The 57,671-nt window shown below is 49.0% G+C and carries 47 protein-coding genes, 3 tRNA genes and 1 other RNA gene (1 of these 51 running past the window's edge); 5 read left to right on the top strand and 46 right to left on the bottom strand.

The window, feature by feature from the left end:
* The 3 genes from ACTNEN_RS11015 to gdhA form a co-directional block, all read right to left on the bottom strand.
* On the bottom strand, nt 1-3,180 hold the 5' portion of the coding sequence (locus ACTNEN_RS11015) for a SpaA isopeptide-forming pilin-related protein (protein WP_441206486.1). 1,914 nt of this gene lie to the left of the window's left edge; 3,180 of the gene's 5,094 nt are visible here — the first part of the coding sequence; it begins with the start codon at nt 3,178-3,180; the stop codon falls past the left edge of the window.
* A gap of 29 nt (nt 3,181-3,209) precedes the next feature.
* Nucleotides 3,210-3,413, bottom strand: coding sequence for a hypothetical protein (locus tag ACTNEN_RS11010; RefSeq protein WP_441206485.1), 204 nt, complete (start codon nt 3,411-3,413; stop codon nt 3,210-3,212).
* Nucleotides 3,414-3,856: 443 nt separating this feature from the next.
* Nucleotides 3,857-5,191: an NADP-specific glutamate dehydrogenase gene (gdhA, locus tag ACTNEN_RS11005; RefSeq protein WP_441206484.1), complete on the bottom strand. Its 1,335-nt coding sequence runs from the start codon at nt 5,189-5,191 to the stop codon at nt 3,857-3,859.
* Nucleotides 5,192-5,863: 672 nt separating this feature from the next.
* On the opposite strand from gdhA, the gene ACTNEN_RS11000 reads away from it, so the two are divergent.
* Nucleotides 5,864-6,454 (top strand): biotin transporter BioY, encoded by a 591-nt coding sequence (locus tag ACTNEN_RS11000; RefSeq protein ID WP_441206483.1) that lies wholly within the window; start codon nt 5,864-5,866, stop codon nt 6,452-6,454.
* Nucleotides 6,455-6,561: 107 nt separating this feature from the next.
* On the opposite strand, the gene ACTNEN_RS10995 is transcribed toward ACTNEN_RS11000, so the two are convergent.
* From ACTNEN_RS10995 to ACTNEN_RS10965, 7 genes are all read right to left on the bottom strand, one after another.
* Nucleotides 6,562-7,761 carry a Spy0128 family protein gene (locus tag ACTNEN_RS10995; protein ID WP_441206482.1) on the bottom strand — a complete coding sequence of 400 codons (1,200 nt, stop codon included), beginning with the start codon at nt 7,759-7,761 and terminating at the stop codon, nt 6,562-6,564.
* Between the two features lie 185 nt (nt 7,762-7,946).
* Nucleotides 7,947-9,575, bottom strand: coding sequence for a SpaH/EbpB family LPXTG-anchored major pilin (locus ACTNEN_RS10990; RefSeq protein ID WP_441206481.1), 1,629 nt, complete (start codon nt 9,573-9,575; stop codon nt 7,947-7,949).
* Nucleotides 9,576-9,632: 57 nt separating this feature from the next.
* A complete protein-coding gene (locus ACTNEN_RS10985; RefSeq protein WP_441206480.1) occupies nt 9,633-15,071 on the bottom strand; it encodes a VWA domain-containing protein in 5,439 nt (1,812 codons plus the stop codon).
* Between the two features lie 274 nt (nt 15,072-15,345).
* Nucleotides 15,346-16,503, bottom strand: coding sequence for an AfsR/SARP family transcriptional regulator (locus tag ACTNEN_RS10980; RefSeq protein ID WP_441206479.1), 1,158 nt, complete (start codon nt 16,501-16,503; stop codon nt 15,346-15,348).
* 403 nt (nt 16,504-16,906) lie between these two features.
* Nucleotides 16,907-18,202 (bottom strand): UDP-N-acetylglucosamine 1-carboxyvinyltransferase, encoded by a 1,296-nt coding sequence (locus ACTNEN_RS10975; RefSeq protein WP_441206478.1) that lies wholly within the window; start codon nt 18,200-18,202, stop codon nt 16,907-16,909.
* A 269-nt stretch (nt 18,203-18,471) separates the two neighbouring features.
* Nucleotides 18,472-19,995, bottom strand: coding sequence for a DHHW family protein (locus tag ACTNEN_RS10970; protein WP_441206476.1), 1,524 nt, complete (start codon nt 19,993-19,995; stop codon nt 18,472-18,474).
* A 12-nt stretch (nt 19,996-20,007) separates the two neighbouring features.
* Nucleotides 20,008-21,834, bottom strand: a complete 1,827-nt coding sequence (locus ACTNEN_RS10965; RefSeq protein ID WP_441206475.1) for an MBOAT family O-acyltransferase — start codon at nt 21,832-21,834, stop codon at nt 20,008-20,010.
* Nucleotides 21,835-22,225: 391 nt separating this feature from the next.
* Here ACTNEN_RS10965 and ffs point away from each other — a divergent pair.
* Nucleotides 22,226-22,325, top strand: an RNA gene (gene ffs / locus ACTNEN_RS10960) — signal recognition particle sRNA small type.
* 37 nt (nt 22,326-22,362) lie between these two features.
* Here ffs and ACTNEN_RS10955 read toward each other — a convergent pair.
* From ACTNEN_RS10955 to ACTNEN_RS10930, 6 genes are all read right to left on the bottom strand, one after another.
* On the bottom strand, nt 22,363-23,271 hold the full coding sequence (locus tag ACTNEN_RS10955) for a TatD family hydrolase (RefSeq protein WP_441206473.1): 909 nt from the start codon (nt 23,269-23,271) through the stop codon (nt 22,363-22,365).
* Nucleotides 23,272-23,366: 95 nt separating this feature from the next.
* Nucleotides 23,367-24,146: a TraX family protein gene (locus tag ACTNEN_RS10950; RefSeq protein WP_441206471.1), complete on the bottom strand. Its 780-nt coding sequence runs from the start codon at nt 24,144-24,146 to the stop codon at nt 23,367-23,369.
* A gap of 5 nt (nt 24,147-24,151) precedes the next feature.
* Complete coding sequence (gene metG, locus ACTNEN_RS10945; protein WP_441206469.1) at nt 24,152-26,275, bottom strand: methionine--tRNA ligase; 2,124 nt, start codon at nt 26,273-26,275, stop codon at nt 24,152-24,154.
* 156 nt (nt 26,276-26,431) lie between these two features.
* Nucleotides 26,432-28,168, bottom strand: a complete 1,737-nt coding sequence (locus tag ACTNEN_RS10940; protein ID WP_441206468.1) for an ABC transporter ATP-binding protein — start codon at nt 28,166-28,168, stop codon at nt 26,432-26,434.
* Entirely contained in the window at nt 28,159-28,932 is a 774-nt protein-coding gene (locus ACTNEN_RS10935) for an energy-coupling factor transporter transmembrane component T family protein (protein WP_441206467.1), read from the bottom strand. The genes ACTNEN_RS10940 and ACTNEN_RS10935 overlap by 10 nt, the downstream gene beginning before the upstream one ends.
* A 128-nt stretch (nt 28,933-29,060) precedes the next feature.
* Nucleotides 29,061-29,663, bottom strand: coding sequence for an ECF transporter S component (locus ACTNEN_RS10930; protein ID WP_441206465.1), 603 nt, complete (start codon nt 29,661-29,663; stop codon nt 29,061-29,063).
* A gap of 318 nt (nt 29,664-29,981) precedes the next feature.
* Between ACTNEN_RS10930 and ACTNEN_RS10925 the strand changes: the two genes are divergently transcribed.
* The gene (locus ACTNEN_RS10925) at nt 29,982-30,686 is read left to right on the top strand and encodes a cysteine hydrolase family protein (protein WP_441206464.1); all 705 of its coding nucleotides are present in this window, start codon (nt 29,982-29,984) and stop codon (nt 30,684-30,686) included.
* 31 nt (nt 30,687-30,717) lie between these two features.
* On the opposite strand, the gene ACTNEN_RS10920 is transcribed toward ACTNEN_RS10925, so the two are convergent.
* The gene (locus tag ACTNEN_RS10920; RefSeq protein WP_441206463.1) at nt 30,718-31,257 is read right to left on the bottom strand and encodes a hypothetical protein; all 540 of its coding nucleotides are present in this window, start codon (nt 31,255-31,257) and stop codon (nt 30,718-30,720) included.
* Between the two features lie 346 nt (nt 31,258-31,603).
* Between ACTNEN_RS10920 and rsmI the strand changes: the two genes are divergently transcribed.
* Nucleotides 31,604-32,449: a 16S rRNA (cytidine(1402)-2'-O)-methyltransferase gene (gene rsmI, locus ACTNEN_RS10915; RefSeq protein ID WP_441206462.1), complete on the top strand. Its 846-nt coding sequence runs from the start codon at nt 31,604-31,606 to the stop codon at nt 32,447-32,449.
* A gap of 14 nt (nt 32,450-32,463) precedes the next feature.
* Here the strand turns inward: rsmI and ACTNEN_RS10910 are convergent, their stop codons facing one another.
* The 5 genes from ACTNEN_RS10910 to ACTNEN_RS10890 all read right to left on the bottom strand — a co-directional run bounded on the left by ACTNEN_RS10910 (nt 32,464) and on the right by ACTNEN_RS10890 (nt 40,047).
* Nucleotides 32,464-32,778, bottom strand: a complete 315-nt coding sequence (locus ACTNEN_RS10910) for an AzlD domain-containing protein (protein ID WP_441206461.1) — start codon at nt 32,776-32,778, stop codon at nt 32,464-32,466.
* Nucleotides 32,775-33,539 (bottom strand): AzlC family ABC transporter permease, encoded by a 765-nt coding sequence (locus ACTNEN_RS10905; RefSeq protein ID WP_441206460.1) that lies wholly within the window; start codon nt 33,537-33,539, stop codon nt 32,775-32,777. The genes ACTNEN_RS10910 and ACTNEN_RS10905 overlap by 4 nt, the downstream gene beginning before the upstream one ends.
* 384 nt (nt 33,540-33,923) lie before the next feature.
* Entirely contained in the window at nt 33,924-35,225 is a 1,302-nt protein-coding gene (locus ACTNEN_RS10900) for a hypothetical protein (RefSeq protein ID WP_441206459.1), read from the bottom strand.
* Nucleotides 35,226-35,242: 17 nt separating this feature from the next.
* Nucleotides 35,243-37,744, bottom strand: a complete 2,502-nt coding sequence (locus ACTNEN_RS10895) for a hypothetical protein (protein WP_441206458.1) — start codon at nt 37,742-37,744, stop codon at nt 35,243-35,245.
* Nucleotides 37,741-40,047 (bottom strand): efflux RND transporter permease subunit, encoded by a 2,307-nt coding sequence (locus tag ACTNEN_RS10890; RefSeq protein WP_441206456.1) that lies wholly within the window; start codon nt 40,045-40,047, stop codon nt 37,741-37,743. The genes ACTNEN_RS10895 and ACTNEN_RS10890 overlap by 4 nt, the downstream gene beginning before the upstream one ends.
* 344 nt (nt 40,048-40,391) lie before the next feature.
* Here ACTNEN_RS10890 and ACTNEN_RS10885 point away from each other — a divergent pair, with 344 nt between their 5' ends.
* Nucleotides 40,392-40,985: a TetR/AcrR family transcriptional regulator gene (locus tag ACTNEN_RS10885; RefSeq protein WP_441206455.1), complete on the top strand. Its 594-nt coding sequence runs from the start codon at nt 40,392-40,394 to the stop codon at nt 40,983-40,985.
* Between the two features lie 522 nt (nt 40,986-41,507).
* On the opposite strand, the gene ACTNEN_RS10880 is transcribed toward ACTNEN_RS10885, so the two are convergent.
* From ACTNEN_RS10880 to ACTNEN_RS10765, 24 genes are all read right to left on the bottom strand, one after another.
* On the bottom strand, nt 41,508-41,756 hold the full coding sequence (locus ACTNEN_RS10880; protein ID WP_441206453.1) for a DUF1858 domain-containing protein: 249 nt from the start codon (nt 41,754-41,756) through the stop codon (nt 41,508-41,510).
* 74 nt (nt 41,757-41,830) lie between these two features.
* Nucleotides 41,831-42,556, bottom strand: coding sequence for an adaptor protein MecA (locus ACTNEN_RS10875; protein ID WP_441206451.1), 726 nt, complete (start codon nt 42,554-42,556; stop codon nt 41,831-41,833).
* Nucleotides 42,557-42,670: 114 nt separating this feature from the next.
* Complete coding sequence (gene dnaB, locus ACTNEN_RS10870; RefSeq protein ID WP_441206558.1) at nt 42,671-44,011, bottom strand: replicative DNA helicase; 1,341 nt, start codon at nt 44,009-44,011, stop codon at nt 42,671-42,673.
* Nucleotides 44,012-44,163: 152 nt separating this feature from the next.
* Nucleotides 44,164-44,613, bottom strand: coding sequence for a 50S ribosomal protein L9 (gene rplI / locus ACTNEN_RS10865; RefSeq protein ID WP_441206450.1), 450 nt, complete (start codon nt 44,611-44,613; stop codon nt 44,164-44,166).
* Nucleotides 44,614-44,615: 2 nt separating this feature from the next.
* Nucleotides 44,616-46,661: a DHH family phosphoesterase gene (locus ACTNEN_RS10860; protein WP_441206448.1), complete on the bottom strand. Its 2,046-nt coding sequence runs from the start codon at nt 46,659-46,661 to the stop codon at nt 44,616-44,618.
* Between the two features lie 97 nt (nt 46,662-46,758).
* Nucleotides 46,759-47,025 (bottom strand): 30S ribosomal protein S18, encoded by a 267-nt coding sequence (rpsR, locus tag ACTNEN_RS10855; RefSeq protein ID WP_441206447.1) that lies wholly within the window; start codon nt 47,023-47,025, stop codon nt 46,759-46,761.
* Between the two features lie 44 nt (nt 47,026-47,069).
* Nucleotides 47,070-47,576, bottom strand: a complete 507-nt coding sequence (locus ACTNEN_RS10850) for a single-stranded DNA-binding protein (protein ID WP_441206445.1) — start codon at nt 47,574-47,576, stop codon at nt 47,070-47,072.
* A 25-nt stretch (nt 47,577-47,601) separates the two neighbouring features.
* Nucleotides 47,602-47,943, bottom strand: coding sequence for a 30S ribosomal protein S6 (gene rpsF / locus ACTNEN_RS10845; RefSeq protein ID WP_441206443.1), 342 nt, complete (start codon nt 47,941-47,943; stop codon nt 47,602-47,604).
* Between the two features lie 113 nt (nt 47,944-48,056).
* Complete coding sequence (locus ACTNEN_RS10840) at nt 48,057-48,251, bottom strand: DUF951 domain-containing protein (protein ID WP_441206442.1); 195 nt, start codon at nt 48,249-48,251, stop codon at nt 48,057-48,059.
* A 71-nt stretch (nt 48,252-48,322) separates the two neighbouring features.
* Nucleotides 48,323-49,000, bottom strand: a complete 678-nt coding sequence (locus ACTNEN_RS10835; protein ID WP_441206440.1) for a GNAT family N-acetyltransferase — start codon at nt 48,998-49,000, stop codon at nt 48,323-48,325.
* Complete coding sequence (locus ACTNEN_RS10830; RefSeq protein WP_441206439.1) at nt 48,957-49,973, bottom strand: DUF2156 domain-containing protein; 1,017 nt, start codon at nt 49,971-49,973, stop codon at nt 48,957-48,959. Before ACTNEN_RS10830 ends, ACTNEN_RS10835 begins: the two co-directional genes overlap by 44 nt.
* A 113-nt stretch (nt 49,974-50,086) precedes the next feature.
* Nucleotides 50,087-50,494: a signal peptidase I gene (locus ACTNEN_RS10825; RefSeq protein ID WP_441206437.1), complete on the bottom strand. Its 408-nt coding sequence runs from the start codon at nt 50,492-50,494 to the stop codon at nt 50,087-50,089.
* Nucleotides 50,495-50,505: 11 nt separating this feature from the next.
* A complete protein-coding gene (locus ACTNEN_RS10820; RefSeq protein ID WP_441206435.1) occupies nt 50,506-50,787 on the bottom strand; it encodes a hypothetical protein in 282 nt (93 codons plus the stop codon).
* 63 nt (nt 50,788-50,850) lie between these two features.
* A complete protein-coding gene (locus tag ACTNEN_RS10815; protein WP_441206434.1) occupies nt 50,851-51,285 on the bottom strand; it encodes a hypothetical protein in 435 nt (144 codons plus the stop codon).
* Between the two features lie 139 nt (nt 51,286-51,424).
* Nucleotides 51,425-52,168 (bottom strand): tRNA1(Val) (adenine(37)-N6)-methyltransferase, encoded by a 744-nt coding sequence (locus ACTNEN_RS10810; RefSeq protein ID WP_441206432.1) that lies wholly within the window; start codon nt 52,166-52,168, stop codon nt 51,425-51,427.
* A gap of 2 nt (nt 52,169-52,170) precedes the next feature.
* Nucleotides 52,171-53,100: a PSP1 domain-containing protein gene (locus ACTNEN_RS10805; RefSeq protein WP_441206431.1), complete on the bottom strand. Its 930-nt coding sequence runs from the start codon at nt 53,098-53,100 to the stop codon at nt 52,171-52,173.
* A gap of 41 nt (nt 53,101-53,141) precedes the next feature.
* On the bottom strand, nt 53,142-54,110 hold the full coding sequence (locus tag ACTNEN_RS10800; protein ID WP_441206430.1) for a DNA polymerase III subunit delta' C-terminal domain-containing protein: 969 nt from the start codon (nt 54,108-54,110) through the stop codon (nt 53,142-53,144).
* Nucleotides 54,073-54,657, bottom strand: a complete 585-nt coding sequence (locus tag ACTNEN_RS10795; RefSeq protein ID WP_441206428.1) for a guanylate kinase — start codon at nt 54,655-54,657, stop codon at nt 54,073-54,075. Before ACTNEN_RS10795 ends, ACTNEN_RS10800 begins: the two co-directional genes overlap by 38 nt.
* A gap of 27 nt (nt 54,658-54,684) precedes the next feature.
* Nucleotides 54,685-55,272 (bottom strand): hypothetical protein, encoded by a 588-nt coding sequence (locus ACTNEN_RS10790; RefSeq protein ID WP_441206426.1) that lies wholly within the window; start codon nt 55,270-55,272, stop codon nt 54,685-54,687.
* 21 nt (nt 55,273-55,293) lie between these two features.
* A complete protein-coding gene (locus ACTNEN_RS10785; protein ID WP_441206425.1) occupies nt 55,294-56,286 on the bottom strand; it encodes a biotin--[acetyl-CoA-carboxylase] ligase in 993 nt (330 codons plus the stop codon).
* Nucleotides 56,287-56,496: 210 nt separating this feature from the next.
* The gene (locus ACTNEN_RS10780) at nt 56,497-56,805 is read right to left on the bottom strand and encodes a hypothetical protein (protein ID WP_441206423.1); all 309 of its coding nucleotides are present in this window, start codon (nt 56,803-56,805) and stop codon (nt 56,497-56,499) included.
* Between the two features lie 432 nt (nt 56,806-57,237).
* Nucleotides 57,238-57,309: transfer RNA gene (locus tag ACTNEN_RS10775), tRNA-Glu, on the bottom strand.
* A gap of 6 nt (nt 57,310-57,315) precedes the next feature.
* A tRNA-Cys gene (locus tag ACTNEN_RS10770) sits at nt 57,316-57,386 on the bottom strand.
* Between the two features lie 50 nt (nt 57,387-57,436).
* Nucleotides 57,437-57,509 (bottom strand) — tRNA-Asn (locus tag ACTNEN_RS10765).
* Between the last annotated feature and the right edge of the window lie 162 nt (nt 57,510-57,671).

The following is a 57,671-nucleotide window of genomic DNA, read 5'->3' as shown; positions in this document are numbered from 1 at the left end:
GATACCACCCAGATCCAGGACAAGTACTCCGTCAATGTATACCACCATGTCATCGTCACCGGTAAATTCATAGATCATATCCTGACCATTCACCTGACCACCTACCGGCTGATAAAACTCTGCGGTAGCATACAAACCGAAGTAATAATTATTTTTCTCATTGAATCCATACAGAGCTTCCTTATATCTCGGATCCGTATGCTCTAATCGCTTGCCCTGATCATCATACAAATTGCGATTTAATACCAAACTTGTATTGAGCGTATTAAATGGCATGAAATTTCCACGCTGATAAAAATATGCCGGATTTTCACTATTTCCAATCTTTGTGTCTCCGCTCGGCGTCCCTAGTTGATGATATACTGTAAAGTCATCATCATTGTTGTCATTCAGAGTCGCAAAGTTATCTGCACTGTTATATTCAAAATAACCAGTCTTATCATAGGTTTCTTTGACAAAAAGATGATTTACTTCTCTGCTTTTTCCAAACCACTTCTCGATAGTTCCCTGCTTTCCAGTTAATCCAGGATACTCTTGACCATCTGGTATTAGATTGGAAAATAAATTCCGCGTAATAGAACCACTATTTTCATAATAGGAACCACCAATATTTACCTCACTCTCTTTGTTTATTTCAGAATGATCCTGTATGTATATATGGAAGCCCATACTTTTACTATCTACAGTCTGAACTGTTGTAAGCTCTTCCGTATAGATTACATAAATGATATCTCCGGATTTAACATTATCAGTCCTTTCACGCCCGGAATTGTTATCATAGCTGAATATCCAGCGAGTATGATTATAGTTCGTTCTCAACACGTTATTCTTTACAATATAATCATATCCATCCCTTCTTAACCGGACTTCACTGAACTTATACGTATGCTTACCTATCGTATATTCTTGCGGATAATCTTTTATAAAATTAATCTGCTTCCCCTCATTAATGTTGATATCCGATAATGGAATGTTCATATCAATTTCTTGATAATTAGGATAAACATCAGGAATAACAAATTTAACTGTCGCACTATAATTAACATACCAAGCACTCCACGTAATCGCAAACCCTGAGAAGCTATCTACAATAAAGGTGCTCTCGATGCCGACTGCATTGTCCGGAAGGATTTCCTTCACCTCCGCCGGTTCTGCATTCTCGACAGTGTCTTCTGCGGTGCCCTCTGCGGTGTTTTCCGTGGTATCCTCGATGCTGTCCGTCGTCTCACTGACCGGTGCCTCTGTAAGCTCTGTGGTCTTTCCATCTGCATCGACCGCCTGAATCTTGCCTGTATCGGATTCTGCATCCCTGCTATATTCCGCTACGGTGTCCACGCTGATCGTCTCGGTTTTCTCGTTGAGGTGCTTGATCTGCATGGTGCTGACATCAGCATCCTCCGGGAGGGCTTCCTTGTAAACCTTGATCCGGACCTTGACCCGGCTCGCAGGCTCAACCTCAACGCCGTCTGCATTCACAAAGCTTATGTCGATAGACTGGGAGTTTTCATAGGCGCCTTCCGCCTTGAGCGCGTTGACCTGCTGCTCGGTGAGGGTGTCTTTGCTGGTCTCAAGTGTGCCGTCCTCTGCTTCCGCCGGTTTTTCAAGCTCTTTAAGCTCGAGCTGTACGGGCTCTGCAAATGCACTATCTTCTGCAAACACGCTGACTTCGTATCTGCCCTCGATCTCTGCGGACCAGTAGGATTTGCTGAGGTCGTCCAGTGTGTACTGGAGAACCTTGGCACTTGCTACAGAGTCGTCCACAAGATCCGCCGCATGGGTATCTCTTAAGAGAGATTTCCGTTCCTTCTCAAGCTCGATCTCCATATCGGTCCTGGCGGTCTCGGCTTCCGCTGTTGTCTCTGCCTTAGAAGCTTCGGTGTTTTCCTCTGCTTCCGCTTCATCCGCTTCAGTTTCTGTCTCAGGAGCCTCGATGTCACTAGCCGATGCGATGCTGTTTTCCGACGCCTCGGACTTGATCACGCCGAGGGTTTCCTCTACGGCTTCTACGGTTTCCTGAATGCTGCTGCCGATGGTTTCTGTCGCGTCGGCGATGGTTTCCATAACCTGCTGCAGAGTTTCCTGCACGGCTTCTGTAAGCGATGTGCTCTCGCCTGCGGACTCGGTAACGGCTTCCTGATGACCTTCCTGCGGGAGGGTTGCCTGCGGCTCTGCCGTTTCGCCTGCCTGCGGGGCAGTTGTCTCCGCTGCATCAGCGTTTGCATCATCCGAAGTCCCGGCGTTCTCCGCTGCAGTATCCGAAGCTTCGTTGCTCTCAGCGGTGGCATCGGTAGCTTCCGCCGCCGGATCGATGGACTCCTGTGCATCTGCTATCGTAGTCTCAGCTTCCGTAGATGCGGCTTCGGTGCTTTCCTCTATCTTGGTCTCGGGGATACCGGTAACGTCGAGGGTCCCCATCACGCCTTTGATGGTGCTCTCTGCCTTTAATACCTTGATGCCCTTTTCCAGAGTCTTGCCGTTAAGGTCGATGTTAAAGACTCTGGACTCGTCGGCATGGTTAATAAAGAGGAATGTTACTTTTTCCTCGCCGTTAAGCTCGTATGTTGTCGGGTCCGCCGGAGTGATGTCGGTCTCGGCGGCGTTATGCATGAGCTTGTTGGAGAACTGGTCATAGAAATTGCCAAACAGCGAACCGGGGCGATAGAGGACGAGTTCCTTTTCGTTTTCCTTATCCGGATCGGAAAAGACAACCTGTGTGTCCTCCTTGTCCTGTTTTGTGATGTCGCTGTCTGTCGCGATTTCCAGATTGCCGTTTGCCTCTGCCTGCTCCTGATCCATCTGAATCAGCGCTTTGACCTCGACGCCTGCCTCTTCCAGGGCTGCGATCTCCCCATCCGAAAAAAGCGTAAGCTCATACAGCGGGTTACTGCCATCGGTCAGAGCTTCGTACGCTGCCTGTGTCCGCTCGTCCTTGCTGACTCCGATATACTGGTCGTCGTACAGTGTGGCATCTGCCAATGCAGCCTCCGCTGCGGCTCTCAATGCGGTTCCGCTTAAACTCAGGGTGATTTTCCTGCCGTTAACCTCTACGCCTCCAACCTCTGTGCGGCTGTCTGCAAAAGAGATTCCCTGTAAAGTGGACAGGCACATGCTGACGGTAAGCAAACCAACCAGACCTTTTTTGGCTCTTTCTTTTCTGCTTCTGCTTGTCTGTCTTTTCATTGTTTCTCCGACCTCATCTCTTGCTGTTTCTAGAGAGATTCTATCTCTATCGTATCTGTTTCCAATGCTGCATCGATCATTTTTATCAGTTCCAGGGTGCTGCGGAAATGCTGTTTCTGCTTTCCGTTAACCCAGGTAACGCGGCCCTGCCAGCTGGCATTTGCCTGATCCGTCACCTCGATGATAAACGTGCCTTTGGTTGTTCTGTTGTCTATGTGTATGCTCTCGTCCATGCCGCACGCCTTTCCAACTCCTTCTGATTTCTTATATCAACATGATAGCAAAGCCGACATCAAGACTTTCATCATAAACGCGGAAATTTTTTGCTTATTTCAGGGAATTTATGGGATTTTGATGTGGAGTTTTGATATAGATCGGGGGAATTTATGGGATTTTGATGTGGAATTTTAATATAGATGCAAGGGATTTCGGAGAGGAATTTGTGAGGTTTTATGGGACGGAATTTGGAAACGGGATTGAGGATTTTAGGAACGAGGGATTTTGGTGGGGAATACATCAGTTGTAACTGATAGGTTTGGTATAAATCAAACGAAGCCCCGCGCGGTTTTGATTTCCGTGCAGGGCTTCGTTATCTGTTGTGATCCTTTGCTACGAGCATGGAGCTAGCAGCTTTGGGCTTATAAACTTACACAAAACTTAAGCGAAACGCCGGTGCTTATACTACTCCCTGTCCAAGCATAGCGTTGGCAACCTTCTCAAATCCGGCGATGTTGGCGCCGACTACGAAGTTACCCTCATAGCCATACTTCTTGGCAGCAGTGGCAACGTTGTTATAGATGTTAACCATGATGTTATGCAGCATCTTGTCAACTTCCTCAAAGCTCCATGAGAGTCTCTCGGAGTTCTGGGACATCTCGAGAGCGGAAACCGCAACGCCACCTGCATTCGCAGCCTTAGCAGGCATATACAGGATCTTGGCAGCAAGGTATGCATCAATGGCATCTGCATCGGATGGCATATTCGCACCCTCTGCAACACACCAGCAGCCATTGTCCAGAAGCTTCCGGGCATCTGCGCCGTTGATCTCATTCTGCGTAGCACATGGCAGAGCGATGTCACACTTTACGCCCCATGGCTTCTCGCCGTCATGATATTCCGAACCGGGAACGCGCTTAGCGTACTCCTTGATCCGGCCTCTCTCCACCTGCTTAATCTGGCAGAGCACGTCAAAATTGATGCCATTCGGATCATAAACATAGCCGTTGGAGTCGGAGCAGGTTACAACCTTGGCACCAAGCTCGTGTGCCTTCTGGATTGCATACTGCGCAACGTTACCGGAGCCGGAAACTACAACGGTCTTGCCTGCAAGGTCCTTGCCTGCAGCCTTTACCATCTCGTTGGTGATATACACAAGTCCGTAGCCGGTTGCTTCTGTTCTTGCAAGAGAGCCGCCGAAGGTCAGACCCTTACCGGTGAGGACACCCTCATACAGGTTGGTGATTCTCTTGTACTGACCATAGAGGTAACCTACTTCACGTCCGCCAACGCCAATGTCTCCGGCTGGTACATCCACGTCCTTGCCTACATACTTATAGAGCTCAGTCATAAAGCTCTGGCAGAACCGCATCACCTCTGCATCAGACTTGCCGTGCGGATCAAAATCTGAGCCGCCCTTGCCGCCGCCGATCGGAAGACCTGTCAGCGAATTCTTAAGGGTCTGCTCCATTCCCAGGAACTTTAAGATGGACTGTGTTACAGATGGGTGGAAGCGAAGACCTCCCTTGTATGGTCCGATCGCAGAGTTAAACTGTACTCTGTATCCGAGATTAACATGATTTACGCCCTTGTCATCGGTCCAAGGTACGCGGAATGTGATAATTCTCTCTGGCTCTACAAATCTCTCAAGCAGAGCGTTCTTGCGGTATACTTCCTCGTTGGCACTTACAATCGGCTCGAGGGAGTCAAGGATTCTCTTTGCTGCTTCAAGAAATTCCGGCTCGTAAGGATGTTTCTTCTGTAAGTTATCATAAACTTCAGTTACGTAAGACATAGTAGGTTCCTCCTTTGGCTACGGCCTTTTGTTAAGAACGGAGACAATTTGGGCAGTCAGCGCCTATGGAGACTCCATAGATACTTCATAGAGACTCCATAAATACTTCATAGGGACTTCATGGAGACTCCATAAATACTTCATAGAGATTTCACCAAAGGCGTCGGCATTGGCTCCGAGCTTTATTGCTTTAACGCAGTTAAATATAGCACAGCGATATACGCACAGCAAGAAAAAATACCTGACATAAAAAGAAGTAATGGAAGATTTTAATATATTTTATTGATTAACTTATTGTTTGTCTCATTGACAATCCTATTCTTCATTTGATTGTTAACCTGGTAGATTTTTGCAGTTGACAGTAGGTGGAAATGCATGTATAAATGGTTGGTAAACTATTGAGCTTTGTGTAGTTAACAATTGTAATGTTGACATGAACGCCTTATGACGGTCTCTTGCAAAGATTTACCGGTAAAATTTCAGGACGAGGATCACCTGACAAAATCACCGGTCAAAAATTGCGGGCAAAGTTTTGCTGACTTATCGCCAGGCAATAATCTGAAATCAGGGTTCTGCTGACAATATTACAAAGCAAAGGTCGCAGGCAAATGTACCTATTAAAAGACATCGCTGTGCGGCACTTTAACAACCACTAGCGAAAGGATGTTACTTATGAAATTTTCCACTAAAGATCTGACTATGACTGCGTTATGCACTGCGGTGCTTTGTGTACTGGCTCCGATTTCCGTTCCGCTTCCGGGCGGGGTTCCGGTTTCCCTTGCAACCTTTGCCGTGGCACTCGCCGGTGGTCTGCTGGGTGCGAAGCTTGGTGGTCTGACGGTACTGCTCTATCTTTTGATAGGGGCACTCGGCGTGCCGGTATTCGCAGGATATACTGCCGGACCGTCCCACTTTGTGTCTCCCGCATCCGGCTACCTGTTTGGTTATATCTTCCTCAGCGTGATTACAGGTGCGATTTACTTCCGTACCGGCAAAAACCGCACTGGCGCGGGCAAATATGCCGCTCTATTTCTTGCAGAGCTTGCGGGCGAAGTTGTGCTCTATGTCTTTGGCACGATCTGGTTTATGCATCTCATGGGGCTTAAGGGCAATGCGGAGATGGCCAGCCTCGGCGGTGCGCTGGGCGCATGCGTGATTCCCTTTATCCCGGGAGATCTGTTAAAGATGATTGCCGTCGTTGTGATTGTCCCTGCCGTGGAAAAAGCTCTGAATGCAGCCGGTCTCCGGCAAATTGCCGCCTGAGGCTCGTGAAATCCGCGAAGCTTTGATATCTTTGATGTTGATGATGATGTCTCCATTTCAATAAAATCCTGGAGCCGACGAATATACGGCTCCAGGATTTTTCAACTTCACTTCCGTTTCTTCCACAGTATCCCCCAGGCGCCTAGCAGCAGCACAGCACCTACAAGTGCGATACCATCCAGCACGATATTTCCTGAGTCACTTGTCCGGATACCGCTCCGGACCGCGCCAAGGACCTTGGCAACCGGTGTTTCTGCTGCGGCCTCCCGCACAGCACCCAGCACCTCGCCGGGACCTGTTGTCGGTGTACCGGAGGTCTTTACCGCAGACGGTCTCACATGACTTCCGCCGCCACCGCCACCGGTATGCCCGCCGCCCGAGCTCCGGTACGTATTGGTAAAGCTCATCCGATCTACAATCGTTCCATCCGCCTTCTTGATTGAGGATTCCACCTTGAGCACATCTGCTGCCTCATCCCGCACAACCTGCAGCGTGAGGACATATTCCGTCTCATCATAGGTATAGTTCCTAAGCCCGTCATTCACCTCGCGGATCCGGTATGTGAATGGTCCCGCGACTCCCGCAAAGCTGATCTCGCCCAGCTCCACGTTTCCGGCACCCTTACGCTCCAGCGTTCTCGGCTGCCCTGCCTCTGTTCCTGCCGGCATCGGCGCACTGCCCTCCGGTGTCACCGTAAAACGGAACGATTCCTCCCGACTGATTGCATTCCCATTTCGGTCCACAATCCGCTTCTCAATCGTCGGATTATATGTCACTGCCCCGAGCTTCTCCGTCTTGGGTCTCGCGGTAATGTCATAGGTAAGGCTTTGCTCATCCACCTGCGGCAGAATCACAAGAAACGGGGAAATCCTGCGATAGCCCGGTGCAAGCGCCTGCTGCGAAATAAGATACAGTCCCTCGCTCAGTCCGTCGGTCGTCTCCCCCGCCGGGATATCACTTCGGACTGCCTGCACTGCATGTGCCCGCGCAAACTCCAGAAGCTTCGCCGGAAGCTCACTCGACGCAAGTGTTTCCCGGTTAAATTCCACACTGCTATCACGGAATGCATCGGTCGGTGCAAACCTCGTAAAATCAGCCGCATTCACATCGCCGACCCGGTAGAGGATATACGTGCCTTCCAGGACCTCCGCGCCGCCCTGATCCTGGTCTCCCGGTTTGATGACGATGCTCCCGGTTCTGATACTTTCTTCATGGGTTGCCGCAAGGGCGGTCAGGGACTGCATCGCAAGCAGTATCCCCGCGGTACACGCCACAATCCATTTTTTTATATTCGTTCGTTTCATCATCTTATCTACCTGATTCCTTTATGCCTGACCATCGCTACTCTTGCTTCTATTGCGAATGCTTCCTGCCGTTGCTCTCAAGAGGCCGTCCGGGGCAGCTCCATCCGTAATTGGACAGGAACCGCCCGGGACGGGAAGGGGTTCATGTATCATGACCTGCATAAAACACCTGTCATTAGGATCGCTTATCAGCCTCTCTTTTTAATAATCATGACTCCGGCTGCGCCAGCCATCAGTAACAGTCCTGCGAATGCAAAGATGGTTGTGCCGATGCCGCCGGTAGACGGAAGCTCGATACCCGCATGGTTTACAACCAGGGCAATACCGGTGGAAAGATTCGGGTTTTCATAGGTGACAGAAGTTGTGTTTTCTGTTGCCTCATCCAGAACATTTCCATTTTCATCCAGATAGAAGGTCTTGGTAGTATTTGTCGCCTTTGTCATCTGCGGTGCGATCTGTACCGGCTCTGTCAGCAGATTGTATCCCTTCGGTGCCTCGATTTCGTAAATGACGTACTTACCGTTGTCATTTTCATTTTCTGCTCTAACATCGCCATCTACACCCTTCACGATGATGATACCATCATCTGCAGGTGTGGTGATTTCATTAGTAAGTCCTTCATCTGGCTCTTCACCGGCATAGATATACGCACCGTCTGTCTCACTCGGTGTTTCCTTTACATAGAACGGGAATTGGAACTTGGCGCCTTCAAGAGCATTACCCTTGGCGTCTACCTTTTTAAGTGCAATGGCATAGGTGTAAACCGTTGCAGTATCGGTATACTTATCTCCGCCGCCATGGGGTTTCTGATCTCCGACGTCCCAGGTCAGTGTGAATGTATTGGTATTGCCATCTCCATCAATCACCGCTTGGTCTGTCACTGTAGCAGTATAGGTAATGACAACCATCGCTCCGTTTTCATAAAGACTCTTGTAATTACCCTCGGTGTCATTTTCACTGGTGGGGTTTGCATTTTGCTCAACCCACGGAATGGTAATCGTTCCATCTGTTGCAAAGTTGCCTCCATATTGTAAAATATCATTCACAAAAAACTTCACCTGATCCTCTGTAGTTTCCAGATCTGCATCATTATCCACCATAATGGAGGTAAGTGTCACATCGCTTAGGAAGCCCGGCAGGTTATCCTTTACAGTGTATGACAAAATCTGCTCTGCATCCTGACCTGCTCCATCATAGTTGGAGGTTAAAAACTTAATTGTATAGGTAAGCTCCTGTCCGAAATGAACCGTGGTGTCATCAACGGTCTTACCATCTTCTGGAACCGAAGGTCCCGTACTGTTTTTATCGTACAATGTCACGGTCGGATTAGTGGAATCCACTGTGATGGCGCTTTCTCCCTGCGTGGTAGTTACAATGTAATATCCATAGTCCAGGTTATTAAAGTGAAGCGTCGAACCATCACTTACAGCTTCGGCGATTTTGTTCTCTTGAGCTGCATCCGTCTTTACCCATGCCTCAAGTGCATCTTTCAGCCCGCTGCTCATTTCCCCATTGTCAAAGGCTGCTTCCGTCGCTCTTACATTCCTGGCATCATCCGCATAGAAAAATTCAAGAAGCTCCTCCGGTACTTTTCCAGTATATGCGATCGGTCCGTTTTCTTCTCCTGTCACAGTGGCAGTAAACAGCTTATAGATACAGTATGTCTCGCCCTTTGCTGCATTCGCAACCGTAATCTGCGCTGTTCCTTCCTGCTGCGTGGAACTCTCCGGCACCACCTGCGCCATTGCGCTCATGCCTGTAGCAAGCATCATTGTACTCGCCAGCAACACTGCCATCCATTTTCTAGTCCTTTTCATAGTTTCCTCCTGTCCTAATGCTTGTTTATACTGGTATCCGTTGTTTCGTTCACGACCTTAGTTCCGGGCACTCCGTCTTTTACTGTCGATACCAAAGATCAAAGCAGCTATCATAAGCAGTAAGCCGCCCAGGTTATAAAGTAAAGTTCCGTAGCCACCGGTGCCAGGTAATACACGGCCCGGCGTATTAAGGATTGTTAACGTATTATATTTGTCCCCGGAAATCTCCGCATGACTTGCACCTGTCCCTGCAGTCTCATCCATCCTGATAAGATTTTCCGTTCCGGGATGTACCGTAAAAACGATCGGGTCACGCAGAAGCAGATATCCTGCCGGCGCGGTGATCTCCGTAAGTCGGTAGGTTCCCGGCTGAAGTCCGGAAATCCGGTATCCGTTTGGCTCGGTTCTGGTATTGATTGTGAATGCCTCTCCCACGGCTTCATACGTGCTTTCCTCTCCGGAAGCATTCTCCTTTAATTTCTCAAGCTTGAATACCGCGCCGTCCAGTGCTACACGCTTTCCGTCTTCCGCATTCGTGCCCTCCTTACGAAGGAAAATCTCCGCGGTATCCAGTTGATTTATGTAGGTCACCTGGTAGGAAGTATTTGCCTGCCCGATGGTGCCGCTGATGGTTCCCGTTTCAAGAGCCGGCGCGGCTCCCTCCGGACCTGTAATGCTCTTAAGATGGAAGCTCTCTCCCATGCTGGTCTCTGTGATACTGTAACTGCTTCCACTCAGAAGATTGGTAAACCGCAGATTCCAGTCTGCCTCCAGCTCCACCGTGAGTTCTTTGTCGCTTGCAATGTGGTAATATCCGGTAGCCGTGCCATCCTTTTTTTCGGCTGTCGCGTTGGTGGTAAGATCCTTGATGAGCTTATTTTCATCCGCGAGATCCTCCACCGAGAACCAGACGTCTTGATTTCCTGCATCTTGCACGGTGATGGAGTAGCTGAACTTCTGTCCATTAAGCTCTGCGCTGTCCGAAATGTCCTGCGTAGCAGTTCCCGGTGTTTCAGCTATGTCTAAGTTGTCCTCCGTAGCAGCGCCTGTCGTTCCCGCTGTACCCGTGCTGTCCACTGCAGTTATCACCTTTTTTACAAGGTTTAAGTTACTGCGACGACGGTTCTCGGCGATAAGTCCGCCTGCTTCCGCTTCCGGCACAGAGACATATTGCCTGTCTTTAATGGTATAAACCGTCTCTCCAGCACTGCCGGAGCTGCCGGTTTCGCCATCCGCTGCCGTTTTAAGCTTGAGTAATTGGAGCGCTCCATTTATTACCATCGGATGATAGGTGTCAGCGGTAAGCTCCCAGTGATAACCTGCATTCGCAGGCTCCTGCACGCTATAATCATGTCCGGACTCGAGCACAATCTGACTTCCGTCGTCCTTTATGATCATGAAGCCCGGCGCGATGTAGAACGAATATACGTTACTGCTCCAGCTTTCATCGGACTCTTTTACAGGATTCAGATCCGGTGTTGTCAGATACTCGCTCCCATCTTTAAGGATCTGAAGCTGCACGGGCTCTGCAGGTCTCTTATCCGCATCCAGTGTATTGAACCAGCGTTTGCGAAGCGTAAGCAGGTAACTATGGATCGGCATGACTTCCTCATCATATGCCGGTGTGTCCTCCTGTTCCGCGCCGTTATAGGTATACTTTGTCGTAAGACCGGTATTGGTCTTAAGTCCGTAGCTTCCGTCCTCCAGCTGCTGAATCTCCTCTTTTTGCAGCTCAGACAGTTCGGCAGGCTTTATAGTTTTGTTATTTAAGTCTGCCACAAGGTCATATGCTTCCTGCTTCGGCCAGACATGAAATTCCACTGAGTATTTGACTCCGTCCTCCATGACGCCGATCGAGCTTAAGTCCCAGTTCACCGTGTTGTCCGCGCATTCTGCCTGCGGAGCTTCATCCCAAATTTTGTTGTCTTTATAATACGTAAAACCGCTGATGGCACCATCCGGGACATTAGCGCTGATACTGGAGTGCTGTGTCACGCCGTCCTGCACGCTGACTTTGCTAAACCCCAGACTGTTGGTGATCGCCTGTGCAATCTTGGAAAGCGCCTGGCTTAATGCTTTGGCATCGGCTGCCGCAAAGTAATGTCCATCTCCGGCGCTGGTATTGTTGTCATCAGATCCCGAATACGCATAATTGGTTAGTGACTGCATGCGGCTGACATTTCCAAAAACACCGATGGTATAGAAATGCCAGTGAGAATCAACCAGAGCTTTTGCGTCATCCTTGGCTTCGTCATAACAACGCTGTACAGTTGTTGTATTATTATCATCACCCGTACCATAAACATAAGGATAATAATCAAGATTATAATCTAAAGGTTTATAGCCTCCCTTTGTATTCCGAAATGTCGGGTTTCCATCGGATACAAAGATTACATAAGTGGCATCTCCATCCCAATCAAAGTTAACTGTGGAAGCTTTCTTGAGCGCATCTTCCCAGTTGGTTCCGCCATCTGCTTTTATCTTATTTACAGCGTCGCTAAATTCTTTATACTTTGTAGTTTTTGCTATATTGACTCTCGCCGTAGTAGAAAAGCTGATCAGCGCAAGCTCCACAAGATCCGGATGCTCGCTGGTATTGAGATCCAGCAGGGATTTTGCCACGTCGTTGGTGGCTTTCTTTGCTGCGGCAAGTCTTGTTGGGTCATAGTATGTCATACTTCCCGAGCGGTCAAAGACGATAATGACATTCGCCTTGGAAACTTCAGTGGTAGTATTCACGCGGCCCGTAAGATCCAGGCGGATCTTATAGAGTCCGTTTTCCTCCGGCGTCACGGTCTTTACCGTCGTGGGCTTTGTAGGGTCCGCCGGTGCCGAACGCAGCATGGTAAACTCTGCAGTGCCTTCCTCCTCCTTCGGCACGTTGGTAATGATGGTACTGGTGACCGAGAAGCTGCTCTGCACAAAGGCAAAGTTCTCAGCTGCCACGGTATCTGCCGGGTCGGAAGCATTGGCACTTGCCTGCTCTGAACTTCCGATGCGATCCGCCTGGGCTTCGAGGACCTCCGTGCCGGAAGCTGCAAAATGCACTGCCTTCTGCTCGGCATTTTCCGGAAGCTCCACCGGTGTGTCGTATGTTACCTGGATCTCCACCGGTACTGCGGGCTGGATCTCGGTATCCTCGGACATGATCTTTACGTCAAAGTATCTTGCGAATGGTACAAACCGGGTCTTATCCACTGCGGGATCCCATGGTGTGGCTTCGGTCTCGCCTTCGATCGGCTCAAGCGACGGCATCAGTCCGAGCTGCTGCAGGGTCTCTGTATAATACTGTCCGTACTCCTCTGTGCCTTCCTCGATTTCCCGGACCATAAGCTCTGCGTTTTCCGGGATCTGCGCTTCTTTGGTATAGTAGACATGGATCGTGTAATCCGGTCCCTGATAGATAAGCTCCAGCTTCTGCTTCTTGTTGAGATCCACGAGGTCTCTCAGTCGGTACTGAAGAACCTTGGTGGAAACGGTATCGCTGCTGACAAGATCTGCTGCATGCGCACCTGCGAGAAGCTCTCGCCGGTAGTCTTCAAGCTCCAGCTCCATTTCCGGCTTCACGGTTTCCTGCGGGATCGCTTCCGCTGTCGTCTCCGGCACGGCTTCCGTCCCGTTTACAACACTTCCGCCCGAGACTCCCGTACCTGTCGGGTCTAAAGTCTGCGCGTTTTCCTGTGCTTCTGCGGACTTATCCTCCTGGGCTTTGCCTGTGGCATCAGGATCTACGGCGCTTGTTTCCGGGGCATTGGCTTCCGGAGTGTTGTCTTCCGTTGTACTTGCGTCTGTTGAAGCTTCTACGGAAGCAGCTTCGCCGGTGCTTCCTGCAATATTGCTCTTATCTTCGGAAGCTTGATCTCCAGAGTTCTGCTCTGCCGCCTTTGGCTCTGCTGTATCGGAGCTCTCTGGTGCAGCACCGTCATTTTGCTGCGCCTTGTCGGCTTTATCGGCTTCATCCTCCGCTTCCGCGCCCTTTGGCTCTGCTGCATCACGATCTGCAGGATCTGCGCCAGTCGTATCTCCACTAAGCTCGATTGCTGTGCTGCGTTCCGTTGCCTTGGCTTCTATCACACCGAGATTTCCCTCGATGCTTTCTACTGCACTGGAAAGGATTTCTGCTACGGCTTCGGTCGCGCCAGTTGCTGCAGACTTCTGCTCCGCGATGCCATTTCCAGCGGTCTGATCGTTTCCGCTGTGTTCTGAACCGGTATTTCCTGATCCGGTGTTTTCCGATTTTGCTTGTGCGGTTCCGTTGGTCCCCGTTGCCGCATGTTCTGTATTGTGATTTTCTGCTCCCGCATTTTCATTTCCGGGATTTTCCTGCTGTGCGGAAGAATCTGTATTCTGGTTTTCCTGTGGCTTGTCCTGCCCGGAAGCGTCCTTCTCCGGCTCTGCCGGATTCGCAGGTCCTGCAGGATCGGTGGTATTTTCCACGCCCGTCTGAGAAGCATCAGAGCTGCCTGCATTTGCATCGGCATCTCCTGACGGCTGATCTGTAGCTGTCTCGGTTCCAGTCTGCATATCCCCCGCCGGACCAAGCGCTCCGCCGCTATGCTCATCCTTTGAAGCCTCCAGGCTCTCGCCGGGACCTGCCGGATTTGTGTTTTCCGTCTCACCCGCAGATTCCGTACTTGCCGGCGCTGCCTCTGTCATGCTCTCTTTCGTTGTTTCGGGCGTTGTTTCCGGAAGTGCCTCGGGCAAGGTCTCCGTCACGGTTTCCGGGAGCGTCTCCTCGATGCCCTCGACATGCAGCGCACCCAGGATACCCTTGATGGCAGTCTCGGTCTTAGGCACCTTGATGTGCTTGACCAGTGTCTCACCGTTGAGCGTCAAATGGAAATTCCGGGTCTCATCTGCATAGTTTTTAAATAGCAGCGTTACGATCTCGTCTCCATTGATTTCGTAGCCTGCCGTGTCTGCCTCGGCGATTTCTTCCGTATGGTGATAAAGGTTGTTGGCAAATTCCTGGTAAAATCCTGCAAAATTGGAGCCGTCACGATACAAAAGCAGCTCCTCTTCCACATCCTGGAAAAGGATGCCGCGCTTTGTAATGTCACTCTCGGTTGCGCGTTCCAGGAAGCTGCCCGCAAACGCCCGTTCGGCGTCCATCTGGATCAGCGCCCGAACCTCCACACCGGCCTCAGCCAGCGCCTGCTGCTCCTCCTCGGAAAACAGGTTCATCTCATACAATGGATTTGTGCCGTCGGTGAGTGCTGCGAAATCTGCCTGCACGCGGGGATCCTTTGCCGCTGCAAGTTCATCATCCGTATAAAGATTTCCATCCGCCAAGGCTTGCATGGCGGCATCCAGCACGTCAGCGCCGGACAGATTGAGTGTCACGTTCCGTCCGCTGATTTCCACGTCTCCAACGACAGTTCTGGAATCAGCAAAGGAAACTCCCTGTAATGGCGCCAGGCACAGGCTCAATGTCAATATTCCCGCCAGACTCTTTCTGGCTCTCTGCTTCATGCTTCGTCCTGCTCGTCTCTCCATAATGAATCCCTTCTCAATGACTGTCAGAGCGTCTCTTAAGTCATTTCTGTTCCAAGTCATCTTACCAGTCTTACTGTAGCAGGCAGGAATGTAGTCGTTTTTGTAGAAAACAGGTATTTTGTAATTGTTTTTGTGATTTTTCTACAAACAAAATTTATGTATTTAAATTTTATATAAATATATTGATGGGATATTTCGAGAACTGCAGAAGTAATTGGGAAATCTTGCACAATTTAAAAGCTTCGACGGTGAATGCTGTGTAGAGTTGCATTCACTAGTCGAAGCTTTGTAGAGCTGTCGGAATACAGGTGTAACCAGACTGCTCGGTTTTAAGTTTTATAATCGGCTCAAAGCTATATTGCATGCTGAGCCAGGACTGCTCCTGTTTCCAGACGGATGCAAGCTCTGCCCGGAGTTTCTTTCGGATCCTGTGATATACGGCATGGCAGCCTGATGCATCTGTATGGCTTAACAGCAGGAGATATGCGCCGGGACTGATTTCTGTAAAACGATCACTCTCGCGTATGGAAGCATTGATAACTCCAGAGTAATCTTTCCTTGCTTCTGTACGTTCTCTCCCGTCATAAAGCTGCAGCAGCATGACCATACTGCTCTGACCGCTTCTCCTCATAATCTGTGCAGAGTAAGCGCAGAGTCCCAGGAAATTCTGATATGACACCTCAGCGCTTAACATTTTGCGGAACTCCTGCCTGCAATCCAAAAGGATGCTATCCGGCTTCCGGATCTCTCTCAAAATTCCCTCAAAATCCAAATCCTCACACGATGGTTTATACCGCTCCGGCGTCGTATAAAGCTCCTGCTCATTAAAATACTTTTTAGCTCCCTGTCGGATCCTTGCTGCGATCTCCGGCTCTCCATGACTTTCAAAATCCTTGCTAAGCCAGCGGATCAGTTGGAGGTACTCCTCTCTGAGACGCATGTTAATGCTGATGACCCAGAGATTTGTCATAAAGTCCGGTAGAAACTCTCCTTTGTAAATTGGCAGTGCTTTTAAATACAGTGCTCTTGCGCGGTCTCTTGCACAGGCTTGCACTGCGGTCTCTGCTTCATGGCATAGTCTCTCAAACTCCTCGACATCCACATAGGTAATCGCACGCAGCTCATCGGAAATCCGTAAGATGTTCCTGCGGTTCTCGATACAGCTCTTGACGGGAATCCCTGCCTTGCGAAGCTTTGCTCTGGCTTCATGAATCAGGTTATTCAAGCTGTTTCCGGCGTCGGCGACCTCACATCTGTCAAAAAGCTCTGAGATGACGTTGCTCCTCGAGAGTCCCCGCGGATTGACAAGCAGCAGCATAAGAAGCTCTGCATATCTTGCTGTTTTGCTCCGGCTTATTGCAATGCTTCTGCCATCCATGCTTACGGAAAAGCCGCCAAGCATAGTGATTTTGATGCTTTGTGCGCTACTCATATCCTTCTCGTATGATGATTACAGAAACAGAATCATCTCTTTCCTTTCTTTTGATATTTCAAAGTATGCCAGATATTTCTATATAAAATATATCTGGAAATCATACAGAAAAAATCCCTCCAAAGAGTGGATTTTTGCAGAAATTAATTTTAAAAAGAAAGCGGAGATGATACTACCCTTTCAAATTTAACTTTAATAGGGCTGTTAGTTCACTCGAGACGCAATATTGCCATAAAGACAACAAAAAATCGCACATGCATTTACTATATATCCATGCATGTGCGATTTCTAAATATTTATATGTCTGATTTTTCAACAAGGAATACGGTTTTATAAGCCCTGACGTCTTAAGGTCGCGAAAATCTAAAACTCCGCCTACTTTAAATCAGATACTCACACTCCCTCAGCTCACCTTCAGCCGGAACTTCTGCGCTTCGCGGTCGTTGCTTACCAGCTCAATCTGCGCGCCAAGCTTCTGCAGCTTCTGTTCAAAATGCTCATAGCCACGCTGGATAAAACCAATCTCATTGACTACCGTAATGCCCTCTGCGGACAAGCCCGCAATCACAAGCGCTGCACCCGCGCGGAGATCCAGTGCATTGACACTGGCGCCGGTAAACCCAGACACGCCATCAATCACCGACACATTGCCCTCAACCTTGATGGAGCTTCCCATCCGCGCAAGCTCATCTACATACTTAAAGCGATTCTCAAAAATCGACTCTGTCACCACAGACGTTCCACTGGCAAGTGCAAGCGTCACACTGATCTGCGGCTGCATATCCGTCGGAAAGCCAGGATACGGCAGTGTCTTGACATCCGTCGCTCTCTGATGCTGGCTGCCAATGACCCGCACCGCCTCGTCATATTCATAAATCGTATTTCCCATCTCCAGAAGCTTTGCGCTGATCGACTCAAGATGCTTCGGAATCACATTTTTTATGAGAATGTCTCCGCGCGTCGCTGCCGCAGCACACATAAAGGTACCTGCCTCAATCTGATCCGGAATTACCGGGTAATCCGTACCATGCAGACGCTTTACTCCCTGAATACGGATCGTGTCCGTACCGGCACCCTTGATATTGGCGCCCATGGAGTTAAGGAAGTTGGCAACATCAACAATATGCGGTTCCTTGGCTACATTCTCAATGATCGTCCGCCCTTCCGCAAGGGAAGCCGCAAGCATGATATTGATCGTAGCTCCGACCGATACCACATCCAGATAAATATGTGCCGCCGTAAGCCCGTTTTTAGCCTCCGCCTGCACACAGCCATTACGGATCTGCACCTCTGTGCCAAGCGCACGGAAGCCCTTGATATGCTGGTCAATCGGACGCGAGCCGATTGCGCAGCCGCCCGGAAGCGGCACACAGGCTCTGTGATACTTCCCAAGCAGCGCACCGATAAAATAATAGGATGCACGGATTTTGCGGATAAACTCGTCATCAATAGATACCGCGCTGACATCGGATGCATTGATGGTCACCGTATGACGATCTGTACGGTCCACTCTTGCGCCAATCTCCTTGAGTGCCTCCAGCATAACATTGACATCCCGCACATCCGGCAGATTTTCTATAATCACATCATCATCGGTTAAAAGTGCACCTGCAATGATGCCGAGAGCTGCATTTTTAGCGCCGCCGATCACAACTTCCCCTCTTAGCGGTGTGCCGCCCTTCATAATAAATTGATCCATAATACCTCTTTTCGGATTTCAGGTAACGGTGGGACTTCCATTGCCATTGGCTTAGCCAGGTACAGCAGACTTAAAATACAGCCGCCTTTACCTGGCACAGTGCCCATATAGAAATCACCGTCATTTGATCCGGATTTTTTTAATCTATAAACAGGAAACGAGTAAGCTTTACTCTGCAATATTCCATTAAGCTTAAAGCATTATAAGTCACAGACCCACATTTTGCAAGCTACGGACATTTGTCCATAGCAGGCATCACCGAACATGCTCTACTTTCCGAACATTCCGAGCATCTTGGCGGACGCGCTCTTGGAGACCGCCGCCTCATTATTTAAGAAAAGCACATCCCGGACCTTATGCTCCTTGATAAAGTCGAGGAGGTTGTCCTTATAGTAGCGGTAATCCACAACATACACATCCTGATAGTGGTCAACAAGCCACGGTACAAAGCAGTTTCCGTAAGATTCCTTGACCAAAACAATCGCCGAACCATCCGTAATCTCCGGATTGTGAATCTCGGTAAAGGGGTTATCCCCAAGGATAAAGCAGTTGTATTTGTTGCCTGCATTCATCACAGTAGCATCGTTGATGACATGCCCGTTAAGCTGCTGGCCGTCCTTATCCACATACTGCATGTCGTTCTGCCCGTTGGGAATCCACGCTTCAATCGTATCCGGATTGTCCTTCAGCGCCTGCGCCCGGTTGGTGGCAAAGTAAAATGTGCCGTAAAATCCCGGTGCCTGCTCTGTCTTAAAGTCCGTAAGCTCATGCGGTGCATATCCTTTTGCCTCGCAGAATTTCCTATATGCATAATATGCGCCCAGCTGTGTCCAGTGATGATCCGTGTGGAAGTAAATATACTCGTCCTTGTGATCCAGCAGCGTGTCAAAAACATTCACCATATGTACACTGGGGTCGATCATGCTCTCGGTGTACTGGAAGCCGAGTCGCATGTTGGAGGATCCGAGCGCCTCCTGCACATCCGCCGGAAGCTCCACGCCAAAGGAATTGGGCACCATCATGTCGTACAAAGTGACATCCTCAGGCAAGAGCTTCCGCACTGTATTAATCATAGATGCATACGCTGTCGTGCCTTCCTGGTTAAAGTAGTAAATCTCATAGCCCGCGTTGTTGGTAACGTAAATGTTTCCGGCGGTTTCTCCCGTAAGATTGGCGGCTTCGGGCGCATCCGGCAGTACCAGCGTGCCATCGGCATGAGTCTCAAATGTCTCCGCGCCGCCTGCATTCGCATCTCCGGATGAGCCGGCGGTCCCAGGAAGCTCGGATGCGGTTGCCAGCCCTGAGTCGTCCTGTGTATCTCCCGGTCCATTCAGATCGATCGTCGGCGCAAGACCAGCCGCCGTCGGGATGATGTCCGCATGGGTATCACTGCTTCCGTAGATTTCCTCGCCCCGGAGTCCGTACAGGCGTTCCATCGCAGCTTCGCCGTTCAGCAGGGTCTCGCGGCATGGGAAGGTATCCGAAAACCAGGTGCTAAGCTCTGTAAAATAGCTTCCGTCCAAAATGCCGGCGGCATGAATTTCCGGACGCTCCGTGAGCTTCCGCTTCTCTGCCGCAGAATACATCGGGCGAAGCGGCATGGCAAGTCCCAGAACCAGCAGTCCTCCGAAGCACACGCCGATACCAGCCGCCATGTATTTACTGTAAACAGAACGCACCCTTCGCTTCTGCTTCATTTCCCGGGCAATCGCCTCCCGGAGCTGCTGCTCACTGCGGTCAGAGGGAACCCGCTCTATACGCTTATCCGCAGGATCTTTTGATGTATCGCTCATATTCCCCCTTACTCAGAACTGATTATACAAAAATGGCTGATAACTCTGTCCGATCATTGCCATGACGGAAATCAGCAGAAGTCCCACCGCAAGTACCATACGGACCAGATAGTAAACGGCTTCCTCCCCGCTTCCTGCCTGCTTTACTTTTTCTTCCTGCGCCTTGAGAACCGCAATGTTACGGAGTGCCCGGTTCCGGCGAATGTGCCTGCGGGTTCTTTCATCCAGCTCATGGATGAGTGGTGTCACTGCGATGAGCGCGATCAGCAGAAAAAAGAGATTATTGCGAAGCGTAACGCGCGTCACCTGATCGCCAAGCTCGGCGCCGTCCAATCCAAGCATGATGCGCAGCACCCGGTGAAGTGTCGGGAAGTCCGAGAATCGGAACAGCACCCAGCCAAAAAATACCACCAGCAAGGTATAAAGGTGCCCGAGGACCCGTTTCACCGCTGCCAGAACGGCGGTAGCTTTTCCGGAAACTGCAGTCTCCGTAGAAATTCCTTCTGCACCATTTACATGCGTATGCGAAGCAATCGTCTGAGATGCAGTCTCCGTATTTGCGCTCTGAGGTACCGTCTCTGTATCCGATTTCTGTATCGGGAGAGGATCCGCATCTGCAAGCTTTTGCACTGGTGCGGACTCCGCATCAGCTGGTCTCTGCGCCGGAGCAGGATCCGCATCTACAAACTTTTTGTGCAGCGGTTTCATGCGGCGCACCAGATTTTCCAATGCGATAAAGACAAAATAATACAGTCCCCAGAGGATGAAATTCCAGCTTGCGCCATGCCAGAAGCCGGTCAGGAACCAGACCACAAGGAGGTTAAAAAGCAACCGCTCAAAGCTCACCCGGCTTCCACCCAGCGGGATGTATACATAATCCCGGAAAAACGAAGACAGTGTGATATGCCACCTGCGCCAGAAATCCCTCACGGAAGTCGCCGCATATGGGTAATTAAAGTTCTCGGGATATTCAAATCCGATCATCTCGCCGAGTCCAATCGCCATGTCGGTGTAGGCAGAGAAGTCCAGATACAGCTCCAGCATGTAGCATATACTTCCAAGCCATGCAGCCTCCATACTTGGACTAAGCCCCTCAAGGCTCAGCGGCAGAAATCCGGCGGCAAGCTCTCCGAGATGATCCGCGAGAATCGTCTTTTTGGCAAGTCCCACGATAAAGCGGAATGCTCCATCGCTGAATTGTTCCGTGCTCATCGTACGGTTGTTAAGAGCGTCCTCCATCTCGCCGTAACGGGCAATGGGTCCCTGCGCGATCTGATGGAAATTTACGGTATAAAGAAGCACCTCTGGCAATGGCTGTGCCGCAATCTGCCCGCTGTAAATGTCCGCAATATAGGAAATCAATTTAAATGTATAAAAGGAAATTCCAAGCGGCAGCACGATGTCTGGCACGGCGAATGCATTCCCCGTGACTTCTGCCGCGGTCCTTACAAAAAATCCTGTGTATTTAAAGATGATCAGAACGCCCAAAAAAATGGCAGTCGCGATGCACAGCCAGGACTTGGGATGCCCTGAGCTTGATTGCTGTCTGCATGCCTCTGAATTGTTTTGATCATTTTGATCCTCAGGTGGTGATGAATGAAAAGCAGCAACATAAAGCGACTGTTTCGCTGCCTCTATTGAAATTTTCCGTCCCAATGCCCAGGCGAGCACTGCCATAACAAGAAGCAGGATCAGGTACCGGACACCGCTGAAGGCATAAAAAAGCAGGGATGCCAGAAGCAGCACCCGGTTTTTCTGCCGGATCCCCGGTACAATATAATATATAAGTAAAAACAGCGGCAAAAACAGCGCTGTAAAAATCAGGCTGGAAAAGCTCATGTAATCATTACTCCCTTTTGCGATACCGGAATTCCCTTTTGCAGTGCTGAAATTTCCATTTGCGGTACCAAAATCCATACCGGTACGTCGTGGATCGCAGACCTCCGGAGAAGCTCTCCATCAGACAACCCGAAAACCAGTCAGAATACTATCATTCTCAGCGAGAAATATTATAACAGATTTACGGTATTTGCAACAGAATGCCTGCAGCAGTTTTTGCGTTTTGTAATGACCTTTGTAATGGCCGGGGTATATTATGAACTTTGTGCGGGATATTTATGAGCTTTATGGGGAGTTTTACGAGCTTTGCGGGGAGTTTTACGAGCTTTATGTGGGGCTTGCCAAACTTCTGGATTTCCTGTATACTTAGCTTTGCTCTGACGAGCATGATGTCCGGGTCCCGCGCAATGAGAGGCTCCGAACCGTGTCAGGATGGGAACATAGCAGCACTAAAGAGATACTTTCATGTGCCGCGGATTCACCTGGACATCATGGTCGCCAGAGCTTTTTTATAGCTCAGGTTAAGAATCATCCGATGCGGTAGACTCTTGCTGCATTTTCCGTGGTAATCCGGATCACATCCTCCGGATGCATCTTTTTAATCTCTGCAACTGCAGCGGCAATATACGGCAGATTCCGGGGATCATTTCTCGTCCCGCGGTATGGCGTCGGCGCCATGTAGGGAGCATCCGTCTCCAGCACAAGATGCTCGAGCGGAATTTTTTCCACTACTTCCTTTAATTTCCGGGCATTTTTAAACGTCACAACACCGCCAATCCCCAGGTACATCCCGAGTTTGACAAAACGATCCGCCATTTCCACCGAGTACCCGAAGCAATGCAGGATACCGCTGTTTTCATAGCCCTGTTCTGCCACAAGGATATCATAGGTATCCTGTGCCGCGTCTCTGCTGTGAATGTTTACAGGCTTTCCAAGCTCCCTTGCGAGGCGCAGCATCTGCCGGAAGCTATCTCTTTGGATATCCGGCTCCGGATCTGCACTTGCAAGATCTTCCGGGTCCGGTTCCCTGCCGGCAAGCTCCGCTGCCTTGCGATAAGCATCCCGGGTAAAATGATAATCCAGCCCGATTTCCCCAATCGCAACGACCCTCGGCGATGCCGCGAGACGACGTATTTCTGCGAGTGCGGAGGCATTCACCTGATCTGCATGCTCCGGATGGAAGCCTACCGCCGCGTAGACTTCCGGCATCTTATCCACATTTTCCACATGTAAATCCACTGCCTGCTGCCGGAGCGCCGCATAATGCTCTGCAAGTCTTACTGCCTCTCTGGAGGATGCAAGATCAAAGCCAATCTCCGTAAACCCCTGCACATGATGCGCCCGGAGATCCGCAATGATATCCTCTGTCTCTCCGGAGAACTTTGGATCCATAAGATGAGTATGCGTGTCAAAAATATAAGCTGGATCTAATTTCATATAAAAACTTCTTTCTACTGCAATGTGTTTGCTTGGTCGAGATACTTCTTTTTTTCTCTCCATAAGGCAGGTTTCTGAATTTACGATCCTCTGGATCATGTGGTGATCAGCGAGCCGATGTAAATCATAAGATACATGACCGCAAGGTGCAGCGGGTAATAGAAGTATGGGAAGCGATGGAGGCGGAAACGACCTCGCTCTCCGTTATAAAAAAATACCGGGATTGCAGCAAGCGCAGCAAGACAGTAGGTTTCCTTGGAATTAATAGCAGAAAAAACAGCGAGACTCAGCATGCTCAGGTTCTTTTCCTTACGGAAGTTATACATGAGCGAAATCATAAGGATCGCCAGTGCACCGTAATCAAAGTGCAGGTATTCTGCAATGGCACAGCCTGCAATCACCAAGAGCCACTTAAGCTCAACATGCGATCTCCATCGTTTCATGAAATACATCACAAGAAGCGCCGTGGCAAGGGTAAAACCGGTATTCTGCGCAGCGAAGTTATAGGTTTCATTATAGAAGCAGAGATCGTAGGGAACCTCGGCAAGAAGCGCCATGATAAAGACTCTCCGGAAATATTTCCAGAAATCGGATGTGTGGATAAAGCCCTCCACCAGGAGAAATGCAAAAATCGGGAAGGACAGTCTGCCTACATAGCGGCAGAGCGTATACAGCCTAAGCCATCGCTGCCCTGTCTCGGTAGCGATGGCCATCTGATAGTATTCCTGCGAATATCCGTAGAGCTTGCCGTTTCGGATGATGACGACCGCAAAATGATCGATCGTCATCGTTACGAGAGCAAGCAGCTTTAAAAAGGCTGCGGATACGCCAGGTCCCTTTCTGCTTTTTTTGAGAGCACTCTGGTAACTGACCATAGGTTTTAACAGATGATAGAGCCGGATGGCATCTTGGACATCGGTGTCATCAGTGCGATGTTTCCGTCGTCATCCTCAGCGGCAACAATCATGCCCTGGGATTCCACACCGGCAATTTTACGTGGTGCAAGGTTGGCAACAATCATGACACGCTTCCCGACAAGGTCCTCCGGCTTATAGTGTTTCTTGATGCCGGACATAATGGTGCGTGTCTCCGAGCCAAGCTGCACAGTAAAGCGAAGCAGTTTACTGGACTTCGGAACCTCCTCAGCATGAAGGATCTTACCGATCCGGAACTCAAGCTTTGCAAAGTCATCATAGGTGACCTCTGCCTTTTTTTCCGGGTCAGATACCTTGGTATCCGGCAGCGCATCTCCCTCAGCATCCAGACCCTCCGGCATGCCATCGTCCGCCGGAGAAGCGGAAGCATCCGCACCTTCTGCTCCGGATGTATTGGAAGCCCCTGCGGACTTAGCCGCGCCGGAAGCATTCGCCGCTGCTTCCTTGGCCTGCTGTGCCTCAAACTGGGCAATCTGTGCAGCCTCGATCTTCTCAACCTCTTTAAGTACATCCTCCTCTTTTTTACGCTCAAACAGCGTAGCCGGAGCATCCGTCACTCTTGTGCCGGACGGATACAGTCCCCAGCGGTCCATGTCTGCAAGCGAACGCTTCTCCGCGTGAATCTCGTTTAAGATCGCGTCGGCTGTGTCCGGCATAAAGCTTTCGAGAAGTGATGCTCCGATGTTGAGCGCTTCGGTCAGGTTGTACATCACGGTCTTAAGACGATCTGCCTTGGCAGGATCCTTGGCAAGCACCCACGGCTCCGTCTCATCAATATACTTGTTGGAACGGCGGAAAATGTCAAACACAGCAGTAAGCGCATCGGCAACATGGAGGGTATCCATCTTGTCGGTTGCTGTCTTTACTGCGGCAAAGATCGTATTTTTAAGATCCTCGTCCATGGTGTCTCTAACGCCCTTGTCCTCGACCACGCCGTCAAAGTACTTGTTGCTCATGGAAATGGTACGCTTTACAAGGTTTCCGAGGATATTGGCAAGCATGGAGTTATAGCGCTCCACCATGAGCTCCCAGGAAATCACGCCGTCGTTCTCATACGGCATTTCGTGAATGACAAAAAATCTCACGGCATCCACGCCAAACAGGCGTACAAGGTCATCCGCATAGATGACATTGCCACGGGACTTGGACATCTTTATGCCTTCCTGGGACTTGCCTGCTGCAGTCAGAAGCCATGGGTGACCAAAGACCTTTTTAGGCAGCGGAAGATCCAGACTCATCAGGAAGATCGGCCAGTAAATGGTATGGAAGCGGATGATGTCCTTACCGATAAGGTGCAGGTCCGCAGGCCAGTACTTCTCAAACAGCGGGTCGGAATTTCCGTCACAGTCATAGCCAAGACCGGTAATATAGTTGGTGAGGGCATCGAGCCAGACATATACGACATGCTTCGGGTCCTCCTTTACAGGGATGCCCCACTTAAAGGAGGTCCGGGAAACACAGAGATCCTGGAGACCCGGCTTCAGGAAGTTGTTGACCATCTCGTTTTTACGGGATACCGGCTGGATAAACTCCGGATGCTCGTCATAATACTTCATGAGACGATCGGCGTATTTACTCATCTTAAAGAAATACGCTTCCTCGCTGGCACGGGTCACAGGTCTGCCACAGTCCGGGCATTTGCCGTCCACAAGCTGAGAGTCCGTCCAGAAGGATTCACACGGGGTACAATACCAGCCCTCGTACTCTGACTTGTAGATGTCGCCCTTGTCGTGCATCTTTTTAAACATCTTCTGCACCTGCTGCTCATGATACTTGTCCGTTGTACGGATAAATTTATCATAGGAAGTATTCATGAGATCCCAGATGGTCTTGATCTCTCCGGCGGTCTCATCGACAAACTGCTGCGGGGTCTTGCCGGCAGCCTCTGCCTTCTGCTCGATTTTCTGACCATGCTCGTCGGTCCCTGTCTGGAAACGGACGTCATAGCCCTCAAATCTCTTATATCTCGCAATGGCGTCCGCCAGTACGATTTCATAAGTATTTCCAATGTGCGGCTTGCCGGATGCATAGGCAATCGCCGTGGTAATATAATACGGTTTCTTTTCCATAGCTCACTCTTTCCGATTGCCCTAATGGAAGGCAACCTGATCTTGATTTCAATTTCGAAGGTCTTCTGTAATCGGATCTCCGATGTTTCTTTCCGTCAACAGGAGGTAGTTCTACGCTGTTAACTCATCCATAATAGTTGAAATCAATAGCGCTTGTCAACTATGTGGCAGCTCGGGTACGTTTATCACTGTCTCCAGCGCCTCCATAAGCTCCAGGCGGTGCGGTGCAGCGAGCGCTGCCTTTTGAAGGATGTCCTGCTGACGGAAAATCACCTCCGGGCTGCCGTCCGCGAGGATCTCGCCATGCGCCATGACAATAACCCTCTGGAAGCTCTCTGCCACAAAATCCATGTCATGCAAAATTGCGAGCACGAGTCTCCCCTTCCGGGTTTCCGCTTCCATGATCTCCCGAAGCTTGTCTCTGCCCCTCGCATCCTGCGCGATGGTCGGCTCATCCAGGATCAGCACATCCGGATTCATGGCGAGCACAGACGCAATCGCCACAAGCTTCCGCTGACTGAGCTCCAGATCATACGGGTTTACCGTTGCAAAGCGCTCCAGCCCGACGGTAGTAAGCGCTTCCATGGCGCATTTCTCCGCCTCGGCTCTGGACATACCGATATTCCTCGGTCCGAACATGACTTCTTCTTTAACGCTGTACTTAAAGATCTGGTCATCCGGATTCTGAAATACATAGCCGATCCGTCCGGCAAGCTCTGCCACGGTTTTACCGGCGAGACTCTCTCCCCGGTAGGTGATGGTCCCGGATTCCGGTCGGAGCAGTCCCTTTAAAATCCGGACCAGAGTGGTTTTGCCGGCGCCGTTCTGCCCGATAATAGCTGTCGGACGGTGATCCAGCGTAAGGCTCAGCTCTCGCAAAATCTCCGTACCCTTAACATACGAGAAGCAGATGTGCTCCGCACGGAGGGTTTCCTCGCATGCATCAGCTTCCGCCTGTGGGGACAGGGCGGCGGAGACATTCGCCGTAATTGCAGCAGTGGCAGGCACCTCCATCTCCCGGAGCCGCTCCTTAAATTCCGGAATCCGATCCCGATACGGCGCGGTCTTAAGCAAGGTGTGGGACTCCTCCACCGTCACAGGGCAGCTTCCGTCCGGGAAGTGAATGCCGGTCTGCGCCGCAAACTCTGTCACCACAGGTGGCTTCACACCGTAATCCTTTAGGTCCGGGCGTGAAAACAGCTTCCGGGGCGTGTCCGCATCGATCAAACGTCCCTCATGCATCAGCAGCACACGGTCGCAGTAGCCTGCAAGCTTCTCGATTTTCTGCTCGATCATGAGGATCGTGATCCCGCTCTTTGTCAGCTCATCCACCGTGCGGAACACCTCCTCCGCGCCCTCCGGGTCAAGCTGCGAGGTCGGCTCATCCAGAATCAAAATGTCGGGGGTCATCGCAAGCACGGATGCAATCGCAACCCGCTGCAGCTGTCCGCCGGAGAGGTCAAAGGGGTTCCGGTCCCGAAACTCCCAGATGCCAAGACTCTCCAGCACGGACTGAACCCGGCGGCGGATCTCCTCCGGCTCAACGCCAAAATTCTGAAGTCCAAACCCAACTTCATCATATACCGTGTCCTTGGCTCCGGAGAGTTGATTAAAGGGATTCTGAAAGACAAGTCCTGCTTTCCGGCAGATCTTTGAGGTCAGCACATGGGCAGTATCCATCCCTTCCACAAACACGGACCCGCCATATGCACCCTTATAAAACTGCGGAATCAGCCCGAGCAGCGCCTGCGAGAGCGAGCTTTTGCCTGCGCCGTTGGCTCCGACGATGCCGAGGAACTCTCCCTTTTCCACGGTGAAGCTTATGTCCTTAAGCGCAAGGTCACGGGCGCCCGGATAACGATATTTCAGATGCTTTACTTCGATTAAAGCCATGTCACCATCCTCCATCCCAGTGCAAGCAGGATTGCAGCAATACTCAGCCACTTGATAAGCTTATCTGCTTTGCCATAAGGGTGTGTATACAGATATGTTTTGTGCGTTGATGCACCAAAGCCCCGGACCTCCAGCGCGATCGCCCGTTCCCGGGTGGATGTGAGGGCGCTCATGACTACGGGAGAAATCAGCGGCAGAAATGCCCGGACCCGCGTAGAGAGTTTCCCTTCCGTCTCCATGCCTCTGCTCCGCTGTGCATCCTGAATGGTATGCATGGTGCCGATCATCTCGGGGATGATCTGAAATACGGAATTGATGATGTATCCGAATCTCGGAGAGAAGCCCTTCTTTTCCAGCTCCTCGACAAGCTCCGCCGGCTTGGTGGTAAGGACAAGGATGGCAAAGGAGAGCAGCATGTTTAAGATGTTGAGTCCGATGTGCGCAGCATACATAAGTCCCTCTTGATAGAAGCGGAGCATGCCGATCTGCACAAGCAGCGTCTGATTTTTCTGATTAAAAAGTCCCTGTATCAGCACCACGGTCAGGATAATGGTGAATGAAAATGCAACGAGCGGAAACGCTTTCCGTAAGAGGTGGCAGCTATGCAGTATACAAAGGCTCACAAGGATCGTCACAAGAAACATAGAGAGTCGCCCGGAAAGCAGCGGCACGAGGATCGCGGCGAGCAGATAAAAAAGCTTTGTAAAAGGATGCAGGCGGGTAAGCCAGCATGAACGATGGGTATAAAGGCTGATGGATTTCATGGAAATGTCGTCCTTTACTTATAAAAAATGGCGGACCGCACGCTATATGCAATCCGCCGAAGGCAAATAATGTACTTTAGATATTTACTTTTACGATTTAACTATATGATTTTACTATATAATCTCACTCAGTCAAGGTGCTCGATCTCCGCGTTGACATCATAAAGCGCCGTAAGCTTCCTCGGAAGTCCCTTCAGGATGAAATAGGCAACAAGGAGCGTGACGAGCTTATCCGGCACATCCACCAGCACCTCGTCAATCAGCGAACCGAGCCATACCGGCATGTTTGCCGCCTGTGTTGCCGCAAATGCCGCATCTCCCCAGACATTCCCCGTGGTGCCGCCCCAGAAGATAATATTTAACGGTGTGGAAATGAGTACAGCCGCAAGACCTCCGACAACCGCCGTCAGGATCGCGCCGCCGACGCTTTTCATAAATCCGAGCCGTCCCATGATACCGACGCCGACACCGATGCCAAAGGAGGTTAGCGCATAGATCAGCGTGATGTTGTCTCCAGTGGTAAGACCATAGATCAGGTTGTTGGCTGCGCCGCAGATGCCGCCGATGATTGGTCCGCCGAGTACCGCGCCGATACAGGTGCCGATACAGTCAAGCCATAGCGGGAGCTTCAATGCCGCCGCAAAAAGCTTCCCGAGATAATTGATGCCGATGCATGCCGGGATCAGCACGATCACTGCCGTAGTAAATCTTGTTTTAAAAAGCTTCTCCATATCCTTCCCCCTGTAAATGCCTGGCAGTGCCTGCAAAGCATAACTTGTCTGAAAGCTCTGCGTATCCTGGTGCCTGTAAAGGCCTGTCCTGTCAGAGAATCCTGCATATCCTGGCACCTGTAAAATGATGCTGAAATACGTCTTTCCGAGATGTGTCCATTTCAGTTTACACCAGGATTGTCAATTGTCAACTTTTTCTGTAAAGTTTTGTGTTGACTGGTCTTGTAAGCTTGCAGAGCGTCAGCTGGACTGCTAAACTGACATCAGTGAACCACGAACATTCGGTTTATTTAACTGGAAAAGAAAGGGATGCATAGTATGAAAGCAGCGGATCTGATTCTTGTAATTGATATGCAGAAGGTCTATCTCCCGGGAAATCCCTGGGGCTGCGAACGCATGCCGGAGGTAATCCGTAAAATCCAGGATTTACTCCATGCGCTCCCTCAGGATAACGCTTCGCTTCCTACGTTTACACGGGAAACGACAAACGCAAGCGCCAGAGCACAGATACTGCCGGAAACGGAGATACATCCACAGGTTGTTTTTACGGAGTTTCTTGCAGATCCAAATGCCGTGCATGGCTGGGCAGCATATAATGAGGCAAATGAAGCCATCAATGCGGACCCCGGGATGAACGCTCTGGTAGATGCATTCGCACCCATCGTCTGCCGGCAGCAGGGATCCGATGGCAAAAAGTCCTGTCCCGATGGGGACATCCGACGCTTTCCGATCTATACCAAGGCAAGCTACTCCTCTCTGCGCGCTCCGGAGCTCCGCCATCTGGCAGAGACCTGTGTGAATGCAGGCGGGCGTGTTGTGCTCACCGGGGTTGTCGCAGAGTGCTGCGTCCTTGCCACATTTTTTGATGCTGTGGATCTTGGATTTCCGGTTATCTGGCTGGATGACGCGATCGCGGGGCTCAACACGGAAACGGAAGCCGCCGCGCGTCTCACCGTCCGGGGACTTGCTCCGGTGCAGGTCCGGATCATGACTGTAAGAGAGTACTTGAGGGAGACGAGCTAAAATACCCGACAGCAAAAGATACCGGGCAGACTTACTTAAGCACCAGCTTGACGCTTCCAAGTCCGAAGTTTGCAGCAAAGGTGTCAATCACAGCCTGCTTGGCAGTGGCTTCGTCAAGTCCCTTGCCTGCAGTAAAGCCGCTAAGGGTCAGTGTGCCATTTTTCACCGTCTGAGAATCCGTTGAGGATACACCCGGGCCTGCTGCTACAGTTTCCTTGGTGTCCTCTGTATCAAGACTTACAAAGGTTGTGCTGTCTCCAATGGTTCCGTGCTGCTTCAAAAGGTCGATGACATTTGCCTCGGTAAGCTCCGAAGCTGCGTCCATGATTTCACTCACCTTGCCACTATCATCCGGCGCATAAACCACGATCGAAGCCAGCACTTCCGCGGTTGGATCCGGCTGCTTGCTGAGCGGCATTCCGTTGTCCGGATCGGTTTCCTCCGCGGTTGACTCCGGCGCGGACGGACCTGCTGCTGTCGTCTCAACTGAAGCGCCGGACTTGCCGCCGCAGGCTGCTGCCGTCATCATAACGCCTGTTGCAATAAGAAGCATAAGTAAATACTTTTTCATACATAACTCCTTGGTTTTTTATGCTGCTGAATACCTTTTTATATTACAAACGCACGTTACGCCGCTTGCCGCAAATTTCCACGGAGGCGCATACATTGGATGTCTCGTTGTCTTAGTCTGCAAATGCCTGCGCCGAAGCGTTGCTCGTGCCGAAAATACAATGTGCATTATAACGAAGCGGTTTTTTATTTGCAAGCTCGCGCATAGATTTTAAGAATTTCTACCGGATTCCTACAGGAATGTGGTAGGATAATCCTGGCTGCCAGTCTTGTACGACGGAAACTTTATCTGCCATCTGCATTTTTATAGACATCTGCTTTTTATATAGGAGAATATCGACACAACTATGGAAACTGGAACTCTTTATGTCTGCGCGACGCCGATCGGAAATCTTGAGGATATTACCTACCGGGTGCTGGAATGTCTTAAATCCGTCGATCTCATTGCGGCGGAGGATACCCGCAATTCCATCAAGCTTTTAAATCATTTTAAAATCAAGACTCCGATGACGGCATATCACGAATACAATAAGTTTGACAAGGCTCGTTACCTTGTGCAGGAAGTGCTGAATGGTAAAAATGTTGCCATCATCACAGATGCCGGAACTCCCTGTATTTCCGATCCCGGAGAAGAGCTCGTGCGGCAAGCCGCGGAAGCTGGCATTCGCATCACATCCCTGCCGGGACCGGCGGCTTTGATTACCGCGCTCACAATATCCGCACTGCCCACGAGGCGGTTTGCATTTGAAGCCTTTTTGCCGGCGGAGAAGCGGGAGCGGGAGCGGATTCTGGAGGAGCTTACGCACGAGACGCGCACGATGATCCTGTATGAGGCACCGCACCATCTTAAAAAAACACTGGCGGATCTCGCAGAGACACTGGGCGGCAGCCGGAAGATTTCGCTCTGCCGGGAGCTTACCAAGAAGCATGAGGAAGCGATCCGCACGACAATTTCGGAAGCGCTGGCGCGGTACGAGCTGGAGGAGCCCCGGGGCGAATATGTGCTTGTCATTGAAGGGAAGTCCTGGGCGGAGCAGGATCAGGAGGCTAAGGACGACTGGGCAAAGCTCTCGATCCCGGAGCATATGCAGCATTATCTTGCCAAGGGGATGTCAGAGAAGGACGCAATGAAGGCGGTCGCCAAAGACCGTGGTGTCTCCAAGCGGGAGATTTACGCAGCGCTGAAGAAATAATGCAGTCTTCGTCGTTATAAGACGCTTTCCAATATAAACACTGTCACGCTGCAGGCGATGGCAACCGGAAAAAGCCCCAGCCCGCGCCATGCCATGACCATGCCGACCACCAGTGCCATCAGTCCCGCTAATGGCTGCTCTGTCGCATCCATGATTGCAGGGAATGTCATGACCGCAAGTGTGACATATGGTACATAGTATAAAAACGAGCGTATGGTACGGTTGCGGATCTGTTTCCGGATCAGTGTCAGCGGCAGCACACGGATGATATATGACACTGCAAACATGATAAAGATGTAAATATAGGGGTTGAGTCTTGTGTTTGTCATGCCTTGATACCTTTCTCCTCCTGGATTTTATCCGGGATCTGCTCTGCTTCCTGCTCTTCCTGCACTGGAAACAGTATTGCTGCTATGAGGGAAATCACCACTGTCAGGATGATGATTCTGTTGCCGCTGGATAACGCCGAAAGATAGGGAAGCCGTGAGAATGCAAAGCTTCCGATCATAGCAATCGCCACCATTCCACGGACTACCTTGTTTTCTCGTGCAGGTGGAATGATGATGGCAAGAAACATGCCGTATAGCAGGACGCTGAGTGCACTCACAACATTGTCCGGAAGGACATTACCCACAACAACTCCAAGGCAGGTTCCGATCGCCCAGAGACTTAACGACGACAAAGCCAGCCCGTAGTTGTAAAAAGGATTGAGCCAGCCCTTTACCGTGACAGAGGCTCCAAAAATCTCATCGGTAATCACATATCCAAGTCCAAGTCGATGGAGAAAGGATGTATGCTCGGGCAGCTTCTGGCTGAGCGCTGCAGACATCAGGAGATAACGTGCATTGATGATCAATGTGATCAGCGCCATTTCAAAATACGGCGCGTTGGACGCAATGACCGTAAAGCCTGCGTATTCACCAGCCGAGGCATTGCAGAGGAGGCTCGCAAGCGTTGCCTGAAATGCGGTCAGCCCCGCATTTTTAGCGGAAATGCCAAGCGCAAAGGAAACCGCCAGATATCCAAGTCCGATCGGGATCCCATCTCTAAGTCCTTTTTTAAGCCAGCTTCTATTCTGATTTTCTGTCATATCCTTACCCGTTCTATTGCCTGATGCCTGATGCCCGCTGCCAGTTGCATAATGCTATTGCCGGTTGCATGATGCTTGATACTTAATACCCGCGGCATAATGCGTACTTCCTTGCACGCTCCTATTTACCTGAATTGTCTGATGACCAGATACATCACTTTTGTAATCTTATCTCAAAGCCACGGTAATGTTAATCTGATATAATATATCTTTAAGTTATTACAGATAGTCCCGGAAGCTGACATCCACTGTGCAAATTCATCTGCATCTCATGCAAATCCATAATTTCCGTACAATTTTCACTCCACTCATGCAAGCTTAACTTCAAAGGGCATAAAAATAGCCCGCCGGAGTATCTTTGCCTCCGGCGGGCTTTGTTATTTGTTATGGATTCTGACATGCGCCGCTTGTGTCAAACTGATAGGTTTTACCATTGATCATGTGGCTTCCGGTCAGCATCGCTCCATTGGAGCTGCCCACCTTGGTCTCAAGATAGTACCACTTGCCGGCATCCTGGAGCCAACCGGTATGCATGTAACTATCCGCGTCAAAATAGTACCAGGTGCCTCTGATCTGCTGCCAGCCACTGCTGCAGGGTACTCCATTTTTAAGGAACTGCCAGCGGTAGCTTGTCCGCTTCCAGACCCCGTCCGTACCACTGCTGCTCGGCGTCCCGGCGAGAGAAGCCTGCGTATAGGTATGCTGGGCAAAATTTCCATCCACCATGCCGGTATAGTCTCCCATGAACTCCCAGACATCATCCACATCATAGTCAGAGGTATCCACACTCTCTTCACCGGTAACTCCAAACTCCGAAACGGCGATATTATAGTATTTTGCCTCGTGCTGCTTAGGCACCGCGCGCACCTCAACCGAGAAATCCGATGCAGCGGAGTTCCGGTATGCTCGGACATCCATCGTCGTGCCGGTAACCTTTTCCTTATGGCTCCGCTTTGTGCCGGAGTTATCCACCCAGCTGATCTTTACCTGATAGGTATCGGCGAATGACAAGCTTTCCCAGGACGCGATACCCGCATTGGAAACATTCGCCGTCATATAGCCCTCATCCTTGGTCGCAAGGGCACGAACTGCAACGCCGATCTGACCGTCAGCATCCCGCTGGATATAGCTTCCGATGTTTGCACTTGTACCATTAACATATTGATGCGCGGTCTTGGCTTCTCCGCCCCGCGTCGTATATCCGATAACAAGCTCATATCGTCCGGCATAGCTTACTTCCGGCCAGCTCACGGTCTTTGTGCTGTAATGGATGGTCGGCTGAGGCGTTGTAAGCTGATAAAAAGGATACACCTCCAGTCTCCCCGTGGCTTCATCGTTATCAACCGACACACTGTCAATGTAGCTTGTGCGGAAGCCCTTACCCGTAATTTCCAGATCATCGTCCAGGATCTCCTCATCCGCATGGATCTTGAAGCGCACCGTTACCGGAACTGTGGGATTATCCTTGTCAAGCCCCTGCACATTGTCATAATTAAGCGTGAGCAGGTCTTCATCATCATCGTCCACTTCAAAGTACGGCACAAAGGATTGTCCGGCAGTGTGCTCCGGCAGCGATTCGGTGTCCGCATTGATTTCCAGATATTTCACAATCGCATAGGATGGGGTCGCCATCATAAGTGACATGATGCCAGCCCCGGTAAGTATCCTGAAAATGTTTTTATTCATGCTTCCTCCCTGCACATTTACTCTCCAAAGCCCAGAATCTTTTTAAGCGTGGTCCATATTTTCTTAAAGACAGCCGCAATTCTCTGGAATGCGGTCGTACCTTCGGCATCCACCTCAGAATCCAGTGTCTTATCCTCGTCATCGTCTGACTTGATTTCATCCGAACGGCAGATAATGGCGATGGAATCCGGCTCTTGGTTGGCATCACTGGTAAGCGATACCTTGGTCGCCTCCGGATCCATGTTAAGGAAGTTGTTGTCATCCTCCTCATCGTCCAGCTCATTATTGATGCTGTCCCGAAGATCCCGTCCGGAGTTTTTCAGGTTCTTAGTGGCATCAACCATCGTCCGCGTATTGTCAATCGCCTGCTCTCCGGCTTCAATGCCGGCATCTGCTGCATTGCCAAAGTCATCGGATGCATTGCGAATGGTATCATTAAGAAGCTGCATGGCATTGGCAACGCCATCGGCCGTCACCTGTGCCTGCAGGAGTACGTTATCCGCATTGCTGATGGCGGTCTGAATGTCATCGTAATAGTCGTTTGCGACTCCCGTCATGCGGTCGGCATCACTCATCACCGTACGGAAGCCATTCATGACTCTTGCGACATTTTTAGATACATCGCCGCCGTCGTCAAGGATGTTTTCCAGACTGTCACTGAGATCATCCATTGCAGAAAGCAGTTCATCCGCCTGCGCGCCGGTAAGCTCGGAAACCTGATTCAGATACTCGTCCAGTACCGGAGTAAATTCCGCTACTGCTGTCTTAGTGGCAAGCTGAGAGCCGCCATTGGTGTTATCATTCAGGCCATCATACTGAGCCTGTAATCTGTCACTTTCTTTCTTAAGCAGTGCCTTTTTAATATCCAATGACCCCTTGGAAAAAGCCGCTTCTTTAGCTGCATTATTTTTTTCCTGCTCAAGTTCATCCAGCTGAGCCTTCCCAGCCTTCAGCTGCTTATCATAGTCTTCCAGTTGTTGCTGCATTGCAGGAAGCTTAGCTTCAACTTCCTCCACAGTACCAAGATTTTTACTCTCAATTGCAGCTTTAAGGACATCCTTCGTTTTCTTTTCTTCAGTTGTTAATTCTGATTCATTTTTAGCTGCAAGTTTTTTATATGTCTCTACTGCCCCTTGCAGTACTTTGAAATCACTCAGCTTTTCGGTATACGCTGCATAGTTTTTTTCATACTCAGAAAGCTTCTGCTGATAGGTATCAGAAATCATATCTGCCTTATCCTGCGCAAGCTGATCCTGTCCATCAATGATATCATTTCCTACAGCAAATGTGATATCAGATGCACTCGCCGCAGCCTTCTGACCCAATTCTTGGCTTAACGCATCCAGTGCTTTCTTGGTTTCTGCAGCTTCTGCCTGTACGTCTTTTGCATTAAAGCTTACATCCGCTCCAGACATGGAGCTGGAGAGCCGCTTCAGCGCGGTGTTAAGCTTTCCGACCCGGGTGTTTACATTCTGCACATCTTCATTCAAAGCATTTAACTGTGCATTGGTGTCATAGACCAGCCACTGGGTGGTTCTTAGCGAGCTGTCCATCGGGGTAAGCGTCGCAGAGAGATTTCGGATATCCTGAATTGCCACATCATTTCCGGCAAAGATGCCATCCTTTGCGGTATGAATCTTATCCTTACCGGACTTAAGATCCTTAAGCATCTCATTGGTGAGATCCAGCTGGCTTGAAACATTGACAACCGCATCCATAACATCATCCATGTCATCCATCATGCTGTTGGTATTGTCACGGAACTTATCCTCCAGCTCCTTTAAGTCCTTGATCTTTTTAAGATCTCCGACGGTGCCGGGTGACATGATCATAAAGGCGCCGTAGGTCTCAAAGCTGTCGGTACCCATCCGTACAACAAAGTGCGCTTCCTTACCGGGCAGTGCTTCAAAGACCACGGCATTCATCTGCCCAATGGAGGTGCTCTGAGAGTCCGGTGCGTCCACCGAATAACACTTGGTGAGGTCCACCGGCACGGCAACAATGAGCATCATGTTGTTCTGCATGTATTCTGAAACCTGCGAGTTGGGGTAAGCGTCGATATCCATCTCCACCAGACCGGACTTTCCGCCGACTTCATCCGCATTGGTTACGACACCATTGACCTTATACGTAATGTCAAAGGTCCATGGGGTCTTGACCGCTTTAGGATCCATCTCGCCCTGGAAAAAGAACTTGCTGCCATCCTCCGGCGCATGCCAGGTCACAGAGCCGTTTTTCTCGGTGCCCTTCTCATCTGTGGACATGTTTAAAAGACTTTTATACTGACCGAAGTCTGTATAGTCCGGGTTCCCGTTGAAATTTATGCCCTTGACAACATTCGCCTTATTGATCGTACCGTAATAATCCAGATTAAGGTACAGGGTTTCATCCACCGCAACCTGCGCCGCTCCTGCATAGGCGGTAATCGGCGTAATCAGTACGGTTGATGTAATGCTTGAAACAATTGCTATGGAAGCAATTGACCGATAAAATAATTTTTTAATCTGATATCTTTTCATGCTTCCTTCTCCTCTCCACTCTGCTGGTCCCTCTGTTTTACAAGCGCCGGTTCTCTCTGCGCTGACATATGCTTTAAAGCCTCTTTCCAGCGTTTATGTCGCTCCCGTCTACGGTTCTGCAGGGAAATCACCGCCTGACGAACCTTGGCTCTGCGGAGTGCGCGGCGTGCCATGACCGGCATGGTAATAAACTTATCAATAATACGAAGCAATGTCGGCATCATCGTTGTTACAAAAAATACCGACAGAATCGCACCACGGCCTACCAGATGTCCTACCTCGGAAATTGCCGGAATCGAGGATTTTATACTGATGGCATATCCGCAAACAACCAGAATCAGACCTGAAGTCAGAATCGACGGGAATGACATCTCCGTCATTTTTTCCGCTGCCTTCCGTTTATCCTTTTCCGTCGCGCGGATCTGTATGTAGTTCTCCGTCGAGGAGATCGCATAGTCAATGGTGGATCCGAGCTGAATGCAGGAAACCACGGCATACGCGATGAAAATCAGCGTTACTCCCTCAAGATACGGGAAGGACATGTTGAGATAAATTGCCATCATGATCGGAATCATGGTAGCGACCGGCACGACCGGACTCTTAAAGGTCAGCGCAACTACGATAAAGATACTGATCATTGCCAGTGTATTAACGAGATTATAGTCCGGAATCAGGACGGTCTCCATATCCTTGGTTGTCGGTGTATTTCCGGTGATATAGGCATCCTGATAGTAGCTCTTGATCAGATTGGAAACCTCATCCGAGTACTTATAGGCGGTCGGCGACTCCGGCTTGGTTTTGATATAAATCAGGAGTCTCGCATAACCATCCTTATGGAAAAGCTCGGAGATGGATTCCGGCAGGATGGCCTCGGGCATCCCGGTCGGGAGATATTCGGATAGGCCCATTACCTTTTTTACATACTCCTTATCATCCAGTGCATCTACCAGCTCTTTTTCCTTTTGCATCCCCTCATCCGGGAAAATTGCAACCAGCAGATTGGAACGGCCGAACTCTTGATCAATCGCCGCAGAATTTTCATACATTGTAGTGCCGGGTCCGGCGCCGGTCGCATCCGGTCCATAAAGGAAGTTGTTCATTCCCTGTGCGATATAGATCGGTCCTGCAAGCAGTAATGCTACAATCATCACAACCGGTGAAATCTTGTTCACTACCTGCGAGAAGCGGTGGAATTTGGGCAGGAACGGACGGTGCTCATATTTCTCGATCCGGTCTGACCAGCCAAGGATCAGAGACGGCATGAGGAAAATAACACAGAGCAGCGAGCAGATGATACCCTTGGACATCACAAGACCCATATCCCAGCCAATCGAGAACTTCATAAAGATCAGTACAATAAATCCAAAGAAGGTCGTAAGACTAGATGCAAGGATAGTACTGATGGTGTTGGTGAGTCCCTTTTTAAGTGCTTCCTCCTTATTTAATCCTGTGGCACGCTCTCTTTCATAGGCATGCAGCAGAAAGACCGAATAGTCCATGGAGGTCGCGAGCTGCAGGATATCACTGATGTTGTTGGTAATATACGAGATTTCTCCGAGGAATATGTTACTGCCTTTATTGATTGCGATCGCACAGCCAATTACCGTAAGAAACAGCACCGGCTCAAACCACGAGGTTGTCGTAAACAGCAAAATAAAGAAGATCAGCACAACGACAATCAGCATGATCTCCGACATTTCCTTTTTAACGTTTTCCTCGATAAACTTGTTGGTCGGGGACATACCGACGAGATATCCATGATCTCCGATCATCTTGTCGATCTCGGCGATTGCCTGATGTGTCCGTTTGGAGGTATCACCTTCTTTAAAGGTAATATCCATCTCGGCATGACCATCCTTATAGTAATCCTTGATGTCATCCTGATTGATGAACTCCGAGGAACTATAGATCTGTGTTGTCAGATCGCACCAGACCACCTGATCGACACCATCGACCTTTTCGATGGCATCCTTATACCGTTTTGCTTCATATAAGGTAACATCCTTAAGCATCAGACGCCCTGTGCCGGGATAACCAAAAATATCCTCCATCTTGTTAATGGCAATCTTGGAATCCACAGTATTGGGCAGATACTTTGTGAGGTCGTAATTGACCTTTACAAAGGGATAACAGATCGCGTTAAAGATGACAAGCAGGATCACAATATCCCGGATGATCTTATTGTGTTTTACAATAAAATCCGCGAGAGAACTATGGCCACGCTTTTTTTTACTCTGATCCGCCGAACTTTTCTTACCTCCGGATCCTTTTTTGCCATGATGAAACAATCCCGATAAACTCATACAGCTTCCCTCTTTTCTGGAAATCCCGATTCCGGATTTCCAGGCTCTTAATATCTAGTGTATAACTGCCAGCAGTCATTTGGAAGACGCTTTTTGTAAGATTTAAAGAACAAAATGTAGCGTTTTCGCCTTCCATATCATCAACATGTTGAGGATAAATAGATGATCGTGTATTAAAAAACGTTTTATCCATTTATTGACATGTGTTCATTTTTATGATACCGTTATTATAAAAAGAAGTTCTGATTAACGCAATAAGCAATTTTAAATTCCAGGTTTATTAATAAACATATTTTATATTTTTGTCTATTTTATTAGGACGTTTATTGGAAAGGAAGTTTATCATGTCGGAAGCTTCAATCGGATCAGAATCCAATTCTTCTCCTGTCACTGATCGCAGGATCCGTAAGACAAGAGCCGCTCTCAAGCAGAGTCTGACGGAGCTTTTAAAAACCAAAAGCATCAAGGACATTTCCGTAAAGGAGCTTACGGATCTTGCCGATGTCAACCGCGGAACCTTTTATCTCCACTATAAGGATGTATTTGATCTGCTGGATCAGTCTGAGAACGATCTTCTGGATGAGCTGAAAACCACGCTTGACAATTACAATACAGATCTTGTGCAGGGAAATCCGGTCATCCTGATGGAGGGTGTCTACAAGCTTTGCAGAAATAATGCGAGTCTTGTAAGCACGCTCATTGGTGAAAACGGCGATATCAAGTTCTTAAACAAGCTGAACACAGTAATCCGGGAGAAATGTCTCAACGACTGGTCCTTCATCCTTAAAAAACAGAAACTGGAACATTTTGATGCCTATTACAGCTTCCTGGTCGGAGGATGTCTCAGCCTCCTGCAGTACTGGTTCTCCAACGGGATGAAGCAGTCTCCCAAGGAGCTCGCTACCATCACCGGGACATTTTTGGAGAGAAATCTTTAAATTTAAGAGATATCTGTGATTTTAGAAATAACGAAACATAGTTCATCAAAATGCCTTGACATTAAAAGTGCTGTGATACTCGATCACAGCACTTTTATTATTTTTTAAAAAAACATTTCTTGTGAAATACCTGTTGACGACTAGGATTTTATATGCTATATTATCTATAGTTAGTTAGCAATGACTAACCAAGTTAGGATTTTACAATCGCTTGTAAAGCCCATAACAAAGCCGTACGGTCTTGTCCTCCTGACCATAACAGGATCGTAACGGAAGAATCTCCTGAAATAAATAGACTCAACTTAAGTGCAGCAGAAAGCCCGGACAAAAATCCGGGCTTTCTGCTTTTACTATATTGATTTGATTTAAAGCTCTCTATCAAATAAAAGAGCACATAAAAAGAGCACCCGAATGGATATTTCATCCACTTCGGATACTCTTATACAAAACATTTTATAAAAAGTATTGTCGTTACAGGACTGGTTTTTGATACTCCTATCCTGCGATCAGGAAACGTATGCTTTACTGCGCGTTCCCGGTATGCTCAGCGCTGCCGCCGTTCTGTGCTTCCTCATACTCTCTCAGCACATCATTAAGATCCTGTGTCAGCATATCGCTGTCAATGCCATGCACCATGCATGCCTCCTCCAGGGACTCCGCCATAGAAGCCGGGCAGTACACACAGCCCATGCCGTTCTGCATAAGAAATGGTGCGATCATCTCATTCATCTGAAGCAGGTCTCCGATTCTCATATCCTTGGTAACTGTCATAGTTGTATCCTTTCTGAATTGTAAGACGCCTTACTGTAAGTCCCGGCGTCTTGCCTTAGTGCAGGTATCGGTGTTTATAACGCAGCCAGCTTCTGCAGTGCATCACTGCCGATCAGCTTCTCGAGGTGCTCCTCATAGTAAGCCTCATTCAGCTCGCCGCCATTCACCTTATCCCCATACTCCGAGAGCAGATTGCTTGCTCTTTGTAATGCCTCTGCTCCACCCTTGCCGGTGTGCAGAACCAGATAGTATCTGTGATTGGACTCATCCTTATACAGCGTATTCTGTCCATTGTAGAGACTTCCGATCGCTGCTGCCGCATCGGAAACACGGTCCAGATCAGTAAAACGGAAGATCCGCAAAAGATCTACAGCCGGGGCATCTGCTGCCTGCGCCTGATCCTCGGTGTCAGCCTTGGATTGTACGTCTCCGTTTTTACCCAGGATGTCTTGCGCACCCTCCAGGATCTCGCTGGCAAGCTGTGACAACCAGCCGTTCTGTCTGGACATGGCGCTCTGTGAGAACTTGGAAAATCTTGTATCCAGCTCCTCAGGATCATCTACCTTGGAAATAATCAGCTGAATGGAGCCGCCCTGCAGCGGGACCGCTTCAATCATCAGCGGAGTATTGTCCGGCACAAACCCGACTTCATCCCTGGCTTTCTGCATCATCTCATTAAATAGACGTTTTGCCGCAGCGCTGCCATAGGTCATATCCCTCAGATTGATATTTCTGGAGGAAAGGTCCAGGCTTGTTAATGTGCATCTGATGGAGTTGTCATCAATTCTTTCTATTTTCATGGCTCCTCCTAAGCATGTAACATGCTTTATAAAATCGTATAATATACTGAACTTTGCAGAAATGCAAATCATTACTGCATTTTTTACAAAGATTTCATATTCCCTTTTTTCGGGTCAGCTATGCTCCGCATTTACAAATCTTGTATACTGTGGCTGCCATACCAGCGTCACTGTACCGATCGGACCGTTTCTCTGTTTTGCGATAATTACCTCAGCTTCATTGGGATGCTCTGTATCTTTATTATAGTAGTCATCACGGTAAAGGAACATAACAATATCCGCATCCTGCTCGATCGCTCCCGATTCACGCAGATCCGACAGCATCGGTCGGTGATCCGGACGCTGCTCCGGAGCACGGGACAACTGGGAGAGTGCCACTACCGGACACTCCATCTCTCTTGCCAGTGCCTTAAGCGATCTTGAAATCTCGGAAATCTCCTGCTGCCGGCTGTCTGAGGATTGTCTGCTGCCGGATCCGGACATCAGCTGCAGGTAATCGATCATGATGAGACTGATACCTTTTTCCAGCTTTATCTTGCGGCACTTACTGCGAACCTCGGATACTGTAATGCCCGGGGTATCATCTATCATGATATTGGAATTATAAATCCGGTCCGTACCCTCCACGATGGTTGCCCATTCCTCATCCGACAGCTGACCCTTACGGATTTTGTCGGCGTCAATGAGCGTTTCTAGCGACAGCATTCGATTGACAAGCTGCTCTGCCGACATTTCCAGTGAAAACACCACACATGGCAGGTTTTTACGGATACCGACATAATCGATGATGTTAAGTGCAAATGCAGTCTTACCCATGGATGGACGCGCTGCCACAAGGATGAGATCTGATGGCTGCAGTCCGGCTGTCCGGAAATCCAGATCTACAAATCCGGTTGCAACGCCGGTGATCGGATCCTTCAGCTTACTTGCCTTCTCAATATTGTGAAGCACATTCATTGCCACCTCGGAAATCGGGGTAAATTCCCTCGTATTCCGTTTCTGAAGGAGGTCAAAAATCCGTTTTTCCGTTGTGGCGAGGATATCCTCCACATCTTCCTTACCATCATAGCAGAGATTGGCAATGTCCTCGTTGGTCCGGATCAACGCCCGGAGCACGGCTTTTTCTTTTACAATGTTGCAGTAGTAACGGATGTTGGCGCTGGTAGGTACGGACTGCATGATCTGCTTAAACAGATTCATATCCGTGATTTCCGGAGGCACATCCTTCTGCTTGAGCCGGTCCTGGAGCGTAACCAGGTCTACGGGCTGTCCTTCATTAAACAGCTCCCGCATGGCTTCAAACATGACGCTGTACTGACGCTCATAAAAGTCATCTGCTGTAAGCTGCTCTGTGGCAGTCATCACCGCATCCTTGTCCCGGAGCATGGAACCGATGACACTCTGCTCCGCCTCGGAGGCATGGGGAATGACCCGCGTCAGCACATTTTCATTCATATCTGCCATTTTTCTTATGTCTCCTGATTTTCCGATCTCGGTCTTTATATTCTTACGTAAATACTTTTGCTGTATGCCCGATCATTGCCATAATGATCTTTACTGACTTCATTTCTTACGCGCAGCTTTACGCTGCGAATGCATGATGCTCTTTACTGCGCCTGAAGTACGGTGACATGCAGCCTGGCAGTGACGTCCTTATGAAGATGTACGTCCACATCATAGCCGCCAAGATTTTTAAGCGGTACATCTGTGACGATTTTCTTTTTGTCAATTTCAATTCCGGTCTGCTTTTTAAGTGCTTCCTGAATTTCCTTGGTGGATACCGATCCAAAGGTTCTGCCGTCCTTACCTGCCTTGATCGATACTGTAACCTTGACAGCCTCAAGCTTTTCCTTCAGTGCCTGTGCCTCCGCCAGCTTTTCTGCGGCAATTTTTTCCGCATTGGCATTCTGCAGCTTCAGAGTATTAAGATTTTTTGTATCCGCAAGCACGCCGGTCTTAGAGGGGATAATGTAGTTTCTACCATATCCCTCGCTTACCTCTACAATATCACCCTTTTTACCAAGAGATTTTACATCTTTTAACAAAATAACTTTCATACTCAGGCTTCTCCTTCATCAATCATTTCATCAATGGCTGCCTTAACCGAGGCAATGGCCTCGTCAATGGAGCCTTCCTTAAGCTGCGCACCGGCGATGGTACGATGTCCGCCGCCTCCCAGCTTTTCCATCAGAACCTGCACATTCACCTCATCAATAGAACGTGCAGAGACATAAATTATATCATTATAAAGCGTAAGTACAATACTTGCCTTAATCCCACGGATGTTAAGAAGCTCATTAGCAGTCTGCGCGGCAAGAACCGTCGGGCTTTCCACGCCCTTGGCAGCCACCGTACTAAAGGCAAAAGCATTACGGTAAATATCCGCATTGCTGATCGCCTCCGCTTTTGCCTGGTAATCCTTAAGGTTCTCCCGGAAAATCTTCCGGATCCTCGTAATATCCGCTCCGCACCGCCGGAGATATGCCGCCGCTTCAAAGGTACGGACACCGGTCTGGTTGGTAAATTCCTGCGAATCAATTACAATACCGCCGTACATGGCATCGGCTTCCGCCGGCTTTACACGGATTCCGTCGCCGATGTACTGCATCATTTCTGCAATCATTTCACTTGCAGAGGAGGCATACGGCTCACAGTAGCTGAGAACGGCACCCTGTACAGTTTCCGAGCTCTGTCTGTGATGATCAAACACCACAATGGTATGGCACTTCTCATGCTTTAAAAGTCTAGGATCATCCAGGATCGATGGTCGGTTGCAGTCTACAATGACCAGTACAGAATTATCATCCATGAGCTGCATCGCCCGGTCTCCGGTAATAAACATATCCTGCGGATACTCATCATTTTGCAGAAAACGCTCCTTCAGTGGAAGCACCGGTGCCGTCATCTTGTTCTGCACAATATAGGTCTTTTTAGAGAGTGTTACCGCCATCCGATAGACACCCACGGAAGCTCCAAGACAGTCCACATCTCCATTGGTATGTCCCATGATAAAGACCTTATCCTTACCCTCCAGCAGCTCCTGGAACGCCTGTGCCTTGACTCTCGCCTTGACTCGTGTCGCTTTTTCCGTGGACTGCGACTTGCCTCCGAAATACGTCACCTTTTCCTGGGACTTTACAACCGCCTGGTCGCCGCCACGGCCGAGTGCCATATCAATCGAGGTCCGGGCATACTCGTAGTTTGCGCTATATTCCGGTGCTCCGTATCCCAGTCCGATACTGAGTGTTACTGCCATCTCATTGCCGATATCTACCTGACGAACCTCATCCAGGATAGAAAAGCGGTCATCCAGCATTTTCTGAAGGTATTTCTGCTTAAGCACAAAGAAATACTTATCTTTCTCGATTTTTTTGATGAGTCCGTTTACCGCACCGATATAGCGGTTAATCTTTCTGTCTACAAGCGCGGTCAGGAGCGAACGCCGGACTTCCTCCACCTGCTCCAGAACCTCGTCATAGTTATCAATATAGATCAGACCACAGACGATATGCTCATCTCCCAGTTCCTTTTTTAAATGGACCTCATCGGTTTCATCCTTAAGATACACTGCTACAATTTTACTTGCTGGATCCACCAGTCTCAGCTCTCTGCTGTTTTCATAAGATATGCTGGTTCTCAAAAGGCGGAGGCAGTACCTGTGATCGTGGAATGCAGAGTGCACCTCTACAGCTGCTTCATCCTCCAGCAGCATTTCCCTGGTAATATTGGGAAAGATAGAAATCAGATTTCCGCTCTGACTATGGTCCTCCAGTAAAATATCCTGGAAGCTTTGGTTCTGCCATAGGATGGTTCCATTGGAATCCACAATGCAATATGGTGTCGGCATAACTCTGAGAAGCTCGGAATGAACTTCATTGGCGGAGATGGAAAACTCCTCCAGCAGTCCCTCGAACTTTGTTTTCCGGCTCTTGTACAGCCAGATGGCAAGAGCATAATAGACTACGACTACGATACCCACAAGTATGCCTGCCTTTGGCGCAGCCGCCCATGCTGCCATATCCGCTATAATCACCAGAACTCCGAGAATCAACGGAGCCTTGAGATATATATCGATAAACCCTCGGGTTTTTGTATGATTACTCATCGTACCCCCTGTAAATATGTGAAACTTTGGAATTGATTATAGCATAGGTACAGGCAATAAAAAAGAGATCCCGCTAAAAGCGAGATCTCCTAAATCTTTAGTCAACCTGGAATGGAAGAAGTGCTACCTGTCTTGCACGCTTTACAGCGGTTGTAATCGCTCTCTGGTGAGTAGCGCAGGTGCCTGTAATTCTTCTTGGCAGGATCTTGCCTCTCTCAGAGATATACTTTCTTAATGTAGCTACATCTTTATAATCAATTGGCTTTGCTTTCTCACTGCAGAATACGCAAACCTTTCTTCTGCTGTGGAAACCGCCGGCTCTTCTAGGTCTAGAGCCACTTCTATCCGACTTCTGAAATGCCATGGTTTTGTCCTCCTTGTAAAATTTCCGAAGGATCCACTCTCCTTTTAGTTAAAAGGAAGTCCTTCGTCTTCTACCCCATCAGGTATATTCATAAAACCATCGCCGATAGAGCTGCCGTCATCACTGCCACCATTGTGACCATATGCGCTGCCGGAGTTGTTGTTATTGTAGCTGCGGTTGTTAGCATAGCTTCCGCCATTACCAGCACCAGCGGCTGCACCCTTACTATCTGCGAATTCCTGATCATCTACGATAACATCGGTTGTATAAACAGTCTGGCCATCTTTATTGGTATAGCTTCCAGTCTGGATTCTGCCGGATACCAGCATCCTCATACCCTGATGCATATACTTCTCAGCGAATTCTGCAGAACGTCCGAATGCGATGCATCTGATGAAATCTGCGGTCTGCTGATTATCATTGTTCTGATCTCTGCGGCCTCTTCTGTCAACTGCAAGAGTATATCTTGCAATTGCCATACTGTTGTCACTCTGTGAGTATCGGATTTCAGGATCTCTTGTCAATCTACCCATTAGGATAACTCTGTTCATTTATTGATTCTCGCTTTCCGCTTGCTTATTCTGCTGTCTCTTCTGCAGCTGGCTCTTCAGCCTTTACAGTCTCAGCATCAGCTTCTGGCTTAACGACAAGATATCTGATAACCGGCTCCATAATGCGAACCTGATTCTCGAGCTCGTTTGGAGTCTCTGCATCTCCTGTGAATGGGATGAAGTAGTAGTAGCCTTCCTTCATATTCTGAATTTCATAAGCTAATCTCTTTTTGCCCCACTCTTGGATGTTCTCTCCAACTGTTCCATTGTAACGAGCAATGTATTCCTTGATCTTTTCAATGGCAGCAGCTCTCTCATCATCTTCAAGCTTCGCACTCAGAACAACGCATAATTCGTACTTGTTCATCTGCTTTACCTCCTTTTGGTCTCTGGCCTCCACATATGTGTGAAAGCAAGGATATTTTTTGTGATACGGTTATTGATCTTAACAAAAAAGCCAGGCTATTGCAAGCTTTTTATTTAAATTACATCAGGATTTTTTGCTTCAACCTTCCTGACAAGTGACGTAAATTTGCTTCTCGGAAGCATAATCTGATGCCCGCATCCGAGACACCGGATCCGGATGTCTGCACCGGTTCTCAAAATTTCCCATTCTCTGGATCCGCATGGATGCTGTTTTTTCATGATCACGCGATCGCCGACAGAAAATTCCATATTGTCCTTCACTTCCTTAAATTTTTCCTTACTCCGGGGACAAGAAAGCTATCCTCTGACCTGCTCCGAGATCAGATATCCTCTGAAATATATATCTTCTGCTCTCTTAACCAGGCAAGCATCTGCTCCGGTGGTGTATTGACTGCCAATCCGCTGAGTTTTGCAAAGGCTTCTTTGGAAATCACCTTAGCCATAATCACCGGATGCTCCGGGAGCCCGTCGCTCTCTCCATCCAGCATGGCAATCCGTTCTTCCTCCTGCAGCCTGCGCTGATAATCCTCATCCCGGACACAATAGACATCATACTGTTTTTGCAAGGTCTCCGGATCCGGATGACGGTCTGTCTGATATTCCGCAATCGTCTCAAATCCAAACGGCTCGTAAATCTTTTCATCCACAGGGATCAGGAAACAAAATGGAATATCCTCCTCTTGCATTTCCCGGAAGGCACACTCCAGAACCTCCCGCATATGTCCCTCATGCCGGTGTGCACGATCTGTAGCTACGGCATAGATATAATAAATCTTTGCATTCTGTCCCTTCACCATCATATGATAGGGATTAATGTGCGCCATCGAGAGGATATGTCCATCCTGCTCGCTAATTACGATTTTATTATCCCGACAGCGATCCTCATAGTAAAAGGACACAAACGCATCCGAGTCCTCATTAAATATGTCCTGGTACAGCTCCCGGGTCCGGATCTTATCCCTGAGATCCGTCAGTACCTTCGCTTCTGTCTGCTTCATAATTGTCAATCTCTGCTTCATACTGATCCTTAAGCTCATCCTGCCAGTCCCCGAAGTTTTTCTGCAGAACCATATATTTCCTCTCGTAAGCAATCGGATTATAGCTCTCCTTGGACCGTCTCAGACCCTCAAGGCCTACATCATCCTCTCTGTTTACAAGCTCTGCATCCGGAAACTCATGCAGGAGAAACTGCTGGTTGATCATCTGATAGATTCCGGGGATTTCCGAATTTCCCTTTTCGATATCAATACATGCCATCTTTTCCCTGGGATTATAGGCGCCCATGGAAAACGCCTCCAACTGTCCGTCAATAAAGATACCGCCCATCCGGTAATCAATCCAGAAGCAGTTCTGCAGTACTGCGTGAATGCCATTCACCTCGTACTCAAGCGATTCCTCTCCATTGATTTCCTCCTGAGAGCGTTTTGCATACCACCGGTCCAGAAACTCCCAGACGGTCTGCTTGTCCTGACAGGACATGCTGCGGTACTCCCAGCGTCCCTCATATTCCCGCATAAACTTATTTACAAGATTCTTTTTTTTATGGAAGCGTTTCCCCGGGAGCGTACGAAGCTCCTCTGCATCATAAAGATAGTCCCGGAAATCGCATTCTTCCCTGACGAGGTAGTTGGAATTGTCCTGAAGTTTGAGAGCAGTAACTGCTTCCTCGTCGGCAAGATAAATCTTGAGCGGCTTGCCAAGAACCTCATTAAAATATTTTTCTGTAAGCGCAAAGTAATAGGGTAAATCCTCCTCTGCGCAGTATGGCATGGCAGCAAAGTGCTCTCCCTCGCTCTCCATCACCGTAAGCAGTGCCTTGTCATCTACGACACAGCACCTGGTATCATAATAATCTGCCCACAGATACGTATCCAGTACACCAGTATCACAGGTTTTATTTGGTCGCATTGAAAAAAACGGTGCAAGTCTTGAGGACTCTTCTGCCTGTGGCTTGGTAAATTTTAAATCCATATAGCCTCCCTTGGCTTTTGATCTTACATTCGCCGGTGATGCCCGACTCATCGTGTAGTATAGCATAGATTCCCGGAAAACCTTATGAATTTTATATGAATTACATGCTGCTGTTAAAATAAGATATGCGTGACTGTGCCAAGAATGTCTTCCCGCGCTCTGATTCCGAAATCCGGGGCATTGTTATTGTCTCCTTTGGTGATATAGCCATCCTGCTCCCGGGAAACAATCCGGTGCGTCACATAGGCGTGCTCGCGTCCTGTCTCGATCGGAAACATCACAATATCTCCCGGCTCCGGTTCCTCCGTTTCCTGTTCTCTGACAATTAATATCGAACCGGTGTGGAATGTGGGCTCCATGGAATCACTCAGAACCAGAACCGGTTTCCATCCCAGAAAGAAAAAAGGAGTTCCATTCCTTTTTTCTTGATACGCTGCCGCCACCGAGTATATTGCAAGCAAAAGAAGCAGAAGTGTAATCATCCCGGTCAGGATCCCGGTAATATTTTTTAATCGTTTCATTTTTCCTCCTACTAGTAGATTTCATTGCCTCGCGGCATCCCATAGCTTTGGCTCTGAGCCGTTACATCTTCTGCTTCTCTCTCTTTTTCTGCGTTCACTGCCCGGTAAAAATACAAAATCCTCACCAGAATGAGACATACCAGGATCAGAATGGCCAGAATCAGTATAAGAAAAAGATACCCTACCGGTTTCTGGCCCTCTCCGAGATACACCATCACCGCTTCCTTATTGCCAGCAGCGGCGACCGTATTACCCGTGATGACCCTAACCTGACCTTTACTTTCTTTTTCCATCTGCATCCTTTGCATTCCCTGTTTGCGGAGGATGACCCAATGCCGTGCTTCCTTCTGAAGCTTCTACGACTCCGGGTCCTCCGTCAAAGGAGATGCTGTGCCTCTCCTGCGGCTTCTGTATGGTACCGATGCTGCCTCGACTCCCCCGTTTCCGGGAAGCTTCGATGCCGGGATTTCCCCCTCATACGGAACGCTGCACATGGAGATATCCACTATGCAGGTCTCCCCGGATACGTTTGCAGTGGATGCCAGATCCAGCTCCAGTACCAGTTTCAGTTGTTTGTCCACATGGGATTTCTGCAGAATAGTTTCCGTATACCCGGAATCCGCTGACAGATTGCTGCAGGAATCAGAAAAGATACGGATGTCCCTGACCGGCTCCAGAACAAGGTGGAAGCGGTGTTCCGCAGGATTGGAGTACTCCTCCGCCCCTGCCGAAAAAGAGATTAGCACGAGAAACATTACAAATGCTGTAAACAGTGTCTGTAATTTCCTCATGACAAAATCCTATCACAGGAAAATGAAATTGCATATACTACTTGTTTTGATAATATCCGTATAAGGATAATATCCCTTTAAAGACAATATAAAAAAGCGCGGAAATCCGCGCTTTCCAGGAGCTTATACATAAAACAGCTTAATTATTTTTAGTGTTTTGGCCTTTGCTCTGATAGATCCCGAGGATCTCATCGCTGTAAACATTCGCCTCACGATAGACGATGAGGGGAGGTTCTACTGTAAGCTGGCTTCTGCCTCCTTTAACGGCTTCCATCAAGAAAAGGTTCGCCTCCCGGTCCTGATAAGGATAGACCAATCTCATACGCTTCGGCTCAAGGTGAACCCGACGAAGCTCTGTCATAATATCTGCGAGCCGGTTCGGTCGGTGCACAAGAAAAAATTTACCGTTTGATTTTAATGTGAATGCTGCTGCATACGCAATGTCGTAAAAGCTGCAGGTAACCTCATGACGGGAAATCAGCTTACGGCTCTCCGCATTTTTAAGACCTGCTTTCATATACGGAGGATTGGAGGTAACGACATTCATACTGGAATCCAAACCCAGCGTACGGACCTCCCGGACATCTGCCTGCAGGATCCTCATTCGATGCTCCTGATGATTGAGACGGACGGATCGCTCCGCCATCTCTGCCACATCCTTCTGGATTTCAATGCCGGTAAGCTCTGCTGCATCCGTTTTGGCGGCAATCAACAGCGGGATGATCCCTGTGCCTGTACCTAGATCCAGAACCCGGGCTCCGGGCATAACGGTTGGAACCGCATAGTTTGCCAGCAGCACGGCATCCATACCAAAGCAGAATCCATCTGTATCCTGAATAATCCTGTAGCCATTACACTGCAGGTCATCAATACGCTCTGCCATACCTAGTCATCCAGACGATTGGATGCATCCTGCGTTTCCAAAGATTCCAGCGCCTGTGCCTCTTTGGCATCCCGATCCTGACGATCCGTACGTTCGTTTCTTGGTTTTCTGCGTTTTGGCTTGAACTTAAGCTCCGAAACCTTATACTCCCGCATCTCCTTCTCGTCTTCCTTTTCCAGATTGACCACAACCTTGACCTTTTGGTTCAGTACAGAAACAGAGCTTACCTCGCCCCGGAGGCCATCCGGTGTTGTCACAAAATCGCCAATGGATGGAAGCTTGGAATTTAAAAATTCATAAACCTCCTCCTCGTTTTTAAGACAGCACATCAGTCGTCCGCAGACACCGGAAATGTTGGCCGGATTAAGAGACAGACCCTGTTCTTTAGCCATCTTGATCGATACCGGCGCAAATTCCGAGAGGAAGGTGTGGCAGCACAGCGGTCTCCCGCAGACGCCATAACCGCCGAGAATCTTGGTCTCATCACGCACACCCACCTGCCGAAGCTCAATCCTTGTGCGGAATACAGCTGCAAGATCCTTCACCAGTGCCCGGAAATCCACTCTGCCATCCGCCGTAAAATAAAACAATACCTTACCCCGGTCAAACGTGTATTCCACATCAATGAGCTTCATCTCAAGCCCATGCTTCTTGATCTTTTCCTGGCAGATCCGGTAGGCTTCTTTCTCCTTTGCGTGGTTTTCCTCTTCCTGCTGGTCATCCTCCGGGCTTGCCTTACGAAGCACCGGTTTTAATGGCTGTACGATCTTATCGTCAGCAGTTTCACGGTTTCCAAGTATGACATATCCGTACTCCACACCCCGGGCAGTCTCCACAATCGCATGCTCTCCCCGGACAAACATAATGCCATCCGGGTCAAAATAGTAAATCTTGCCGGCAGTTCTAAATCTTACGCCAATAATTGTTGCCATCTATATCCTCCGGGACTTCTGTCCCATCTACTTAAACTCATTTACTGCTTGTCTCCCGAGGCTCTTTTAAGCAGCAATAGAAGGGTTTCCAGCTGCAAATCCCGGTTTACATTGCTGCGAATGCCTCGGAGATCTCTTGAAATCTCGTCTGTCACTCTCCCAAGCTCCTCATAGCTCAGCTCCCCTGCAAGCTTTATAATACTGTCGGAAATTTCACCGGCATACATAAGGCTGCTGTCTCCGGAGCCTTTATAACATAACACATCCCGGAAAACAATTTCAAGAAGCGCCAGGAGATCAGTCATCGGCACCTTGCTCTTATTCATGCTGTCAATATACTGAAGTATATCCGCGATGCTCCTGTACCTGATTTCACTTAGAAATTTTACCGTTTCCTTAGCCCAGTCCTCCTGATAATATGTCCGGAAGCTCTCGCCGGCATCCTTCTCCCCCGCCTTGATTTCAATGACACGCGATAAAATCGTAGGTAGAAAGTGATCCGCATTGCTGGCAAGCAGCATGATCACAACATATTCCGGTGGTTCCTCCAGCGTTTTAAGCAGCGCATTTTGCGCCTGCGGATTCATTTTTTCCGCCTGCAGTACAAGATAGATCTTATACTCTGCCTCATATGGACGGACATCGACGGTATCTGCTACATTGCGACGGATATTGTCCACACTGATGGTGTTGGGATGGTCTTCCGGCTTATCCGGCGAGATCCGTATGAGATCCGGGTGAATCTGTTTCTCCACCCGGAGCCGGACGCTGTCTCTCCAGTCATCTACGCTCTGATAGCCCCGGCTCTGCCAGATCGGATCCGGATCGGCGAATGTATACGGGTCCGGGTCATTCGCATTTTTTGCACTACTGCTGTCCGTAAGCTTATGATCACGTATAAGGAGTGAAGCTGCAAATTCCTGTGCGGCCTGTTCTAAAGCTTCGCGATCTTCACCGGTAAGGAGATACGCATTATAGATCTGGTTTTCCGGAATCTTTAAGGATTTCATATATACACTGCTCCAGATTAATATTCTGATATCGTTTTATGATACCTGCCTGCCGGAGCCGGTCCTCGGAAAAATCGATCTCGTCCGCTTGAAACCGGCGGTGCATCTCTTTTAGCTTAGGCACCTGCTGGCTTAATTCCCGCTCCTCTGCACGCTTCAGTCTCAGCTCATTTGGTACTTCTATGTAAAGCGGAAACAATGTGGATCTGCCAAAATACTCGCGCATTTTACAGTAGCTCTCGAGCGTACCGATCATCAGATACTCCATACTCTCCGGGTCCTGAATCTGTCCGTCATCGACCGTGGCATATCTCCATGGACCGTAGACCGTATGATAGACTCTCTCCTCGATGACCTTGCCTGCGTGTTCCAGGCAATCCATCCTGGCATCATCAATGAAATGGTAGGTCTCTCCATCTTTCTCACCATCCCGGATCGGACGAGTGGTATATAAAACGACCTCCCTCCATGTCGGACATCGTTTTTTAAGATGCCTGTATATCGTATCCTTACCGCTTGCGGATTTACCCATAAGGTAATAAATCATGTCAGGATTCCTCTCTGCCGGGCTGTTTTACGGTTGTGTCGTCACAGGTCCGTTGTCACTGATATTGCTGTTATTGCCGGAGCTACCTGCATTGGCATTTTCTCCGGCAACCGGACCCTCTCCAATTACTACATCTCCGTTTTTATGTACGGCTTCCGTCTCTGCCGCGTAGCTTTCCACTGTTTCCTTCACCTTGCTCTCCGCGGTCTCCTTATCCTTCGCTGCCTTACTCTCGATTTCCTCTCCCGGGCCCTTGGTTTCGGATTTTGTCTCCTCCTGAGATACTTCTTCTGAAGATTCCTCTGTCTTGGTTTCCTTAGCTGCAGCTGTAGTACTTCTCTCCACTGTGGTTTCCGGCTGCGTCCGCTCGGTATCCCTTGCTTTGGTTTCCTGATCTGCCCGGATGGTAACCGGCTGCGCCGCGGTTGTTGTCTCTGCAGCACTTACCTTAAGATCCGGAAGCTTAAAGCCCTTGATATTCTGAAATACAAAAAATACGATCAAAATCGCAACCACCAGCATGGAAACAGCAAAAAGAATCCGGAAAAGATCACCGACAAGTGTAGCCTCCTCTTTCTTTTTTCTTCTGGTGCTTCTCTTTCTATAACTACTCATTGCTATGTCATTTCCTCTTTTCTATCGTTCAATCGTCTGATTTCCATCGCGGAGCCGAACCGAAACCTCACCAAAAACCAGTGCATTCCGGCTTCCATCCGCTTCTTGTATCTCCAGTCTGCCATCCGGCAGAATCGACAGTGCTTTTGCAGGTCTGCGCCTGTCACCGTCAATCACGGTAATCTCATGCCCCGGTACAATATTATGCTTTGCATAATCCGATGTAAGCCCCGGTTCAGCTGCCAGCTGATAAAACTCTCTGATCACCTCTGCTGCAAGCCTGTTCCGGTTAATCTGATGCTCTTTTGTCCTCTGTCCCATGATCGAACCTGCACGCTGACGGATCTCCTCCGGAAAACCGCCCTCCGGCTCATAAATATTTATGCCTATGCCGGCAATCACAAAATCAAGATGTCCAGACTCCATGCTTGCCTGTCCCTCAGACAAAATGCCACACACCTTCCGATGACCAAGATAAAGATCATTAACCCATTTGATTCCAAGCTCCACATTGCAGACCGTCTTAACGGCACGATACACAGCTACCGCAGCCTTGGCTGTAAGCGTCAGACTATTGCTCACCGTATCCTGAGGGCGGAGAAGCATACTCACATAGAGTCCGGTTCCCTTAGGCGAAAAAAAGCTTCGTCCAAGCCTTCCCTTCCCTCCGGTCTGATAATCCGAAACAATGGTGGTCCCTTCCGACGCATGCTGGGTATTGGCCATGGCTTTCAGTACATCATTTGTAGAGGTAACCTCCTGCAAAACCGTAAGCGGATATGGCTTGTCAAGATAATGCAGAATTTCCTCCCGGGACAAAACATCAGATTCCTCAGAAAGAGCATATCCGCGATTCTGCACAGCCGTGATCTCATAACCCTCTTCCTTTAGCTGCTGAACGGCCTTCCATACAGCAGTTCTGGAGCAATGCAGTCTCTCTGCGATATGTTCTCCGGAAAAATATGTACCCTTTTCGGTAATAAAAAGCTCTAAAAGTTCTGATTTTACTGACATCTCTCTGCCTCATTACAATCTGATTTCCAAAGCTATGGCTCCCCATATACGTCCTTACATAATATCAGAAAGCGACTTTAAACACAAGAAAACGAAAAAAGAAGGCAAGGGTCTGTGTTTCCGTTAAACTTCAACAAACTCCGCGCCTTCTTTGATCATTTCAGGATGATACGTTATGCTTTTATTACTAATGAATCGTTACAATTTAAGTTAAGAAGACGATTTTTCCCGGGTCTTCTCCATATTATATACCCAGTCAAAATGTATCTCCGCAAGACATCCGTCCGTACCCTTATGATAATCACATCGGTAAAATCCTCCGTTTTCAGATGTCAGAAACAGATCCTTCCATTCATTTTCCTGTATCTCTTTCCCATCAAAGAGGATGCGGATACCACGATTTCTAAATTTACGGATGCCATTAAGATAAAGCTCCTTCTGATCATAGTCCCGATCCACCTTCTTGGTTCGGAGCGTTTTGTTCCTGTCCCTTTCATGCAGAAATGTCGGATTTAACATGTGAACTTGCCTCCTGTTATATAGATTCTTTGATTTTCACTCCTGAATCCATTCCTTTCTTTTTTAGTGAATTGATACAGAATGAATCGGGGAAACAGGAGATCTCTTACGCGGACGGATCCGATAAACCTCCTTTCCTTTCCAGAACATGACGTTCTTAAGAAATGTGATACATTAAGTATAAAGGAAAGTACGAAAAAGTGTGATTATCTATATTAGGATAATATTCTTAAAAGGATAATATTCATAAAAAGATAACGCTATATATGGTGGAAAGCGTTTATGAATTTAAATGTATATGCCATATATTGAGAGATCTATTGAAAATTAATTATTGCTGCAAGGAACTCGAGTAGATAAGAATGCCCGCCTGACAGGCCATAGATATACGCAAAACGCAAAAAAAGAACAGCTTCCGCTGTTCTTAACTCATGACGCCAAGCAGATTCGAACTGCTGATACCACCGTGAAAGGGTGGTGTCTTAACCGCTTGACCATGGCGCCACAAAAAGGCGAAGACCGGATTCGGACCGGTGATCAGGGTGTTGCAGACCCACGCCTTACCACTTGGCTACTTCGCCATATTTTGAAAACGTACCAGGTAATATGGAACCTGGATTCTAACGTCTAGCTCCCCCAGTTGGACTCGAACCAACGACACCGCGGTTAACAGCCGCGTGCTCTACCGACTGAGCTATAGAGGAATAACAGAAATATCTGATTGAAACATCTTATCAAACTATTAGATAAGTGTCAACATCAAACCTAACCGGACCAAAAACCTTTTGGATAAGCCCTCGACCTATTAGTAACTATCACCTGAATGCCTTGCGGCACTTACAGCTTAGCCCTATCAACCTTGTACT

It is taken from the genome of Oribacterium sp. HCP28S3_H8 (assembly GCF_052064775.1).
Classification (GTDB): Bacteria; Bacillota; Clostridia; order Lachnospirales; family Lachnospiraceae; genus Oribacterium.
This window is presented reverse-complemented; position numbering and strand designations above follow the sequence as displayed.

Bases quoted from the DNA above. Each gene is read 5' to 3' on its own strand.
- ACTNEN_RS10800 (WP_441206430.1), bottom strand. From the start codon at position 54,110: ATGAAATCCTTAAAGATTCCGGAAAACCAGATCTATAATGCGTATCTC.
- ACTNEN_RS10790 (WP_441206426.1), bottom strand. From the start codon at position 55,272: ATGAGTAGTTATAGAAAGAGAAGCACCAGAAGAAAAAAGAAAGAGGAG.
- ACTNEN_RS10930 (WP_441206465.1), bottom strand. From the start codon at position 29,663: ATGGAGAAGCTTTTTAAAACAAGATTTACTACGGCAGTGATCGTGCTG.
- ACTNEN_RS10850 (WP_441206445.1), bottom strand. From the start codon at position 47,576: ATGAACAGAGTTATCCTAATGGGTAGATTGACAAGAGATCCTGAAATC.
- ACTNEN_RS10955 (WP_441206473.1), bottom strand. From the start codon at position 23,271: ATGAAATTAGATCCAGCTTATATTTTTGACACGCATACTCATCTTATG.
- rpsR (WP_441206447.1), bottom strand. From the start codon at position 47,025: ATGGCATTTCAGAAGTCGGATAGAAGTGGCTCTAGACCTAGAAGAGCC.
- ACTNEN_RS10780 (WP_441206423.1), bottom strand. From the start codon at position 56,805: ATGTTAAATCCGACATTTCTGCATGAAAGGGACAGGAACAAAACGCTC.
- ACTNEN_RS10920 (WP_441206463.1), bottom strand. From the start codon at position 31,257: ATGAAAAAGTATTTACTTATGCTTCTTATTGCAACAGGCGTTATGATG.
- ACTNEN_RS10815 (WP_441206434.1), bottom strand. From the start codon at position 51,285: ATGAGGAAATTACAGACACTGTTTACAGCATTTGTAATGTTTCTCGTG.
- ACTNEN_RS10910 (WP_441206461.1), bottom strand. From the start codon at position 32,778: ATGACAAACACAAGACTCAACCCCTATATTTACATCTTTATCATGTTT.
- ACTNEN_RS10840 (WP_441206442.1), bottom strand. From the start codon at position 48,251: ATGGAATTTTCTGTCGGCGATCGCGTGATCATGAAAAAACAGCATCCA.
- ACTNEN_RS10975 (WP_441206478.1), bottom strand. From the start codon at position 18,202: ATGGATCAATTTATTATGAAGGGCGGCACACCGCTAAGAGGGGAAGTT.
- rsmI (WP_441206462.1), top strand. From the start codon at position 31,604: ATGGAAACTGGAACTCTTTATGTCTGCGCGACGCCGATCGGAAATCTT.
- ACTNEN_RS10985 (WP_441206480.1), bottom strand. From the start codon at position 15,071: ATGGAGAGACGAGCAGGACGAAGCATGAAGCAGAGAGCCAGAAAGAGT.
- ACTNEN_RS10880 (WP_441206453.1), bottom strand. From the start codon at position 41,756: ATGACAGTTACCAAGGATATGAGAATCGGAGACCTGCTTCAGATGAAT.
- ACTNEN_RS10925 (WP_441206464.1), top strand. From the start codon at position 29,982: ATGAAAGCAGCGGATCTGATTCTTGTAATTGATATGCAGAAGGTCTAT.
- rplI (WP_441206450.1), bottom strand. From the start codon at position 44,613: ATGAAAGTTATTTTGTTAAAAGATGTAAAATCTCTTGGTAAAAAGGGT.
- ACTNEN_RS10830 (WP_441206439.1), bottom strand. From the start codon at position 49,973: ATGGATTTAAAATTTACCAAGCCACAGGCAGAAGAGTCCTCAAGACTT.
- ACTNEN_RS10820 (WP_441206435.1), bottom strand. From the start codon at position 50,787: ATGGAAAAAGAAAGTAAAGGTCAGGTTAGGGTCATCACGGGTAATACG.
- ACTNEN_RS10935 (WP_441206467.1), bottom strand. From the start codon at position 28,932: ATGAAATCCATCAGCCTTTATACCCATCGTTCATGCTGGCTTACCCGC.
- ACTNEN_RS10995 (WP_441206482.1), bottom strand. From the start codon at position 7,761: ATGATGAAACGAACGAATATAAAAAAATGGATTGTGGCGTGTACCGCG.
- ACTNEN_RS10970 (WP_441206476.1), bottom strand. From the start codon at position 19,995: ATGAGCGATACATCAAAAGATCCTGCGGATAAGCGTATAGAGCGGGTT.
- ACTNEN_RS11000 (WP_441206483.1), top strand. From the start codon at position 5,864: ATGAAATTTTCCACTAAAGATCTGACTATGACTGCGTTATGCACTGCG.
- ACTNEN_RS10905 (WP_441206460.1), bottom strand. From the start codon at position 33,539: ATGACAGAAAATCAGAATAGAAGCTGGCTTAAAAAAGGACTTAGAGAT.
- ACTNEN_RS10965 (WP_441206475.1), bottom strand. From the start codon at position 21,834: ATGAGCTTTTCCAGCCTGATTTTTACAGCGCTGTTTTTGCCGCTGTTT.
- ACTNEN_RS10990 (WP_441206481.1), bottom strand. From the start codon at position 9,575: ATGAAAAGGACTAGAAAATGGATGGCAGTGTTGCTGGCGAGTACAATG.
- ACTNEN_RS10805 (WP_441206431.1), bottom strand. From the start codon at position 53,100: ATGGCAACAATTATTGGCGTAAGATTTAGAACTGCCGGCAAGATTTAC.
- metG (WP_441206469.1), bottom strand. From the start codon at position 26,275: ATGGAAAAGAAACCGTATTATATTACCACGGCGATTGCCTATGCATCC.
- rpsF (WP_441206443.1), bottom strand. From the start codon at position 47,943: ATGAACAAGTACGAATTATGCGTTGTTCTGAGTGCGAAGCTTGAAGAT.
- ACTNEN_RS10890 (WP_441206456.1), bottom strand. From the start codon at position 40,047: ATGAGTTTATCGGGATTGTTTCATCATGGCAAAAAAGGATCCGGAGGT.
- ACTNEN_RS10825 (WP_441206437.1), bottom strand. From the start codon at position 50,494: ATGAAACGATTAAAAAATATTACCGGGATCCTGACCGGGATGATTACA.
- ACTNEN_RS10895 (WP_441206458.1), bottom strand. From the start codon at position 37,744: ATGAAAAGATATCAGATTAAAAAATTATTTTATCGGTCAATTGCTTCC.
- dnaB (WP_441206558.1), bottom strand. From the start codon at position 44,011: ATGAATGAAAATGTGCTGACGCGGGTCATTCCCCATGCCTCCGAGGCG.
- ACTNEN_RS10875 (WP_441206451.1), bottom strand. From the start codon at position 42,556: ATGAAAATAGAAAGAATTGATGACAACTCCATCAGATGCACATTAACA.
- ACTNEN_RS10900 (WP_441206459.1), bottom strand. From the start codon at position 35,225: ATGAATAAAAACATTTTCAGGATACTTACCGGGGCTGGCATCATGTCA.
- gdhA (WP_441206484.1), bottom strand. From the start codon at position 5,191: ATGTCTTACGTAACTGAAGTTTATGATAACTTACAGAAGAAACATCCT.
- ACTNEN_RS10950 (WP_441206471.1), bottom strand. From the start codon at position 24,146: ATGGTCAGTTACCAGAGTGCTCTCAAAAAAAGCAGAAAGGGACCTGGC.
- ACTNEN_RS10860 (WP_441206448.1), bottom strand. From the start codon at position 46,661: ATGAGTAATCATACAAAAACCCGAGGGTTTATCGATATATATCTCAAG.
- ACTNEN_RS10980 (WP_441206479.1), bottom strand. From the start codon at position 16,503: ATGAGTAGCGCACAAAGCATCAAAATCACTATGCTTGGCGGCTTTTCC.
- ACTNEN_RS10885 (WP_441206455.1), top strand. From the start codon at position 40,392: ATGTCGGAAGCTTCAATCGGATCAGAATCCAATTCTTCTCCTGTCACT.
- ACTNEN_RS10835 (WP_441206440.1), bottom strand. From the start codon at position 49,000: ATGAAGCAGACAGAAGCGAAGGTACTGACGGATCTCAGGGATAAGATC.
- ACTNEN_RS10940 (WP_441206468.1), bottom strand. From the start codon at position 28,168: ATGGCTTTAATCGAAGTAAAGCATCTGAAATATCGTTATCCGGGCGCC.
- ACTNEN_RS10810 (WP_441206432.1), bottom strand. From the start codon at position 52,168: ATGGCAGAGCGTATTGATGACCTGCAGTGTAATGGCTACAGGATTATT.
- ACTNEN_RS10785 (WP_441206425.1), bottom strand. From the start codon at position 56,286: ATGTCAGTAAAATCAGAACTTTTAGAGCTTTTTATTACCGAAAAGGGT.
- ACTNEN_RS11010 (WP_441206485.1), bottom strand. From the start codon at position 3,413: ATGGACGAGAGCATACACATAGACAACAGAACAACCAAAGGCACGTTT.
- ACTNEN_RS10795 (WP_441206428.1), bottom strand. From the start codon at position 54,657: ATGATTTATTACCTTATGGGTAAATCCGCAAGCGGTAAGGATACGATA.